This window comes from Pseudomonas sp. RA_35y_Pfl2_P32 (assembly GCF_963970735.1).
Lineage (GTDB): Bacteria > Pseudomonadota > Gammaproteobacteria > Pseudomonadales > Pseudomonadaceae > Aquipseudomonas.
The window spans coordinates 57,055-114,725 of the sequence record NZ_CAXAQF010000010.1 but is presented as its reverse complement, the minus strand read 5'-3'; the positions used below and the strand labels follow the sequence as shown (position 1 = coordinate 114,725).

Sequence of the window (57,671 nt, the reverse complement as noted above, 5' to 3'; positions counted from 1 at the left end):
GATGTCGTCCATCAACATCAGTGCCAGATGAGACACCACCACGTCGACACTGGCAGTGCCGATCGACAGCGCCTGGGCCCGCTCCTTGAGCAGGCATGCACTGCCTGGCAACCGCGTGCGGGCCTCGTCCAATTCAGCCTGGCTGATGTCGACGCCGACCAACTGCAGTCGTTGTGGATAAAGTTGCTCGAGCAGTGCAAGCAGATACCCGTTGCCGCACGCCAGGTCCAGGACGCTCAGGCTGGCGGACGAGTCCGGCAGGGTGGCTGCCAGCGCGGCGTAGGACGACTCATGCTGCTCGCTGCGCAAGTGGGCAAACGCTGTACTGGTGGTGCCAGGCCGGCGCTGGTGGAAATCTTCAAGGAAACGTTCAGCGGGGGAAGGAACGTGCATGACAGCCTCATCCGTGGTGGCGCAAAAATCCAGGGCACCAGTGGAGCATCCATCGCCTCAATGCACAATCGAGTTGGGGGGCAGATGCCCCAGCCGTTCGGTCAGGCGCAGGCGCTGGATCGGGTCGTCGCTGAGCAGCAGGGCGTGTTCCAGGTCGAAACGCTCGGCGTTGGGGCAGTCCAGGCGTTGGTAGAGGCTGGCACGGGCCAGGTAGTCGCTGGCGTTGGCGTTGCCCAGCTCCAGCACCCGCTCGGCATCGATCAGCGCGCCGATGCAGTCGTCGTTGGCCAGGTGCAGTTGGCGCAGGTTGCGTGACAGGCGCTGGAGCATCTGCAGCGGCTCGCTGGTCAGCAGGTGCTCGGCGTTGAGGGGCATGTTCGGGCCGTACTGGCGCTGCAGCAGCTCCCGGCAATCGTTGGGGTACAAGCGTCGACCGCCGCAGGGGTCGAGCAGATGATCGGCACCGGGCACCCGCAGCAGGAAGTGTCCGGGAAAGTTGACCCCGACCATGGGGATCTCCAGGCGGCGTGCCAGTTCCAGGGTAATCAGGCCCAGCGCCAGTGGCTGTCCGCGGCGCCGTTCCAGGACCTTGTTGAGCAAGGCCGCCTGGGGCCGCAACGGGGTGGCTTCGTCCTGCTGGTAGCCCAGGTCGTTGAGCAGGCGCAGCAGCGGCTGCCCCAGTTCGCTGACCGGTAACATCGGCAGGCCACTGCTGACCCGCTGTACCAGGTCCTTGAACTGCTCCAGCAATACCTGCGGTTGAACCTCGGCATCATGCTCGGCCGCGATCCACAGCGCCGCTTCAAAGAGCGCCGGTGGCGAGCGTTGCAGGCAGGCGAAAAAAGCGTGGCGCGGGTTCATTAAAATCTCCGGCGAATGCCCCGTTTTAGCCCCGTCGCAAGCATTCGTCCAGTGCCGCGCGCGAGGGCGTGCAAGTTATGCCGCAAAGCCTTGGCGCGGGGCTTTGCTTATTCCGGTGCGCTCCAGCAATTTTTGCCCGCGCGCCTATACTGGCGACTACTGAAATGATTCGGGAGCCCTACGATGTTCGCTCTCATGCAAAGCACTCGCCTTGAATCGCTGCACCTGAGCGTCGACCCGGCCACCGGGTTGAAGGCCGTGATTGCCATTCATTGCAGCCGCCTGGGACCCGCCCTGGGTGGGTGCCGTTACCTTGCCTACCCCAACGACGAAAGCGCCGTGACCGATGCTGTGCGCCTGGCCCAGGGCATGAGCTATAAAGCGGCCCTGGCGGGCTTGCCCCGGGGGGGTGGAGTGGCGGTGATCATCCGTCCACCCCATGTGGAAAACCGGGCGGCGCTGTTCGAGGCCTTCGGGCGCTGTATCGAGCAACTCGATGGCCGCTACATTACCGCCATCGACAGCGGCACCTCGGTGGCCGACATGGACTGCATCGCCCAGCAAACCCAGCATGTCACCAGCACCACTGCCTCGGGCGACCCCTCGCCGCATGCGGCCATGGGGGTGTTCACCGGTATTCGAGCCACCGCCATGGCTCGCCTGGGCAGCGATAACCTGGAGGGCCTGCGGGTCGCGATCCAGGGCCTGGGCAATGTCGGTTTCGCCCTGGCCGAGCAACTGCATGCCGCAGGGGCTGAGCTGCTGGTCAGCGACATCGACCCGGGCAAGGTGCAACTGGCGATGGAGCAGTTGGGTGCCCATCCGATTGCCAACGAAGCACTGCTCAGCACCCCCTGCGACATCCTTGCGCCCTGTGGCCTGGGCGGGGTGCTCAACAGCCACAGCGTGGCGCAGTTGCGGTGTGCGGCGGTGGCTGGCTCGGCCAACAATCAGTTGACCACCCTCAGCGTCGCCGACCAACTGGAGGGCCGCGGCATCCTCTATGCGCCCGACTATGTGATCAATTCCGGTGGGCTGATCTACGTGGTGCTCAAGCATCGCGGCGATGAGTTGTCGAGCATTACCGGGCACCTGGCGAAAATCGGTTCGCGCCTGACCGAAGTCTTCGCCCACGCCCAGGCGGAAAAACGCTCGCCGGCGCGGGTGGCGGACGAATTGGCAGAGCGCCTGCTGTATCGCTGAGTCACCCTCTCCCCGGCCTGCGGGCCCAGGTCCTGGCGGGCGCGGAGTCACTGATGGCGATGCCAGAACCCAGCTTCGCTTTCTAACCCTACAGGCATGAAAAAGGCCCTGGATCAGTGATTCAGGGCCTGTTCAATGCTGCCGGTCGTTACTTCGCGGCTTTAACCGCCTTGGCCGGTTTGGCTGCCTTGGCCGGTTCGCCAGGCTCGACGTCTGCGGCGGGTTCAGCAGGTTCGACCGCGGGTACAGACGGGGCAGGGGCGCTGAGCAATTCGGACAGGGCGTCCGGCTGGCTCTTGAACGCCTTGGCGAACACATCGCGATTTTTCGCCATGTAGATCCCCGCTTCTTCCACTTGCTGTTCGCTCAGGGACGGAACGGCTTTTTGCAGCACTTCAGCCAGCAACTCGGCGAGTTCGAGCATTTTGTCATGACGGTCAGCTTCGGCTTTATCCATGAACAAGCGCTCCAGATCTCGGCTGCTGCGGTATACCACTTCGACGGCCATTTACCACCTCACATGCCTTCACATTAGTTGTCTATTGCGACTACTGTATTTATATACAGCGAAAGGATAAGCCAATCCCGGTCCTTTGGGTAGTCGCTTTTTAATCTAGACCGGTTTCACGCGTTGTCAGGTGGTGCCATGCAGGAGCAAGGCTTGCCCGCAACAAGGCCAGTGGCGATACCCACAAAGTGTCCCATCTCGCGTCGCCGTCATCTCATCTGACAGCCACTGGCCTTTTTTCTGCATGCAGAACAACCGTCATGTCGAACCCCCATCATCCGGTCGAACCGACCTAAGGAAGCATCACCGTGAAAATCCATTGGGCGGAGCGACTTCGCCAGAACGTGCATGAGCTGGCTGAAACCCTGGGCAATCTGTTTGTTGAAACCTTCCATTACCTGGCCCTGTTCGCCATTGGCGCGGTCACCGCCTGGGCGGCGGTCATGGAATTTCTCGGCATGATCGAAGAGGGACACATCAAGATTGATGACATCTTGCTGTTGTTCATCTACCTGGAACTGGGGGCGATGGTCGGGATTTACTTCAAGACCAACCACATGCCCGTGCGGTTTCTGATCTACGTGGCGATCACCGCCTTGACCCGCCTGCTGATCTCCAACGTGTCGCACCACAACCCGCCGGACCTGGGCATCATCTACCTGTGCGGCGGGATTCTGCTGCTGGCGTTTGCGATCCTGGTGGTGCGTTATGCCTCTTCGCAGTTCCCCTCGGTGAAGATCGAGCACCCGCAACGCAAGGTGGGGGCCGGCTCCAGTGAGCACCCGGACGTCGAGAAGGGCGAGCTTTAAGGCCGGGCTGACAGGGGCAGGGCGACCTTGGCCCGCGGCGGCGGCAACTTGAGGTTGTCGCTGTCGGTCATGGCTTCGAGGATGGCCATGGCGCTGTGCCCTTGCTCGATGGCAATGCCGAATTGAATGCTTTGCACCAGCCGTTTCAAACGCTGCGGATCGTTGCGCTGGGCCACGCTGATCATCCGCTTGGCGACAATGCGCCCAGCGTTGGACAGGGTCAGCATGATGCCGCCGTCCTGCCCCTGAATGCTCAGGTTGATCTGATAATCGGCGGCAAAGGTGTCGGTAATCAGTTGGAAGGGGTTGTCCATAGTGCGTCACCGCTTGATTGGATCGTGCAGTCATTGACCGGCAGTGCCCGCAATTGTTCGCAGTTCCGGACCGTCGGCAGATAGCAGGGACGTAGCAAGGGGCATGCCGTGGGGGGTGATCACCTGCAGATCAGCGAGCCTCACCCCATCCCGTGGGAGCGGGCTTGCCCGCGATAGGGCCGGCACAACCCGCATCGGCGGCGCCTGATACTCCACTATCGCTGGCAAGCCAGCCCACATGGATCAGATGAGCGGGGTCAACCGCTCAGCCTTCGGCGGTCCGTTTCAGGGCAGTACCGAGTAGATGATCGCAGACAGTGCAATCAGGCCGATCAGGACCACGAACACGTTCGACACCTGGCCCGAATACTGGCGCAGAGAGGGCACGCGCCGGATCGCATACATCGGCATCAGGAACAGCAGGCACGCGATGACCGGCCCGCCGAGGGTTTCGATCATGCCCAGGATGCTCGGGTTGAAGGTCGCCACGGCCCAGCAGCTGAGGATCATGAACAGTGCGGTGGCACGGTTCAACCAGTTGCTCGACATCACCCGGCCACGGCCGCGCAGGCTTTTCACGATCAGGCCCTGGAAACCTTCACTGGCGCCGATGTAGTGGCCCAGGAAGGATTTGGTGATCGCCACCAGCGCAATCAACGGCGCGGCGTAGGCGATGACCGGGGTCTGGAAGTGGTTGGCCAGGTACGACAGGATCGAGATGTTCTGTGCCTTGGCCGCCGCCAGGTCTGCGGGGGACAGGGCCAGCACGCAGCTGAAGCAGAAGAACATCACCGTCAGCACCATCATGCTGTGGGCGACAGCGAGGATGCCGCTGCTTTTCGCCTCGGCCTGGGCACCGTAGCGGCGCTTCTGGTCGACGGCGAAGGCCGAGATGATCGGCGAGTGGTTGAACGAGAACACCATCACCGGGATTGCCAGCCACAGGGTCTTGAAGAACACCGGCAGTGGCATGCCCTCACCGGCCGAGGCGAAGAACGCGCCGTTCCAGTTCGGGATCAGGCTCAGGGCCAGCAACAGCAACGCCGCGACAAACGGGTACACCAGCACGCTCATGGCCTTGACGATCACGCCCTGGCCGCAACGCACGATCGCCATCAGGCCGAGAATCAGCGCCAGCGACAGCACCGCCCGTGGCGGCGGGGTGATGTGCAACTGGTGCTCCATGAAGTTGCCCAGGGTGTTGGTCAGCGCCACGCTGTAGACCAGCAGGATCGGGAAGATGGCAAAGAAATAGAGCAAGGTGATCAGCTTGCCGGCACCGACGCCGAAGTGTTCTTCCACCACCTCGGTGATGTCGCCGGAACGCCCGGACAGGACAAAACGGGTCAGGCCGCGGTGGGCGAAGAAGGTCATCGGAAAGGCCAGCACCGCCAGTACCAGCAACGGCCAGAAGCCGCCGACGCCGGCATTGATCGGCAGGAACAAGGTGCCTGCACCGATGGCCGTGCCGTACAGGCCGAGCATCCAGGTGCTGTCGTGTGTGCTCCAGCCCGTGTGGGCCGTTGGCGGGGTGTGGGTCAGATCTACAGCGGGGTTTTCGGCAGCAGGTGTACGTACATCGGTCATCGTTTTGGCCTCGTTATTATTTTTGCTCGGGCTCACGTGTTACGGGCGGCAGGGAATGCTCCTCAGCATTCCACCCAGCTGACAGCCAGGCCGCCCCGTGAAGTCTCTTTGTATTTGTCATGCATGTCGGCGCCGGTATCGCGCATGGTGCGGATCACCCGGTCGAGGGAGATGAAGTGCTTGCCGTCACCGCGCAGGGCCATCTGGGTGGCGTTGATCGCTTTCACCGCAGCAATGGCGTTGCGCTCGATGCACGGCACCTGGACCAGCCCGCCGACCGGGTCGCAGGTCAGGCCCAGGTTGTGTTCCAGGCCGATCTCGGCGGCGTTTTCCAATTGCTCGGGCGTGGCCCCCAGCACATCTGCCAGACCGGCAGCGGCCATGGCGCAGGCAGAGCCGACTTCGCCCTGGCAGCCGACTTCGGCCCCGGAGATCGAGGCGTTCTTCTTGCACAGGATGCCCACGGACGCGGCGGCGAGGAAAAACGCCACCACATCGTCATCCGACGCCTCGGGGTTGAACTTCATGTAGTAATGCAGCACCGCCGGAATGATCCCGGCTGCGCCGTTGGTCGGTGCCGTGACCATGCGCCCGCCGGCGGCGTTCTCTTCGTTGACCGCGAGGGCGAACAGGTTCACCCACTCCATCGCCGACAGGGTCGAACTGATGACATTCGGCTTGCCGATTTCCAGCAGGCTGCGGTGCAGTTTCGCCGCGCGTCGTGGCACATCCAGGCCGCCAGGCAAGATGCCTTCGTGGCGCAAACCCTGTTCGACGCATTCGCGCATCACCGACCAGATGTGCAGCAGGCCCTGGCGGATTTCCGTGTCGCTGCGCCAGGCCCGTTCATTGGCCATCATCAGCTCGGAAACCCGCAGGCCGTGCTGGTTGCACAGCGACAACAGTTCGCCAGCGCTGGAAAAATCGTACGGCAGTTGCACGTCATCGCCTGCCGGTGCGCCGGACTCGACCTCGGCCGCCTCGACGATAAAACCACCGCCCACCGAGTAGTAAGTCTGTTCCAACAGCAGGCCATTCTCGCCAAAGGCGCTCAGCGCCATGGCGTTGGGGTGGTAGGGCAGGCTTTCATCGAGCAGTAGCAGGTCGCGCTGCCAGTCGAAGGCAATGCTCACGCGGCCGCCCAGCAGCAATTCGCCACTGTCGCGCAGCCGTTGGATACGTGGGCCGATGCTGTTGGGGTCGATGCTGTCCGGCCATTCGCCCATCAGGCCCATGACGCAGGCGCGGTCGGTGGCGTGGCCGACCCCGGTGGCGGACAGCGAGCCGTATAGGCGGACTTCGACGCGTCGAACCTGGCCCAGCAGGCCTTGGTCGAACAGCGCCTGGGCGAAGGTGGCGGCGGCGCGCATCGGGCCGACGGTATGGGAGCTGGACGGGCCGATGCCGACCTTGAATAGATCAAAAACACTGATAGCCATGCTAAAGCCTTACAAGCAATGGAGTAGGAATCGCTGCCATTTTTTGTAGGACGAGCGCAAGGTCGGCGATACTGCCTACCTCGGTCCGCGGTGACCAACGAAACTTCCTAAGAAAGGCTTTAGCAGGACTAAACGATGAGTCGTCAATTTCACGCCCAGACCTATGTCTGGCTGCATGTGTTTTCCTGTGCGGCGCGGCACCTGTCGTTCACCCGCTGTGCCGAAGAGCTGCACATCACCCCCGGGGCGGTCAGCCAGCAGATCCGCCAGTTGGAGGAGCGCCTGGGGTTTCGCCTGTTCCATCGGCGCGCCCGTGGCGTCGAGTTGAGTGCCGAAGGCCAGCGCCTGGCGATCACCGTCGGCGAAGCCTATGGCAGCATCGACGCGGAATTGCGTCGACTGGACGCCGGCATGATCAGCGGCATCCTGCGCCTGCGTTCGATCCCGTCCTTCCTCGGCAAATGGCTGACCCCGCGCCTGCCGCGTTTGCAACAGCGCTACCCGGACATCCAGTTGCGCCTGGTGGCCGAGGACAGCAGCGTGGCCCTGCACGAAGGCGATTTCGACCTGGCGATCGACCTGAACGACGGCAGCTACCCGGGGCTGTTATCCACAGCCCTGCTCGATGAACAGATTTTTCCAGTCTGCGCCCCCAGCCTGTTGCGCGGGCGCCCCCCGCTGCACGGGCCGGCGGACCTGGTGCATTTTCCGTTGTTGCACGACATCACCGCCTGGCGTGGCAGCTATGAATACGCGGAATGGGAGTTCTACCTCAACGCCATCGGCTTCGACGGTGCCGATGTACGGCGCGGGCATACCTTCAATCGCAACCACCTGACCATCGAGGCGGCGATTGCCGGCATGGGCGTGGCCATTGCCCGGCGCACCCTGCTCAACGACGAGCTTGAGCGCGGTACGTTGATCGTGCCCTTTGGTGTCGCCGTGCCCAACTACAAACGTTACGTGCTGCTCTATGCACCGGGGGCGCTGAGCCATCCGGGCGTTCGCGCGGTGCATGACTGGCTGGTGGAAGAGGCGCAGATATTTCGCGGCATGCACCCCTTGGGCGAGGAGCAGTTGTGAGTAATTGTTGCTATTGCCAGGCGACCCAACTCCCGACCTTAACAGCGCTTTTGTCCGTTGTCCGGCTTTTTCAGCAATGAAAAATTTATCTTTTTTTAGGGGTTGAATTGTTTCTCCGTCTGCCCAACTCTGTAAGTAAGAGGTCACGGTCACTGAAGAATCAACGCTACACCGGACCTCTCGCGAGCTAGCTGAAATAAGGGATGAACTATGCAAATCCAAGTCAACAGCGATAACCATATTCAAAGCAGCATCCGACTGGAGGAGTGGGTACGTACTACCATTGAGAGCACGCTCGAACGTTATGACGAAGACCTGACACGCATCGAGGTCCACCTGCGCGACGAGAACGGCGATAAACCCGGTCCACACGATATGCGCTGCCAACTTGAAGCGCGGCCAAAAGGCCATCAACCGGTATCCGTGACTCATAAAGCCGACACACTGGAACAGGCCATCGAAGGGGCGGCCACCAAGCTTGAACATGCGCTGGAACACCTGTTTGGCAAACTGCGCGGTAAACGCGCAACGGTGACCCCAATCCACTCGGGAGTCCACGCCGACGCGCTGCTGGAAGAAGAATTTCTCGAGAACGAACAGGCCGCGCTCAATAGCTGATGCCTGAAACACCTTGACCCCCCCAATGAGAACGGGCCTGCAGATGCAGGCCCGTTTTTTTTGGGCTCCCTGTAGCTGCCTTCGGCAGCGGCTACAGGGTGCAGAACGCCACGCAGGTCTGCCGATGGGACCCTCAAGCCATCAACGCTGACCGACGGCGGCAAGGCTTTTTCATCGGAGTCTTTTGCGCATGAGAATATTTATCATTACTATTGGCCCTCGTTGACCCTGCGTTGGCATGGACCGCGCGCAGATCTCCCTTCGTTTCAAGGTCGAAACATGAAAAGCCTTCCCGTTTCCTATCGTCTGGCCGTCACCTCGCGGGTGCTGGCCGCGCTGTTTGGCGGATACCTCCTGGCGGCACTGGCCAGTATCTGCATGAGCCTGTGGCTGCCCATGGCCCGCGCCGAAGCCGTGATCAGCGGCATGATGACGTCCTTCCTGGTGTACCTGGTGGCCGTGCTCTGGTGTTTTGCCAGCCGTAGCGCCTGGCAGGCGTGGCTCGGTCTGTTGCTGCCCGGCATAGTGCTGGCGGCGTTCGGTGGCCTGGGTTACGGGTTGGGGCAATCATGAAAGAGGGCTTCCGTCAGGCCATGGCCTGGTTGCACACCTGGACCGGATTGATCTTTGGCTGGATCCTGTTCGCGATTTTCCTCACCGGGACCCTGTCGTACTTCAACGACGAGATCAGCCACTGGATGCAGCCGGAGGTGCCGGTGCGTCAGGTCGACAGCGAAGCCAGCCTGACGCTGGCGCAGCACTACCTGCAGCAGCACGCCGCCGGTGCCGGGCGCTGGGTGATCAGCCTGCCGAATGCGCGCGACCCTGGCCTGTCGGTGTCCTGGCAGATGCCGGGCAATGAGGGCCGACGGGGCCCCCGTGAGCAACGCCAGCTCGACCCGCTCAGTGGTGAGGTGCTGCAGGTGCGCGATACCCGCGGCGGCGACTTCTTCTATCGCTTCCACTTCCAGTTGCAGATGCCCCATCCGTGGGGCCGCTGGTTATCCACCAGTGCGGCGATGCTGATGCTGGTGGCGTTGATCACTGGGATCATCACCCACAAGAAAATCTTCAAGGACTTCTTCACCTTCCGCCCGCGCAAGGGCCAGCGTTCCTGGCTCGACGGGCACAACGCGGTGGGGGTGCTGGTGTTGCCGTTTCACCTGATGATCACCTACAGCAGCCTGGTGATCTTCATGTACATGGTGATGCCGGCGAGCATCCTGGTGGCTTACCAGGGCGATACCGACGGCTTCTTCAGTGAGTTGTTCCCGGCGTCGGAGTCGCCCAAGGCCCAGGGTCAGCCCGGGCAGTTGCTGGCGCTGGCGCCCTTTGTCGAGCGGGCGCGTGAGCAGTGGGGTGGCGGCCAGGTGAGCCTGGTGACGGTGAGCCATCCGGGTGACATCAAGGCCACAGTGAATGTCATGCGCAGCAGCGCCGACCGGGTGATGCATGAGTTTGGCAGTGCCGTGGCGTTCGACGGGGTCAGCGGCGCATTTCTTACGGCCGATCCGGCGCGCCCGCTGCCCCAGGCCATTGCTGGCAGTTTCTACGGCCTGCACCTGGGGCATTTTGCCGGACCGACCCTGCGCTGGCTGTACTTTATCTGCGGCTTGGCCGGCACCGCGATGATCGGCACCGGGCTGGTGATCTGGCTGGGCAAACGGCAGTTGAAACATGCCAAGAGCGGGGTGATGCCGTTCGAGTTGCGGCTGGTGGAGGTGCTCAACATCGCCAGCATGTCGGGGCTGCTGATCGCGGTGGCGGTGTTCTTCTGGGCCAACCGCCTGTTGCCGGTGAGCCTGACCGAGCGTGGCGAGTGGGAGGTGAACAGCTTTTTCATCGCCTGGGGCTTGAGCCTGGTCCATGCCCTGGTGCGCCGTGGTCGCACCGCCTGGGTTGAGCAACTGGCGCTGGCCGCCGGGTTGTTCTGTGCGGTGCCACTGCTGGACGTCATGAGCGCCGAGCAGTCGTTGCGCGCGCTGCTGGCGCAAGGCGACTGGACTCGCCTGGGCTTTGACCTGACGTGCCTGGGCAGTGGCCTGTTCCTCGCCTGGGCCGCGTGGAAGATGAAGCGGGCCGGGCAGCTCGGCGGCAAAGCCCCGGCGCGTGCGGTGCGTGCACCGAGTGTGGCATCCGAAATCGAGGTGAATTGAATGTTATTGCCTGTGTTACTGAGCTACGGCGGATTTACCGCGTTGTGCCTGTCGATGGATCGCCATCATCGCGACCTGCTCGCCCGCACGCCGACGGCGCGTGTGCGGCGGTTGTTGAAACTGTGCGGCTGGTCGCTGCTGGGGCTGTCATTGGCGGCGGCCGTCCTGGCCACCGGCTGGAGCCTGGGCCTGGTTGAGTGGTGCGCGGCCCTGATGGCCAGCGCCCTGCTGCTGGTGTGGTTGCTGCCCTATCGGCCACGCCTGGTCATGCTCATGGCGGCATTCGGGTTGCTGTTCAGCCCGCTTGTTGCGCTGGCGCGGGGATAGGCGAACCGAGCCGGATGATCAACATGCCCCCTGAACCGCAGAAGGCCGACGGCAGCGACAGCCCGAACGGCCGCGCCCATTTTCTCCAGGTGTTCTTGTCCCAGCGCTCGCAGATGGAGGCCTTGGTCAGTCGGCGGGTGGGGTGTCGGGCGACGGCGGCCGACCTGGTGCAGGACCTGTTCCTGCGCTTCTGGCGGCGGCCCTTGGTGCAGGTCGAGGAACTCAGTACGTATTTGTTGCGTTGCGCCGGCAACATCGCCATCGATCACCTGCGCAGCGAAGGAGCCCGTGGGCGGTTGAGCGAAGGCTGGTTGCCGGAACAACAGGATAATCTCGGTGTGGAGCCGCAAGCGGCCCTCGAAGCCGGTAATGACTTAAGGCATGTGGAAGCCGCGCTGCGCAGTTTGCCCGAGCGCACCCGGCAGATCTTTTTGCTCAACCGCATCCACGGCCGCAAGTACGCGGAGATTGCCAAGGTCATGGGGCTGTCCCAGAGTGCCGTGGAAAAACATATGATGCGCGCGCTCGAAGCCTGCAAGGCCAGTCTGCGGGACCCCAAATCACGTACGCCAGGGAAAGCCCCGTGAACCACGACACTCGCGTCTTGCCGACGCCCGCGCAGGAACAGGCCGCACTGGCCTGGCTGAGCCTGTTGCACGACCAGCCGAGCAGTGGCGATCAAGCGACCTTCAGCCACTGGCTGCAGGCCGATCCTGCCCACGCCGAGGCCTATGCCCAGGCCCAGGTGATCTGGGAACTCAGCGAAGTGCCCGCCCGCGCCCTGGCCGACGAGGACGCCTTGGCCCTGCAGGGTTACCTGAATGCGATGAACCGCTCGCGGCGTTCCAGCGTGCGGCGCTGGTCGGGCGGCTTGGCGCTGGCTGCCAGCCTGCTGCTGATGGTGTCGATGGGGGCGGGCTGGCAGCCGTCACGCTGGTTCGATGACCTGGGTGCCGACTATGTCTCGGCGCCGGGGCAGGTGCGCAGCGTGACCTTGGCCGATCAATCGGTGATCACCCTGGATGCCGACAGCGCCATTGCCGTGGATTTCAGCGGCGGTGAACGGCACGTCGAGGTGCGTCGGGGGGCGGCGTTTTTCAGCGTGAGCCGCACCGGCGAACCCTTTGTGGTCGATGCCAACCAGGGCGAGGCGCGGGTCCTCGGTACCCAGTTCGAAGTGCGTCTGCAATCCATGGGCGCGCAGGTCAGCGTGCTCTCGGGACGGGTCGGCGTGACCCCGGCCAAAGGCGCCGAGCAGCAGGTGCTGGGCGCCGATCAGCAAGTGGCCTACAGCGCCGGCCATGCCCGCGCCCTGCAGGCCATCGACGCGCAGGCGCAATTGGCCTGGCGCCAGGGCTGGCTCAATTACTACAAGGTGCCCCTGGGCGAAGTGGTGCAGGACCTGCAGCGCTATTACCCGGGACGAATCGTCCTGCTCAACGATGAGCTGGGCGCGCGGCGAATCAGCGGCAGCTTCCCCAGCCAGGACCCGCAAGCAGTCCTGGCGTCGTTGCAAGGGCTGCTGGGCTTCGAGCAGAACCGCCTGGGCAGCCTGATCATCCTGCGTTAACCGCGCTTTTGTAGCCGCCGTAGCCGTAGCCGCTGCCGGGTCGGCGTGGGCCCTTGGCGTCTGCTGCGCAGCCGAACGCGGCCTCGCGTTGCTCGACAGCTGCTACGGGCAACTGGAGGGATTCAATTATTTTTGCCGATCAGGTGAGGTAAACCTGGGCGCCATCCGTGTAGTGATGAAAGTGCGAATTATTCGTATTGGTTGCGTTACTACACATGGGTCCAAGCAATGAAGTCCAGGGCAATTTCGGTGGCAGGCGGTTCGGTCAAACAGTGGTTCGGGGGCTCGGTCCTGGCGGTGTCGGCGGCGACGTTATCAGTGCTGAACGTGGCCCAGGCCGCACCGCCCAGTGAGCAACACAGCGCACCATTTCGCTTCGATATCGATGCCAAACCCTTGCCCCAGGCCCTGAGCGATTTCAGCCGGGTGACCGGCATCAGCGTGGTCTACACCGATGAAGCGCCCTACGGCGTGACGGCACCGGCCATCAGTGGGCAGATGAGTGCCGAGCAAGCCATGCAGCGGCTGTTGAGCCGTTCGACAATGACGTTCCGCCAGACCGATGCCCATACCCTGGTCCTGGAGCCTGTGCCCACTGCCGGCGTCTTGAACCTGGGGGCAACCACCATCACCTCGGTGCAGGACCCCTCGCTGAGCTACCAGCCGCCGGCAACCACCTCGATTGCGCGCTCCTCGGCCACGCTGCAGGAAATCCCCCAGACCATCAACGTGGTCGCGGCCCAGGTCCTGCGTGACCAGGCGCCGCGCAACCTCGACGATGCCCTGGCCAATGTCAGCGGCATCACTCAGGGCAATACGCTGGGCAGCACCCAGGACTCGGTGATGACTCGTGGTTTTGGTGACAACCGCAACGGCTCGATCATGCGCGACGGCATGCCGATCGTGCAGGGGCGCGGCTTGAATGCCTCGGTGGATCGGGTCGAGGTGCTGAAGGGACCGGCTTCCTTGCTCTACGGGATCCAGGACCCGGGCGGGGTGGTGAACATGGTCAGCAAGCAACCCCAGGTGCAGGCCTACAACGCCCTGACCGCGCGCGGCTCAAGCTATGGCGACGGCAAGAACGGCAGCGGTGCCAGCCTGGACAGCACCGGGGCACTGGGGGAGTCCGGGCTGGCCTATCGGTTGGTGCTGGACCACGAAGACGAAGATTACTGGCGCAATTTCGGCACCCACCGCGAGAGCCTGATCGCGCCGTCCCTGGCCTGGTACGGCGACAGCACCACGCTGAAATTTGCCTACGAGCACCGCGAATTCCTCTCGCCATTCGACCGTGGCACCGCCATCGATCCGCTGACCAATCACCCATTGGACATTCCGGCTGACCGACGTCTGGACGAGCCGTTCAACAACATGCAGGGGCGCTCGGACCTCTACCACTTCGAAGCCGATCACCTACTCAACGACAACTGGAGCGCCCACTTCGGCTACAGTTGGAACCGCGAAACCTACGATGCCAGCCAGGTCCGCATCACCGCGATCGACCCGGCGAAGGGCACGCTGACCCGCAACATGGACGGCACCCAGGGCGCCCTGAGCACCGACCGCTTCACCACCGCCAGCCTGCAGGGCCAGGTCGAGTTGACCGGCATGCAACACGACCTGGTGCTGGGGGTGGATGATGAGTACCGCAAGATCTACCGCGCCGACCTGATCCGGCAGAAGAGCCAGGCGCCGTCGTTCAGCTACCTCGACCCGGTCTATGGCCGTGAAGTGGCAGGCACCACCGTCAGCGCCGCGGACAGCGCGCAGACCGACCTGCTGCGCAGCGATTCGGTGTTCCTGCAGGATTCGATTCATCTCAATGAGCAATGGATCCTCATCGCCGGGGCGCGCTTCCAGGAATACGACCAGTACGCCGGCAAGGGCCGTCCGTTCAAGGTCAACACCGACACCAACGGCCAGAAGTGGGTGCCCCGCGCCGGCCTGGTGTATCGCTACACCGATGCGCTGTCGTTCTACGGCAGCTACACCGAATCCTTCAAGCCCAACTCCACCATTGCCCCGCTCAGTGGCAGTAGCACAGTGCTTGATGGCAGCGTGGCGCCGGAAGAGGCCAAGTCCTGGGAGCTGGGGGCCAAGCTCGATCTGCCGGGGCGCATCACCGGCAATATCGCGCTGTTCGACATCAAGAAGCGCAACGTGCTGGTGGCCAACGCCGAGGGGCCGGTGACGATTTACAGTGCGGCGGGCGAGGTTCGCTCCCGGGGTCTGGAACTGGACCTGAGCGGGCAGTTGAGCGAACGCTGGAGCCTGATCGGCAGTTATGCCTACACCGATGCCGAGGTCACCGAAGACCCGACCTACCAGGGCAAGAAACTGCAAAACGTCGCCCGCAACAGCGGATCACTGTCGGCGGTCTACGACTTCGGCAGCCTGATCGGTGGCGATCAACTGCGGGTCGGTGCTGGCGCCCGTTATGTCGGCGAACGGGCCGGTAACGCGGTCAACGACTTTGACCTGCCGGGCTACACCGTGGCGGATGCCTTCGCCACCTACGACACCCGGCTCGACGGGCAGAAGGTCAAGTTCCAGCTCAACGTGAAGAACCTCTTCGACCGCACCTACTACACCTCGGCCGCCAGCCGCTTTTTTGTCTCGATGGGGGATTCGCGGCAGGTGTCGTTGTCCAGCACCCTCGAATTCTGAACGATGGCCTAAGCCTGGAACGCCTGGCGGTAGTCGCCAGGCGTACCGTGCATGGCCTGGCGGAAGCGGTTGGTGAAATGGCTGGCGCTGGCAAAACCGCAGGCCAGGGCAATCTCCCCCAAGGGGTGCCGGGTGCTGCGCAGCAGATGCCGGGCCTGGACCAGGCGGCGGGCCAGCAGGTATTGATGGGGCGGCAGGCCGAAGCTCTCCCGGAACATCCGCGCGAAGTGGTACTCCGACAGCGCGCACAGGGCCGCCAGTTGGCCAAGGCTGATGGACTGCTCCAGATGACTGTCGATGTACTCCACCAGGCGCCGTCGTTGATGGGCGGCCAGGCCACCCTTGAGCCGCAGCCCCTGGCGCAGGCCGACCTGGTTGAGCAGGGTGTGGCTGAGCATTTCGTGGGCCAGGCTGCTGGTCAGCAGGCGCTCGCCGGGTTCATTCCAGTTCAAAGCGATCAGTTGGTGAAAGCGTCGGGCCTGCAACGGGTCGTCGAGAAAGGTGCCTTCGCGCAGGTGCAGCGCACGGGGTTCACGATCAAGCAGGGTGACGCAGCCGAGGGCGAACTGCTCCGGGCTGAAATACAGGTGGGCCAGGCGGATGTCCCCGTTGATCACCCAGGCGGACTGATGTTCGGCGGGCAGCACGCAGAGCTTGTCGGGACCGCCGGTGGTGCCAGGCTGTTCGCGGCGGAAAGTCCCGGTGCCGCCGGCCAGGTAACAGGACAGGGTGTGATGCCCGGGGGCTTGATAGTCCTGGGCGTCGTGATAGTTGCTCCACCGGGCTGCAGCCATGCCGTCACCGAGCTCGGCGCTGTGCTCGAGACGAGCATGGGGCGAGCGGTTGAGGGCTTGAAAGACTTGCAGGGTTTCCAGTGCGGGCATGATCGTTTCTCCAACGCCTTGCATCCTACTCCGTCGACCTGCCCGTGCCATCCCGGCAACGGACAAAAGCGCAAGTTTATGCAAGTGCGCCTCACGACTGCGGCACAGACTGGAGGCCATCTTCAGGAGTTGCCGCCATGAACCTCTCGCTATACCTGCTGACTGTGCTGATCTGGGGCACCACCTGGATCGCCTTGAAACTGCAACTGGGGGTCGTGGCCATACCGGTGTCGATTGTCTATCGCTTTGGCCTGGCCGCCCTGGTGTTGTTCGTGATCCTGCTGCTCAGTCGCAAGCTGCAGGTGATGAACCGGCGTGGGCACCTGATCTGCGTGGCCCAGGGCCTGTGCCTGTTCTGCATCAACTTCATGTGTTTCCTCTACGCCAGCCAGTGGATCCCCAGCGGCCTGGTGGCCGTGGTGTTCTCCACGGCGACGCTGTGGAATGCCTTGAATGCGCGGGTGTTCTTCGGGCAGAAAATCGCCCGCAACGTACTGATGGCCGGGGCACTGGGCCTGGGCGGGTTGGGGCTGTTGTTCTGGCCGGAACTGGCGGGTCACATGGCCAGCCCGCAGACACTGCTGGGGCTGGGCCTGGCGTTGCTCGGTACGCTGTGTTTTTCGGCGGGCAACCTGCTTTCCAGCCTGCAACAGAAAGCCGGCCTCAAGCCCCTGACCACCAACGCCTGGGGCATGGCCTATGGGGCGGCGATGCTGTCGCTGTACTGCCTGGTCCAGGGCATTCCCTTCGAGATGGAATGGACCCGCCGCTACATCGGTTCGCTGCTGTACCTGGTGATTCCGGGGTCGGTGATCGGCTTCACCGCATACCTGACGCTGGTCGGGCGCATGGGCCCGGAGCGTGCGGCCTATTGCACCGTGCTGTTTCCGGTGGTGGCATTGAATGTCTCGGCGTTCGTCGAGGGTTATCAATGGACCGCGCCCGCCCTGGTCGGCCTGGTGCTGGTGATGCTGGGTAACCTGCTGGTGTTTCGCACACCCGCAGTGCGGATCAACCGGGTCAAAGCCGGCCTGGCGTGAGAAGGGGGGTGTGTTAACTGTCGTTTTCCAGGGTCAGGTAGATCAACGCGGGAAACATATATTCGAGATTGCTGCGCGCCCAATCGAAAGCGTTGCGGTTAGTGGAGTATTCCATGTCAAACCATTCGTTGAGAATGATGACGTACATGACGTAGTAAACAGTAATGGCAATGGTCAATCCGACTATTGCCATTTTTTTTGCACCGCGAAAGCCCTTATGGGTGGAATCGATGTTTCGGTAAAGTTGATAAGTTCCGACCAGGCAACATAACGTAAAGATGGTTTCCAGGGTGATGATGGTCCAGTAGAAGCGATGATGGAACAACTTGGACGTGACCGCCCTGTAGCGTCGCGAGTCATTACCCTCGGTGGTCGCCATGCTGAGGATGTCGCCGATGTATTCGTAGTAGGCCGTGTAGTCGGTGTAATTGTTGATCAGGGTAAATATTCCGAACAGTCCCGCCATTAATACGATGAGTACTTTGCTGCGCCGAATCGCGCAGGCGGTCGTGAATTTAATCATGCGCGTTATCTCCGAGTATTAGCAGCGTTTAATGCGCTGTTTGTGCTAGTCGGAGTTTATAGCGCGCGGACGAAAGTTTGTCGCGAGCCGAAGTTGCAACTTTTGTCGCTTGATGTTGTGCCGCAGTCAGTCAGTTCGCCTGGCGGGTCTACGTCACCTGGGTGATGCCGGCGCAAGTGGGCGGCACGTGGGCCAGAACGTGCCGCTGGCTTATCAGCCTCGCCATACCTGCGGATTGACCAGGTCTTGCGGCCGCTCGCCCAGCAGGGCGCTGCGCAAGTTGGCCAGGGCGCGGTTGGCCATGGCCTCGCGGGTTTCATGGGTGGCGGAACCGATATGCGGCAAGGTCACGGCGTTTTTCAGCGCAAACAGTGGCGACTGCGCCAATGGCTCCTTTTCATAGACATCCAGGCCCGCGCCGCGGATCCGGTTGTCCTGCAGGGCCTGGATCAACGCCGCCTCATCGACGACCGGGCCGCGGGAGATGTTCACCAGGATCGCGCTGGGCTTCATCAGGCCCAGTTCGCGATGGCTGATCAGATGGCGGGTCTGGTCGCTGAGCGGCACCACCAGGCAGATGAAATCGGCTTCGGCCAGCAATTGGTCGAGGCTGCGAAACTGCGCGCCCAGCTCCTGTTCCACTGCGTGCTTGCGGCTATTGCCGCTGTACAGGATCGGCATGTTGAAGCCCAGGTGCCCACGCCGGGCGATGGCCGCGCCGATATTGCCCATGCCGACAATGCCCAGGGTCTTGCCGTTTACATCACAACCGAACAGCGGCGCGCCGACACTGGCCTGCCATTGCCCGGCCTTGGTCCAGGCGTCCAGTTCGGTCACCCGCCGAGCGCTGCTCATCAGCAGGGCGAAGGCCAGGTCGGCAGTGCTTTCGGTCAGCACATCCGGGGTGTTGGTGAGCATGATCCCGCGTTCGTTGAAGTAGTCCAGGTCATAGTTGTCGTAGCCCACCGAGACACTGGACACCACTTGCAGTTGCCCGGCGTTTTCCAGTTGCGCCCGCCCCAGCTTGCGCCCGACGCCAATCAGGCCGTGGGCGTGGGGCAGGGCTTCGTTGAACTGGGCGTTGATGTCGCCGTTTTTCGGGTTCGGTACGATCACGTCGAAGTCTTGTCGCAGATGTTCGATCATCGGTGGAGTGATACGGCTGAAGGCGAGGACGGTTTTTTTCATTGGAGGCGGCTCGTCGGGCTTGGAGAATGCCAAGCACGCTAACATTCTTCCCGGACATTATGCGAGCGCTCGGATTGCCGGGTTGACGCCATCCAGAACGGCACATGAGTGTTCAACAGGCTGTCGATCACTCGAACAGCTTGTCCAGGTGTCGCTGTCCGGCTTTTTCAGGCACAAGGCCTTCAACATTGATTTCGCCAATCACTTGATGGCTGGTTGTACCGTGCATGATCGTAAAGTTGAAGGTGGCCTTGAGGGTTCCATCCTTGAAGTTGAAATCGAAGGTGATATGCCCGACATCCTTCTTCGGGAAGTAAGGTCGGTGCCATGTTCCACCGCTGGGGTCGTCCCAGTTTTCGATGAAGGTAGGTGGCCGTACAATACCGTCCGGTTGAAACTCATATCGTTTATTTTCAATGGTTGCCGGGAGTATTAGGGAGATGGAGTTCCATTCGAGCCCACTGATTTTATGCTCGGTCAATAACACCACCTGCTCGCCAATAGTGATAAAGCGAGTGGCTGTTCCCTCATAGTCGGTGTACTTGAAGTTGTTATGGATTCTGGCGGTCAGTTTGCCGGTCGCGGAGCGGGATTCATTACTTGAACCCGTGTAGTAAGCATTCATGTTGGTATCCCTTCGAATGAAAGATGAGAGTGCCCCATGGGGTTTTCATTCGAGGAGATAGTTTGTCTACTGTCATATCTGACAGGTTATTTATATTGATTGGCTATCGACGCGGTGAGTTTGGCATTCCTTTGCCATAGGCCAATGACTAATTCGCCAGCCGAACCCCACCCAAACTCCCACTCAGTTCATACGCCGTCAGTTCCGCCTGATGGGCGGCGAGGATTTCCGGTAGCGAACCGCGCAGGTATTCCACCCAGGTCTTGATCTTGGCGTCCAGGTACTGGCGTGACGGGTAGATGGCGTACAGGTTCAGCTCCTGGGAACGGTAGTTGGGCATCACCCGCACCAGGGTGCCGTTGCGCAAGCCTTCAATCGCTGCGTACACCGGCAGCACGCCCACCCCCATGCCGCTGGTGATCGCGGTTTTCATCGCATCGGCAGAGTTCACCAAAAACGGCGAGCTGTTGATGGTGACCATTTCCTGGCCCTCGGGGCCGTCGAACAGCCATTTTTCCAGGGGAATCACCGGGCTTACCAGGCGCAGGCAGGCGTGGTTCAGCAGGTCGCTGGGCTTGTGTGCGCAGCCGTTGGCTTTGACGTAGGCCGGCGAGGCACAGACGATGCTGTAGGTGATGCCCAGGCGCTGGGAGACAAAACCGGAGTCCGGCAGTTCGCTGGCGAGCACGATGGACACGTCGTAGCCCTCGTCCAGCAGGTCCGGCACGCGGTTGGCCAGGGTCAGGTCGAAAGTCACGTCGGGGTGGGTCTTGCGGTAACGCGCAATGGCGTCGATCACGAAGTGCTGGCCGATCCCGGTCATGGTGTGCACTTTCAACTGCCCGGCCGGGCGCGCATGGGCGTCGCTGGCTTCGGCCTCGGCTTCTTCGACATAAGCCAGGATCTGCTCGCAACGCAGCAAATAGCGTTTGCCCGCTTCGGTCAGGGCAATGCGCCGGGTGGTGCGGTTGAGCAGGCGGGTTTGCAGGTGGGCCTCAAGGTTGGAGACCGCGCGCGAGACGTTGGCGGTAGTGGTATCAAGCTGCACAGCGGCGGCGGTGAAACTGCCGGCTTCGGCGACGCAGCTGAAGGCGCGCATGTTTTGCAAAGTGTCCATGGGGTGCTCTCAAGGGAGATGGCAAATTGTGACACGAAGTTACAAGGTTCAGGCATTCAACCAAGGGATTATCTCGTTAACGGTAACAAAGATTCACAGGATTCCCAGCTTATCGCCGCACAGGCCCACCCCTAGAATTGTGCCGATTGGAAATCTCCCCCTCCTCAGGAATTTGCAGCAGTGCCGCGTCGCATCAACAGAGAGTTGAAGACTCTCAGTGTCTGGGCTTTATCGTTAGCAATCAGCGGCTGCATCGGAACCGGAGGTATTGCCCCACAAGGCAAGGCACTCGATGCCAATACATTGGCCACAGACGGCGCCATCCAGAGCGCCATCCAGGATGCTCACTGGCCCAGCGCCAAGTGGTGGCAGGCCTATGGCGATCCGCAACTCAATGCCTGGGTCGACCTCGCCCTGCAGGGTAGCCCAAGCATGGCCATGGCGGCGGCACGAGTGCGCCAGGCCCGGGCCCTGGCCGGGGCGGTGGAGTCCGCCGAGTCGTTGCAGGTCAACGCCGACAGTACCCTCAAGCGCCACAACTGGCCCACCGATCAGTTCTACGGTCCGGGCGAGTTGGCCAACGCCACCACCTGGGATAACAACGCTGCACTGGGCTTCAGCTATGCGCTGGACCTCTGGGGCCGCGAAAGCAATGCCAGCGAGCGAGCCGTCGACCTGGCCCACATGAGCGCCGCCGAAGCGCGCATGGCCCAGCTCGAACTGCAGCACAACGTGGTGCGGGCCTACATCCAGCTGTCCCTGCATTACGCCCAGCGCGACATTATTGCGGCGACCCTGGCCCAGCAACAACAGATTGTCGATCTGGCGCAAAAGCGCCTGGACGGCGGCATCGGCACCCATTTCGAAGTCAGCCAGGCGCAGACCCCGTTGCCGGAGACCCATCGCCAACTGGACGTCCTGGACGAAAGCATCGCCCTGAGCCGCAACCAACTCGCGGCCTTGGCCGGCAAGGGGCCGGGGGAGGGTGCGCGTCTGCAGCGTCCGACCCTGGCGCTGGGGGCGGCGTTGAAACTGCCGTCGGCGCTGCCGGCGCAATTGCTCGGGCAGCGCCCGGACGTGGTTGCCAGCCGCTGGCAAGTCGCGGCCCAGGCGCGTGGCATCGAGGTGGCGCACGCCGGCTTCTACCCCAACGTCGACCTGGTCGGCAGCCTTGGCTACATGGCCACCGGCGGTGGCGCGCTGGAGTTCCTCACCGGCAAGAAACTCAACTACAGCGTGGGCCCGGCGATCTCCCTGCCGATTTTCGACGGTGGCCGCCTGCGTGCGGAGCTGGGCGAGGCCGCGGCCGGTTATGACCTGGCCGTGGCCCGATACAACCAAACCCTGGTCAATGCCCTCAAGGGCATCTCCGATCAGTTGATCCGCCGTGAGTCGATGGACAAACAGCAAGCCTTCGCCACCGAGTCGGTGGCCGCCGCGCAGAAAACCTATGACATCGCGATGATCGCCTACCAGCGCGGCCTGACCGACTACCTCAACGTGCTCAACGCGCAAACCCTGCTGTTGCGCCAGCAACAGGTGCAGCAGCAGGTCCAGGCCGCGCGCCTGAGTGCCCACGCCGAACTGGTCACCGCCCTGGGTGGCGGCCTCGGCGCCGGCGCCGACGTGCCCGCCGAGCACCAGCTGCAGGCGCCGCCCACCCCGGCCATTCTTTCTGCCCTCGACCACTGACAGGACGCCATGACTCCCTTGCCTGCACCGCTGCGCTGGCTGTATGCCCTTGACTGGCGCCGTGGCTTTTTCGACTGGGCACGCAGTGATGGCGTGACCTGGGTGTATATCTTCAAAGTGCTGATTGCCGCCTTCCTGACCTTGTGGCTGGCCATGCGCCTGGAGCTGCCGCAACCGCGCACGGCGATGATCACCGTGTTCATTGTCATGCAACCGCAGAGCGGCCAGGTGTTCGCCAAGAGCTTCTACCGCTTCCTCGGGACCCTCGCGGGTTCGGCGGTGATGGTCGCGTTGATCGCCTTGTTCGCGCAGAACACCGAACTGTTCCTCGGCGCCCTGGCGATCTGGGTCGGGATCTGTTCGGCGGGCGCGGCGCGTTATCGCAACTTCCGCGCCTACGGTTTTGTGCTCGCCGGCTACACCGCGGCGATGGTCGGCCTGCCGGCCCTGGCGCACCCGGAAGGGGCGTTCATGGCGGCGGTGTGGCGGGTGCTGGAAATCTCCCTGGGGATTCTCTGCGCGACCCTGGTCAGTGCCGCGATCCTGCCGCAAACCGCCAGCGCGGCGATGCGCAATGCCTTGTACCAGCGCTTCGGGGTGTTCGCCCTGTTCGTCACCGATGGCCTGCGCGGGCGCAGTCAGGCCGACAGTTTTGAACGGCGCAACGTCGGTTTCATTGCTGAAGCCGTGGGCCTGGAAGGACTGCGCAGCGTCACGGTGTTCGAAGACCCGCACATGCGCCGGCGCAACGGCCGGCTCAGTCGCCTGAACAGCGAGTTCATGGGCATCACCACCCGCTTCAATGCCCTGCACCAGTTGCTCGAACGCCTGCGCGGCAGCGGCGCCGACCAGGTGATCGTGGCGATCAAACCGGGCCTGCAGGACCTGGCCGAATTGCTCGACGGCTTCTCTGGCCGGGCCCTGACCCATGCCGATGCAGCGCGCCTGGCGATGCAACTGGCCGCCTACAAGGACGGCCTGCCGGCGCGGGTGCGCAGCCTGCGCGCGAGCTTCCAGGAGCGCGCGCCGAGCGACGCCGACCAACTGGATTTTCATACCGCCTATGAGCTGCTCTATCGGTTTGTCGACGAGCTGCACAGCTATGCCCAGACCCACGCCTCGCTGGCCGAGCACCGCCACGAACGGGAGCAATGGGATGAGCCCTACACCCCGAAAACCAACTGGCTGGCCTCGGCGGCCTCGGGGATTCGGGCCGCGTTCATTCTGTTGGTGCTGGGCAGCTACTGGGTCGCCACCGCCTGGCCCAGCGGCGCCACCATGACCTTGATTGCGGCGGCCACGGTGGGGCTTTCCGCCGCCACGCCGAACCCCAAGCGCATGGCCTTCCAGATGGCCTGCGGGACGTTGCTGGGCGCCTTGATCGGCTTCGTCGAGATGTTTTTCATCTTCCCCAGGATCGATGGTTTCCCATTGCTGTGCGTGATGCTCGCGCCGGTGATCGTGCTCGGTTCGTTCCTCTCCTCGCGGCCGCAATACGCCGGGGTGGGCCTGGGCTTACTGATCTTTTTCAGCACCGGCTCGGTGCCGGACAACCTGACGATCTACAACCCCTACACCTTCATCAATGACTACATCGCCATGGTCATGGGCATGCTGGTGTGCGCGGCTGCCGGGGCGATCATTCTGCCGCCCAACAGCCGCTGGCTGTGGCGCCGCCTGGAGCAAGACCTGCGCGGCCAGGTGGTGTATGCCATCAGCGGCAAGCTCAAGGGCCTGGCGTCGAGTTTCGAAAGCAGCACTCGCGACCTGCTGCACCAGGCCTACGGCCTGGCGGTCGGGCAACCCCAGGTGCAACGGGACCTGCTGCGCTGGATGTTCGTGGTGCTGGAAGTCGGCCACGCGATCATCGAATTGCGCAAGGAGCAGGCGATCCTGCCGGTGCATCCGGCGTATGCCGAGTCGCAACCCTGGCGCCAGGCGATCCGGGTCATGGGCCGCGCCCTGGTGCGGTTGTTCCTGCAACCGGGGCAAAGCAACCTGGAGCGCGCGCTGGTGGCCGTCGACCACGCCATCAGCCGGGTCCAGGCCAGCGACGAACCCTTCGCCCCCCACTTCGACACCTCGCCCCTGCGCCGGGTCAAGAGCTACCTGCATTTCATCCGCACTTCGCTGCTCGACCCGCAATCGCCGCTGGCCGCCCTGCAAGGACCTGCCCATGCCTCGTGAAATCGCTTTCCATGGCGTCTACATGCCGACCATGACCCTGATGTTTTTCATCGCCGCAGCGCTGGCCTGGGCGCTGGACCGATTCCTGTCCGGGTTCGACCTGTACCGTTTTTTCTGGCACCCGGCGCTGTTGCGCCTGAGCCTGTTCATTTGCTTGTTCGGCGCCCTGGCGCTGACTGTTTATCAGTGAGACCACCTCGATGAAAAAGCTCTTCAGCCTGCTCGCTACCCTGTTGGTGCTGGCCTTGGCGATGTGGATCGGTCGTACCCTCTGGGTGCATTACATGAACACCCCCTGGACCCGCGATGGCCGGGTGCGTGCCGACATCATCAACGTCGCCGCCGACGTCAGCGGTGAAGTGGTGGACGTGCCGGTGCGCGATAACCAGTGGGTGAAAAGGGGCGACCTGCTGATGCAGATCGACCCCGAGCACTACTTGATCGCGGTCAAGCAGGCGCAGTCGCTGGTGGCCTCGCGCAAGGCCACCTGGGAAATGCGCAAGGTCAACGCCCACCGGCGCGCCGACCTCGACAACCTGGTGATCTCCCGCGAGAACCGTGACGACGCCAGCAACATCGCCGACTCGGCGCTGGCGGACTACCAGCACGCCCAGGCGCAGCTGGAAGCGGCGCAACTGAACCTCAAGCGCACCAAGGTGCTGGCGGCGGTGGACGGCTATGTCACCAACCTCAACGTCCATCGCGGCGACTACGCCCGCATCGGCGAGCCGAAAATGGCGGTGGTCGACATGAACTCGTTCTGGGTCTACGGCTTCTTCGAAGAAACCAAGTTGCCCCGGGTGCGCGTTGGCGATCAGGCCGACATGCAGTTGATGAGCGGAGAAGTCCTCAAGGGCCACGTGGAAAGCATTTCCCGTGGCATCTACGACCGCGACAACCCGGAGAGCCGCGAACTGATCGCCGACGTCAACCCGACCTTCAACTGGGTGCGCCTGGCACAACGGGTGCCGGTACGGATCCACATCGACGAGGTCCCGGAGGGGGTGCTGCTGGCGGCGGGGATTACCTGCACGGTGGTGGTCAAGCAGACGCCTTGAGGCTGCGTTCGAGGACGCAGTCCTCGCCTTTCGGATCCTGCGGCCGCTGCGCGACCGAACGCAGCTTCGCAGGCTCGACAGCTGCTACGGGGCCCCCTTCATTGGCAGAAGGTTTCGTGCAAATGCCGCCACCGCAACTGGCCTGACGGTAACTTCTCGATCACCACCGTGGCCCGGCGATCGTTGAGGACCCCGCTGGCATCCGACTGCAGTTCGCGGTAGCTGAGGGTCGCGCCATGGGCATGCTGGTCGAGCCCGTGCAGTTCGCTCAAGTCGATGCGCAACCCTGGGCGAGCACCGCCGAGGCTTTCGAACAGTTGCTGCAAGGCCGCAAAGTCCAGGCTGTTGCCATTGGGGGCAATCATCGAGAACGGCGGGGAGAAACGCGCCAGCAAGCGGCTCAGTACCCCCCGGTCGGGCGTGCCGGCGAACCATTGCTCGATGTCGACGAGGGTCTGGGTGATTTCAGAAAAGTAATCGCGATAGTCGTTCATCAGGTTTTTTCCAGGTGTGGGTGGGCGGTGACGAGCGCTTTCACGCCCGATGAATCAAAGCGCAGTACGGCCCACAGCGGTACCAGCGAGAGCAGTGCGGCAGCCAGAAAACAGCGCTCGAAGGCATGCGCCGAGTGCGGGCCGAGGACGCTGAGCAAGCCACTCAGCACGGCGCCGCCGAGGCAGAAACTCAGTTGCCGATTGATGTTCCATAGGGCGCTGGCGTGGTTCATGCGCGCAGGAAGAATGTCGATAAAGGCCAGGGTCTGCGCGCAACTGCTGCACAGGCTGCCACCCAGGCCCATCAAGGCATAGGCCAGCACCGGCAACCCGCCTTGCGGTTGCTCGATCAGCACCAGCAGGCCAATGCCCAGGCTTTGCAGCAGGGCACCGACCACCAGCAACGGCTTGGGGCCCCAGCGTTCGAAACCACGTTTGCCGACGGCAATCGCCAGGGCCGAGCCCAGCGCCCAAGGCAGCATCAGGGCGCCGATCTGCGCGTTACCCCAACCCTGTTGGTGCAGGTACAACACGGCGATCAGGCTGGTGCCGATGAACACGCCGGGAATCAACAGGTAGACCCACATGGCCAGGCGCAGGGACGGGCTGTGCAACAACTGCAGATCGAGCCAGGCCGAGCGTTTGCCCGCACCATCCTGGGTACGCGGCGCATCGGCCTCCAGCCAACAAGCCGCGAGCACCAGGGCCAGCAGGGCCAGCGGCAGGTTGAGGTAGAACACCCAGCGCCACGACAACGCTTGCACGATCAGCCCACCCGCGGCCGGCGACAGCGCCGGCACCAGCAACGCCACCGACATCACCCAGGTGGTCAACTGGGCCCGTTGCTGCGCCGGGAATTGGCGAAACGCCAGGGCCTGGCCGAGGGGGATCAACAGGCCGCCGCTGAGCCCTTGCAGCAGCCGCCAGCCGATCAGCGCTTCAATCGACTGGGCGCCAGCCACCAGCAGCGAAGCGCCGCCGAACAGCAGCAGTGAAGTGAGGATCAACCGGCGCTCGCCGCACCGCGCCGCCAGCCACACACTCAAAGGAATGATCAGGGTCAGGCCGAGCATGTAGGCGTTGCTGATCCACGCCAGTTGGGTCACCGAGGCCTGCAACTGCTGCGCGATGTCGGGGTAGGCGATGCTCGCGACGAACATGTTCATCAGGTCGAGGGCGAACCCCAGCAGATACACCAATGCGACTTTCCAGCGATAGGCCATGACGACTTCCCGGTCAAAGAGACGGGCAGGGTAGGGCGCTGGAAGCGCTAGAGAAACACTGATTTGCCTGCTAGTTTGTCAAAATTATTTTGACAAGGAATGCCATCAGCATGGTCAGCCTGGACCGTTTTGATACCTTCAAGGCCGTGGTCGAGGCCGGCTCGTTGACCGCCGCGGCCGATCTGTTGGGGCAGACCCGGGCGGTGGTCAGCTTCAATCTCAAGCGTCTGGAAGCCGAATTGGGGGTGACCCTGTTGACCCGCAGCACCCGGCAACTGGCGCTGACCGACGCCGGTGAGCGCTTTTACCTGCGCTGCCTGCGCACCCTGGATGAAGCGCGCCTGGCGATCGAGGAGGCGCGTTCCGAGCACACCCAGCTCAAGGGCACGCTGCGGATCACCACCACCCTGGAGTTTGCCCTGGCCCAGGTGGTGGCGGCGCTGGAGGTGTTCCGCCAGCAACATCCGCAGTTGAACATTCACTTGTCGACGTCCTCGACCCATGCCGACCTGATTTCCGAACGGTTTGACGTGGCGATTCGCCTGGGGCGTATGCACGACTCCAACCTGCGCGCGGTGCAGTTGTCGACCTTCGAGATCTATCCGGTGGCGACCCTGGCGCTGCTCGAACGCCATGGGCCGGTGACCCGTCTGGCCGAGCTGGAGGCACTGCCGACCCTGGGGCACGGCCGGGTGCCCGAGTTGACGGTTACCGACCCTGCGGGCACCGAGCATGTCTATCAACCGCTGCCGGGGAGAACCGCGATCATCGCCGACAACTCCGCGACCCTGCGGGCGTTTGCGTTGACCGGGCAGGGGGTGGCGATTCTGCCTGAGTGGCTGATTGCCGAAGATCTGCAGCACGGACGTCTGCAACGCTTGTTGCCCGATCACCGATTTGCCCTGCAGGGGGTGTATGCCTTGTACCCGGACACCCGGCACCTGCCGCTGAAGGTGCGGGCGTTCATTGATTTCATGAAGCAATGGAGCTGAGGTAGGCGGGTGTCTGTTTGGACGTCATCGCAAGCTGGCTCGTACACAGTGGTATTGGGTGCCCACAGATCTCGCGCCGAAGCTGCGATCTTTTGATCTTGGTTTTGTGGGCATATCCGTTGCTGCGGTAACGGCGGCTTAGGGTTCCGCCCTTACGGCGGGTCACTTTTTCCAGACGCCGAAAAAGTAACCAAAAAGGCTTGCCCCGAGCGTTCGGCCCCTCGCCAAGGCTCGGGGTTCCTTCGCTACGGTATCCATCCGGGGGCATCGCCTCCGGTTTGCTTCGCTGCACCTCCTCTCGATGTATGCGGCTTCGCCGCATGGCGCTACGCGCCTCCCCCTGATGGACACCTTCGCTCAGCCTGCCGATGGGGCGGGTGGATCAAGATCAAGAGCCAGAGCACGGCGACCTGCCGGTTGGCCTGAGTGGTAAGGGCGGGCGAGGCGGCCTACCGGCCGGCCTGCCTTTTCTGGTGTACGAGTCTCCCCTGTGGGAGCGAGCTTGCTCGCGATGGCAGTGTGTCAGGCGCCATCAACATTGAATGTTGCGGCGCCATCGCGAGCAGGCTCGCTCCCACCTTCACAGCCGCCCGCGCAAACCAAACCGTTTCATCAGTACCGACTCCAGCAAGCCCTTGGGCACCAACCCCGCCAGCAGCGGCAGGGCGCGGCTGCCGTTGCCCAGGCGCAGCAGGCGCGGTGGGCGGTCTTGTTGCACGGCCTTGAGCAGGTCGGCGGCGAATTCGCTGGCGGCGGTCGGTTTGTCCTGGGACGCTTTGGCCCTGGCGCGAATGCCTTCGCGCAGCGGGAACCACGGCGATTGTTCGCTGATCAGCTGCTCGGCTTCGTGGCTGGCATTCTTGGCGAAGCTGGAGGCGATGGCCCCCGGCTGGACTTCCATCACCCGCACACCGAACGGCGCCAGCTCCATGCGCAGGGCATCGCTCAACGCATGCACGGCGGCTTTGGACGCGCAGTAGGCACCGGCGAACGGCGTGACCAAGACGCCGGACACACTGCCGATGTTCACCACCAGCCCTTTGGTCCGGCGTAGCACGGGAAACATCGCGCGCGTGACGCCTACGATGGCGAACACATTGGTTTCGAACTGGCGCTGCATGGCCGGCACCCCGCCATCGAGCAACGGCCCCATGGCGCCGTAACCGGCATTGTTGATCAACACATCCAGGCCGCCATGCTGCTGGTTGATCCGTTCGCTCAATTGCTCGAGTGCCGGGCCATCGTTGACGTCCAACTGCACAGCGGTGAAACCGGCGGCGGCCAGGGTCGTCACATCCTCAGCCTTGCGCGCAGTGGCCCATACTTGGTAACCGGCCTGTTTGAACACATCGGCCAGGGCACGGCCGATGCCACTGGAACAACCGGTGATTAACGCGATGGGCATGGCGCGATCCTTGTGCAGTCAGCAGAGAGGGGATTCAGTCGGAGAAGCTACCTTGCAAACGCTCGGCGCGAAACTCCAGCGTTTGCGGGCGATAGCCAGGGCGCAGGGGGGGCATCGGCAGGCAGTCTTGCCAGTTGGCACCCGCCTGCAATTCACCGGGACCGCGGTAGCGCGGCGCTGCGTATTGATTGTCGGCCAGGTTGATCGTGTCCCCCGGCGCATAAGCGGCGATCCGCCAACGCAATTCGGTCAGCGGCACAGCGTTGCCGTTGTTCATTTTCAGCAGCAACGGACGGTCCGCCGGGCACTGATCGGGGGCATAGGTGATGCGCAACTCCAGGCGCGCCAGCTGCTTGACTTCGCGGCTGTCCAGCCATACCACCCAGATCGCCACCAACCCCAATCCAAGCGCCGCCGCCAAGGACACAGGCAACGCCTTGGCCGGATAACGCAACAACAGGGTCAACCAGGTAATGACCAGCAAAACGCCGATGAACATGGCGCGCAACCTCGGGTAGGGGGGGAGCCATCCTACCTAAGCGTAGAGGAGATTGGCCATGGCGGGTTGAGCGACAGGGTGTGTGCCAGGGCGGCAGGCGAGGGGATATTGGCAGCAAGCGCCCTTTCTCCAGCGAGAAAGGGCGCTATTTTCTGCTCCGGGCTGTGGGCTTACACCGCTTTCACGACAAATAGTTGCGTGGTCGCGACCCCCTGGTTTTCGTGAGTGATAGCGGCCTCGACCCAGTGCTCGTCGGGTGATTCCGGCGAGTAGACAAAACGGGTCCTGCCCTCCTGGTCGGTCAGGGTCGTCTCCCGGGCGATCGGTTCATCATCGACATACCATTCGACACTTACCCCTTGAACCCCTTGCCTGTTATTCGTGGACACCACCTGGACCTGCAACACCACACTCGCGTCGCAGCTCACCGCAGGTTGAGCCAGCACCGTATCGGCAGCGACAAACTCGTACAGGGTATCAACCACCTCAAACCTGCGAGGTGTTGACCATTCAGAGTCATCACCTCGATCCTCTTGCTGCACCTCAACTCGATGAAAACCCAGGGCCCAGTTTTCCGTGGCCGCCCAACGCCAGGATCTCCGGCCCGCCGTCGTGCCGAGCAGATTGTCCGGGGCATCCACGTCGCGCAAATGAATCTCCCCGCCTGTGGTGCCAGAACCTGAGATTTGCGGCTTGCGCGAGACTGCGCTGCTTTCAGTCGGCCTGTTGACCGCTGGGGTGCTCGGCCTGGGGAGTGCCATGAAATCATGCGGTTCGCTCCACGGCGACTCTGCCCCATCCGACTTCTGCTTCACCTGGAGACTAATGTGCCCTGGACCGAGAGGGGCGGCAGGCGAGAACATCAGCCGCCCTTCAGCATCCGCCAGTTGCTCGTGCCAAACCTCGCCTTCGAAAAATCGCACACTCATCAAGGCCCCGGGCAGACCCACGACCTTAATCTGTGGGCGCGACGGTGTTTGTGAGTTGGGCAACGGCAGATCAAAACGCGGAGCATCGGGCCCGACCGGCTCCTGCACGGTGAACACGCAGAGGTCACTGGCGTCGGAGCGTACGCCGCCTACGGTCTGTTCGGCCTTTACCTTGTTGATGCCCGGTGGCCAATCGTTGGTCGGCGTGAAGATGCGACTGTCTCCCGTACCGGTGAAGTTACCAGCGACTTCGGCGCCCGCCTCAGTGAAGAGCTCCACGGTGACGGTGCCCGCTCTGGAATAGACCTCGGTAATGGTCAGCGGCTGTTTTGGGGTGGCCGGGGTGGGCGGCTGCTGGATCACCAGTTTCGCCGGTTTTACGGTAATCGAACGCAGATCACTGGGGTCGGAGCGTACGCCGCCTACGGTCTGTTCGGCCTTTACTTTGTTGATGCCCGGTGGCCAATCGTTGGTCGGCCTGAAGATGCGACCGTCTCCCGTACTGGTGAAGTTACCAGCGACTTCGGCGCCCGCCTCAGTGAAGAGCTCCACGGTGACGGTGCCCGCTCTGGAATAGACCTCGGTAATGGTCAGCGGCTGTTTTGGGTAGGACGGGGTGGGCGGCGGCTGGATCACCAGTTTCGGCGGTTTTACGGTAATCGAACACAGATCACTGGGGTCGGAGCGCATGCCGTTTACGAACTGTTCGGCCTTGATCTGAGTGGTGCCCATCGGCCAGTCGTTGATCGGCACGAAGGTGTGGCTAGCTCCCGTGTCGCGGATGTCGCCATAAAATCTGGTGCCCGTCTCATCGGAGATCTCCACGGTGCCGGAGACGATCCCGGTAATGGTCAGCGTCTGTCTTGGGATGGCCGGGTTAGGTGGCTGGGCAATTACCAGCTTCGCGGGTTTGATGGCAATCAAACCCAGATTACTGAATTCGGAGCGTACGCCGCCTACGGTTTGTTCGGCCTTGACCCGGGTGTCGCCTGGTGGCCAGTCTTTGCTCGGCGTGAAGGTGCGACTGGCTCCCGTGCCGGTGACGTTACCGGTGACTTCGTTGCCGGTTTCCGTGAAGATTTTCACGGTCACGGTGCCGGAATAGACCCCGGTGATGCTGAGTGTCTGTCTTACGGCAGATGGGTTAGGAGGCTGCGCGAGTGTGGGCGTGTTGGGTCTGACGGTAATCGGAATCAGATCACTGGGGTCGGAGGATACGCCGCCTACGGTCTGCACGGCCTTGACCAGGGTGGTGCCGGTTGGCCAGTCCGCCGTTGGGGTGAAGGTGCGGGGATTTCCCGTACCGGTGAAGTTGCCAGCGACGTTGACGCCCGCCTCAGTGAAGATCTCCACGCTGGAGGCGTTGTGCAAAACTTCAAAAATACTCAACTGCTGCCTTGGGGGGGATGGGGGACGTGGCGGGGTGATCACCAGCGTTGGCGGTGTCACCAATTCCACGATAATTGAACACAGATCACTGGGGTCGGAGGGTACGCCGCCTACCGTCTGCACGGCCTTGACCTGGGTGGTGCCCTTCGGCCAGCTCGCTGTTGGGGTGAAGGTGCGGGTAGTTCCCGTACCGGTGAAGTTGCCAGCGACGTTGACGCCCGCCTCAGTGAAGAGCTCCACGGTGACGGTGCCCGCTCTGGAATAGACCTCGGTAATGGTCAGCGGCTGTTTTGGGGGCGACGGGGTGGGCGGCGGCTGGATCACCAGTTTCGCCGGTTTTACGGCAATCGAACACAGATCACTGGGGTCGGAGGGTACGCCGCCTACCGTCTGCACGGCCTTGACCTGGGTGGTGCCCGTCGGCCAGTCCGCTGTTGGGGTGAAGGTGCGGGTAGTTCCCGTACCGCTGATTGCGCCGGCGACTTTGGCGCCCGACTCAGTGAAAACCTCCACGGTGACATTGCCGGAAAAGACTCCGGTAATGGTCAGTGTTTGTTTTGGTGCGGACGGGGTCGGCGGCTGAGTGATCACCGGCTTCGCGGGTTTGATGTTAATGCGCCGCAGACCACTGGGGGCCGACACCACGCCGTCCACGGTTTGCACGGCCTTGACCACGGTTGTGCCTGTCGGCCAGTTTGTTGTCGGCGTGAAAGTACGGTTCGTACCCGTGCCGCTGAAGGTACCAGCGATTTTGGTGCCTGCTTCAGTGAGTATTTCCAGGGTGGTCGTGCCGGTACCGGAATAAACACCGGTGATGGTTAGCACTTGTGTCGGAGTGGCCGGGTTGGGAGGCGACGTGATTGCAGGCGCCTCCAACGTCACGGTAAAGGAGCGCGGATCGCTTGGGTCGGAGTCCAGGCCGTTCACGGTTTGCACAGCCTGGACCTGGTTGACACCAAGTGGCCATTCTGCCGTCGGTGTGAACGTGCTGGAAGTTCCTGTGGTGTTGAAGGTGCCGGGGACGATGGCGCCTGCCGCATTGATAATTTTCAGGGTGACAGCGCCGGAAAAAACGCGGGTAATGATCAGCGATTGTCTGGGTGCGGGCGGGCGTGGAGGTGGATCGATCCACAGTATTGTTGGCTTCACGGTGATCGAACACGGATCGCTGGGGTCGGAGTCCAGGCCGTTCACGGTTTGCACGACCTGGACCTCAGTGGTGCCCGGTGTCCACTCTGTCGCCGGAATGAAACGTCGGCTATCACTCGAACCGAGGAATTCACCCTCAACCGTGTCGCCCGCCACGGTGATCATCTTCAGGGTGGCGGTGCTGGAATGAACATCAGTAATGTTCAGTATCTCTTTCGCGCTGGCTGGGTTCGGAGGCGGGGTGATTACAGGCTTCGCTGGTATGCGGGTAATCAGACGCAGATCGCTGGAGTCGGAGGGGACGCTGTCCACGGCCTGCACGACCTTGACCCGAGTGTTGCCCGCCGGCCAGTCCGCCGTCGGTGTGAAGGTGCTACCAGTCGCAGTGGTGTTGAACGCCCCCGCAATTTTTATACCCTCCTCAGTGAACAGCTCCAGAGTGACGGTGGCGGAGTAAACACCGGTAATGGTCAGCACTTGTTTTGGTGAAACCGGGTTAGAGACCGCACTGATCGCGGGTTTTGGTGGTTTTACCTTGAGTTCGAACGGTGGGTTTAACCATTTGGACTCCGTGGCATCGATGATCTGCTGGGCAGAAAGCCAAAAGCGTCCTGCTGGAAGACTAACGCTGCCTGAACTTAACGGCGCCTCCCAGGTGCCATTGACTACCATCGCAGTCGCCAGAACAGGCGTTGCGTGATTCTGTTGCACGACATTGACTGTGGCTCTCTCAGACCCTGTACCCGTAATTGTCGGTTGGGGGGTTGTCGCCGCTGTGGGGCCCGTGATGTACGGTACAGGTGGCCTGATGGTGAAATTTCGCACTACGTACTCAGAATGATAATTCTCGACATCAACGCGAACATAGAGTGTTTTACGTCCATAACCGATGTCCAGAGGCAGTGGTGTTGAGGACCAACTACCATCATTAGCGTTCGGGAAGGCGTGAGCCCACTCATGACCGCCTTCCTGTTGCAGTGTTACCCTCGAGCCAGGTCCGGAATAACCATGGTTGCCATAGAAAATCCCGCCGTGATCTATGACGTCCTCCTCTTCAGGACCAACGATTACAGGATCGGACGGCTTCACCTGAATGACGAATGGGGGATTGACCCAGCGAGAGGCCATGTCCTTGAAGATTTGCTGAGCGGAGACCTCATAGGGACCCGCCGGAAGATCAGGTATATCGGAGCGCAGAGTTGCCTGCCAAGCGCCATTGATGACTAGTGCTGATGCCAGAATAGGGCTTGCTTGGTTCTGTTGGGTAACATATACCGTCGCGCCCTCATAACCTGTGCCGTTGAAGGTCGGTCGTCTGTTCGTCAGTGCTGTTGGCCCGGTGAATACCGGAGGAGGGGGATAAGAGACCATCGTCATATCTTGCGTATATGCCCACTCGCTCTCCGGTATCCAGGAAACTTCGTACTGTACGCGAACAAAAAAAACCTCTCCGGGCGCCAGAATATTCTCAGGCACCTCGTATTTCATTGATGAATAAGTCGGATACGAAGTAAAAGGCGGCTCGGCCCGATGCCGTAGTTCGTTGCCAACCCTTATCTGTATCCACCATTTGGTAATGGGCGCACCAGGTAGGAATGCATGCGCCTCTATTACAAAACCTGGCGTTGCGTAGTTACCTTTGGGCGCATCGATTGTAGGCGCGGGAATAAATTGTGGTTGTTGAAGATCGTCTTTTTCGTCTGCCATGCGGGTAGCGCTCCTGAGTCTGGTTCTTTCACCAGGTGCAATGACGCTACTTCTACTCGAGACGGCGGGTTGGCGACACCTGTCAGATATGACAGTTCAGACAGGCGGTCGGACGCTCTATCCCTACAACCGTTATTAAAGACATCTCCCTTGGATCGCAATTTCAAAGACTGAGAACCTAGGGTCTGAAAGATTCGTTATAGAGTGGCTTTTACACGGCTCGTTGATTGTTTTTTATAGGCTTGCGATAACAACTCGTCCATTAATTTCGATTTGCTCTAACTATCCCCCAATACCTGTCAGGTCTGACAGGTTACGCAACCGCTGTTTATCGTTAGTTTGATCTAGCCAGGCACTCCCATCATGTCTATTCCTGGCCGGAGAATGTCCCATGACTGCCGAGCACAACTCGTTGATGAATTCACTTATCGCCGCCAATAAGTCAACGAAAGCAGGGCAGAGCCCATTTGCGGCGGCCATGCGGAAAATGGCGATGAGTTCGGTCTTCGACATCGTCCGCCTGTCCAGGCCTGAGTTCATTCGACAATTGGCGGTGTACAGCGATGTCGACGCCGGCCTGGCCTATGACAACGCCATGGGATACGCGGTGTTGATTACGCGCCTGTATCGCGAATACAAGACCTCTTCAGGCAAGTTCCAGCAACTGGCCCAGCGCAGCGGTGTTCGTGCATTGGTGCCGCAGGGACCGACTTTCCCCAATCTGTTCAAGGAGAACTGGGACGAGTTCTGCAAGGTGGGCGCGCTGGCCGCCATGGATTCTCCGGTGGCCTACCTTAGTGAGTTGCGGCGCTTTGTCCGGCAACTGGAGGCCACCAGCACCGACGCCCAGCGCCTCTTGCTGGATGAACGTCGCCCTGACCTCAAGGACCTGCTGATCACTCACGAAAGTACCTTTACCCCACGGCCGATGCTGGAAATCGTTAACGGCGTGTTGAGTGCGAACCTTCAGACCTACCTCAGTGGCCTGCCGGCAGACAAGGGCAAGTCGATTTATCAGGTCCTCAGCGAGCGTCGTTATCCCTTTGTGTTGCCCTACAACTTCTATCATCAGCAATGCCATTTGGGCTTGTCGGGCAAGCAGCCGGTATTGGGTGAACTGAACTATCGGGCCAGTGAATGGCTGCCGCTGGAGCAGGCCGCCACTAACCGTTATGGCCAGGGCGCCCAGCCAGTGGTGCAGGCGCAGCGGCTGTTGAGCGGGTTGAGCCCGCAACAACAGACATTGTTGATTGAGCGTTCGCCGTTCAGTCACGTTTACTTGAACCGCAGTAGCTTGAGCGATTTGACCCATGGTCAGCAGGGTGTTGGCAGCGGCCTTCTCAATCCTCATGTACGGACCTCGATCTGTTACTTGTTGCCAGCAGAGCAAGACGACGAAGACGACATTGGCCCGGCTGATCCTCTGGCCATTGCACCGGTTGACCCGGTTAACAACTCAACGACGCTTGTTCCAGTGAGCTTTCGCAAGGAGGGGGGGGCAGAGCCCATTACCGTGACCCTGGCGCTGAGTTCGGGCTCGGCAGCCAACACCGGCAAGTATCGGCTCAATTCGATGCATGTAAATTCAACTGCAAACATTTGCGCGCGCATCGCCACCCCAACCGCATTGCCCGTTCCCGAGGCGGCGGGCTACTCGGTCAGCTTTGATCTGAATATGGCCACCGGAACCACGGACGCTTGGGTAAAAGTGCTTCGCAGGCGTTACACGATCACGCTGGACGAGCAGTACCAACTGACGGCCGCAGAAAAGGACGGCGTCACAAACGCGTACGGCGTCGATATCACAGACCCCGATGTGACATTCCTCGCCGACTTGAACACCTTTATGCAGCGCACCGGGCTGCAGGCCGAACAGGTTGAGAGGCTGTTGTCGCGACGTGCTTACGCGGTGCGTCTGTCAGACAGTTGTCCGAGTAAAAACCTGCAAGACACCAGTACTGCCCCGTTCCCCTACTCCAACCATTACGGTGCCTGTTACGTCAATGGCACCGGGAGCGACCAGTTCGACAGTGTTGTCCCGCCTACAGCCGAATCCATCCTGCGGGACAAACTCGACAATGCCATGGACCTCCAGCAAGTCGACACCGGCGACAGCAAAACCTGGCGCCTGACCAAAACCTCGCTCAACCGTTTTGATCGCCTGCAACGCATGATCCGCCTGCAGCGCTGGACGAACATCCCCTTTGCCAAACTCGACACCCTGATCGTCAGTGCCATCCGGGCCGAGGGCGAAGAGAACCTGGGGCTGGAGCTCAACGAAAACACCCTGCGGGTACTGGGGGTGTATCGCTACCTGAGCCAGCGCCATGGCATCGATCCCCAGGAGTTCGCCGCGCTGATGCATGACCTGACGCCCTATGCCAGCGGCAAGGATGAAGTACCGCTGTTCGATCAGGTGTTCAATCGGGTGCGCCTGTTTGACACGCCGTTGATCCTTGATCAAACCCCATTCGACCCCACCAGTGCCACCGCCGCCAACCAGAAGACGGTGCTGCAATTGTGTGCCGGCCTGGGCTTAAAACCGACCGCCGACTCCTTGTTGTTGATCGCCCGGCAAACCTCGGCGCTCGGGCCGCTCATGCGTGATTTACCGACCGTATCCTCACTGTTTCGCCAGGCCCGCATTGCCCAGTTGTTTGGCTGTACGGTGGCCGAGCTGCTGACCCTGGCGACCCTGCTCGGTGGTCAGGACTACCAGAGTGTATTGGCCAGTGGTCGATTGAGTCCGCGGAAAAAAGCGGATGTCCCGGACATCCTCGATGTGCTGATGCAACTGGACTGGGCCACCCAGTGGCTCAAAGACAGCCAGCAGAGTGTTGCCCAGTTGCAGCAACGCCTGGGGCCGAATATTCCCCTGTTGATCGCCTTGGCGGACGATGGCGGCGAGCAGCCATTGACGGACGACCTGCAAAAGCGTCTGGCCAAGTTGCAGGGTGATGTTGTGTTAAGCACGGTAACCGCGGCGCAAGTGGCGGCCCTCGACCTGCCTGCGCGCGAGGATGAGGCATCGGCGTTTGCCGTTATCGAGTGGTATGAGTTGTTGATCAGCCACGATTTGCTCGATCAACAGGGCTTGTTGCCAGGACTGGACCGTCCCCTGAGCCTGACTGATGAACCACGGACCTGGCTCATGGCGGGCATAGACGAGCTGATCGAACCTCTCACGCTGAGCGCGGCAGTCAAGCAGCTCTGTGGGCAAAAGCTGCTGGAGCTGTTGCTGGATGCACACGACCGGCAAACCCAGTTGCTCGAAAGGCTGTTCCAGGAAACCGCCCACCTCGCACCGGAGCGTTGTGTCGCGGTGATGGAGTGGGCCCACTCTTCGGTCTATGCCGTGCTGCACGATGCGCTTGAAGAGACAGTCGGGCCGGCGCTGACCGAGCACTTCCAGCGCATCTCGCGGCATGCCGAAATCGTTCTGCAACTGCGCTTGAGCAATAGCGCCCTGCGCCTGTTCCTGATCAACCCGCACTGGCTGGGGGGTGAACAATACCCGCTGACCAACAGCGAGCCCTCGCTCGCCGAACTCTATCTGTTGGAGCGCTTCAGCCACTGGCTGCACGGTCAGAGCCAGACGGAGGATACCTTGCTCAGCTACTTCAACCTGGCGAACCCGGCCCCGGCGAAACTGAAAAATAAAGCGCTGCGCCAGATCGCCAGTGACACCGCCAATAGCGCCCTGGCCCGGTTGCTGGAATGGCCGCAGACAGAGATTGCGCTCCTGACCGCCAGGCTGGAGTCAAAGCGGGCCTGCACGATGGCTCAGGTCGACTGGATACGCCGTTGCCAGGCCAGTTGCCAGGCCAGTGGCTTGTCCGCCAAGGCATTGCTGCAGGCCACCGCACTCAACGCCGCCAGTACCTTGGATGAGTGGAAGGTAGTGGGTGAGGCGGTCATGGCCGCCCATCCCGGCGCTCACTCAACGCCTACCAGTGTGTAAGGAGCAGTCATGACGATTTCTATCGACGCCTCACTCAATGAGGCATGGCGTGATGCAATGCTGGGGTTGTATTTGCATGAGTACGTGCCCAACAACCCGTACCTGATCGAGAAGGGGCTGGTCACGCAGATCACAACCGCCAACGACCTGTACGAGTTCCTGTTACTGGACGTGCTGATCGCCCAGCAAGTGCCCACCAGCCCAGTCGCCTGTGCCATTGCCAGCTTGCAGCAATTGGTCAACGGCATGATGTTGAACATGGAGCCAGGCTATGGCGACAACAGTCTTACGCCCCATCAGGTCAAAGCCTGGGGCGACGGCTTGAATCGCTACCCGATCTGGGCAGCCATTCAGCAGTTGCAGCACTTTCCGGATATCTATCTGGACCCGACCTTGCGCCTGACCAAGACCGCGAGTTTCGAGCAACTGGAAAACGATATCAACCAGGCGCAGATCCAGCCCGAGACGGTGCAGGCGGCGGTGTTGGCCTACCTGGCGCGCTTCGAGGAAATCTCCAACCTGACGGTGTGTAACGGCTATATCGACGGTGAACATTTTGCCAACAGCCCCTATTACTTCATCGCCAAGTCCCCGGCGGAAAGCGCTTATTACTGGCGTTCACTGGACATGTGCCAGCGCCCGGTGATCGAGTCGGCGGCGCAGACTGGCGATATTCCCACCAAGTACGACAAACCGCTGCCCGCGGCCTGGACGGACTGGCAACGGGCCAACGTGCCAATTCCCGAGAGCGCCCTGGAACATACGATCCGGCCATGCTGGTTCAATAATCGGCTGTTCGTGATCTGGGCCGAGGTGGAATACCAGGACCCGGACGCGATGGCGTCCGAAGTGTCCGGCGTCACAGTACAGAATTCCATCAAGACGCGGCCACGGTTCCGGTTGTACGCCAGCTACAAGAAATACGATGACAGCTGGAGCACGCCACGGGTCTATATCGAAAGTTATTGCCAGACGCCCGCGCTGATCGAAAAAACGCCGGAAGAAATAGCGAGCCAAACCCAGACCATCGCCGTGTATGACCACTCGACGTCACCCGAGTCGATGGTGTTGATGTTGTATTCCAACTATCAACCTGGCCCAGAAGTGCCCGCTGGAACACCAGAAACAGGAAAAGATGACAAGTATGATTTTCTGAGAACGGTGCGAATCGACAAAAACTTCCATGTGAGCTCGTTGTTTCCTGCCTCTGGATCTGTCACAGCATTCACGCCACTGCATGTGGATCCGAGCCAGGGGCATGTGCGACTGATCGGGCGTATTTTTGCGCATAAAAACCGCAACCGATTTCAGTACTGGCTGCCCTCCGGGCTGCCTGATTTTGGTGCGGTCACGAACACTGATCCGAAGGAAGAAAAGAACACCTGGGATTTTAACGAGTGGCAGTCGCGAATAAAGGCGAGCGTAAACAATAACGGAATTATTTACGATAAAGCCCGTTCCAACATTGAACTGACTGTCAGCTTGGAGGAGAGTTTTAGTGATGTTCAAACCGTCACATTGTCTATCTTTGATAGAACTGATACAGAATTGGAACTCTTCGAACTGACCTTGGTGTTCAATGAGTCCAGCTTTCATGACTCACGTTATATTCTGCTGGAGGGCTCTGTTATCAAACCTACGGGCACCGACTGGTTGGATCAGTCAAATGCCACGTTTCAATTCACGACCAACGGGGGGTGGAAGAATCTCATTATAGAACGTGGTACCGGTGACGATTCATTCTCGATACCCAGAACACCAAAAGGAGGTTCAGCCTCGCTCAGGGGTAAACGCCTCTACAAACACATGTTGGACGATATCCTTCACTCTGAAAATAACTACCTCACAGAGTGTCGGCGTTATGCGGGCGGATGGAAAAAGTTGTATCTCAGCCCGAAGGTGACGAGCACTCAATCGGGACCTTACCAGTATCAGTTATTTGTCGCGCACCCCATTGACGTGAGGGATGAGAAGCCCACGACATTCGCGCACATGCGCGAACTGGTGACCCTCCCCCTTGTCTCCACTCTAGCCAAGGATTCAACGCTCACCTACACCTTCTCGATCGATCAGACCACGCACCAGCCCGACGGCTGGCCAGGTGAGTGGCCCGCGGAAAACCTGACGATACCGCTCATTTACGGGGTGCTGATTCATGAGAATGGGCAACTCATCGGTGGTGCTCTCAAGGCCCTCACCGTCGGTTGGGCAGAAGCGCTCAATCAAACGCTGCAAGTGGCACCAAGCATCAACGCCCCGTCCGTGGACGACAGCCCGTCCCTGGGCAAGGCCCAATTCATTGACTTTACCGGTTCAAGCATTGCCGTCACTGACGAGGCTGGGGACTTAGGGGAGGCGCGGGCGCCAATCCGTATGAACACGGTCTTTGCCAGGCACTTGATCGAGCGTGCCGAGATCGGCATGGACGCCCTGTTGAGTTGGGAAACCCAGAACCTGAAGGAGCCTCCCATCGCCAAAAGCCAGGGCGCTGAGCCCATGGATTTTTCGGGCGCCTACGGCCTGTATTTTCTGGAGCTGTTTCTCTATGTGCCGTGGCTGCTGGCACACCGCTTTAACCAGGAGCAGCAATACGAGGTGGCCAAGCAGTGGCTGGCATATGCCTTCGACCCCGCGCGCCAGAGCAGTAGCCCTGGGCACCCCGGCTATTGGCAGGCCGTACCGCTGGAGGAACCCGTATCGCCTCAGCCTATGGACCCCAGTCAGTCGCTTGCCAATCCGTACGACCCACACCTGATTGCCCTCAGTTTTCCGGTACATTTTCGCAAGGCACTGTACGGGCTTTACATCGACATCGAGAGCAACCAGGCCGATGCCGCCTACCGCGAGCTGACGCCGGACGGGCTGGCCGAAGCCAAGCTACGCTATGTGCGCATCCTCGACTTGCTCGGCGCGCGCCCGGATGTCTGGCAGGTGGATGACTGGACGTCCGTCAGCCTGCATACGCTGAGTACGGCAAGCAATACCGAGTTGCGTGAATTCGAGCAACAGTTGGTCAGCGCACACCAGCACCTGCAAGACCATCCACCGCAGCGGATCGGCCCCGCCCCGGACTCCCAGGCTGCGCCGTTGCTGTGCCTGCGACCTTACGCCGAAGACCGCGGCGTGCTGAGCGTCGACAACCCCTATTTGCGCCGCTCATTCAACCCGGAACTGATCCAGCGCTGGGATCGGGCCGAAAGTCGCCTGTACAACTTGCGGCATAACCTCGACATGGCGGGCAGCGCCTTGAACCTGCCGCTGTTTGCCGCGCGACTGGACCCTCGCGCGTTGCTCGCCGCCTCGGCCCAGGGGTTGTCGGGGGCTGCGCTCAATCGACTGTTGAGCCCGCAGATTCCCCATTACCGGTTCGGTTTCATGTTTGCCCTGGCGCAGAATGCGGTGGAGAGTGTGATGCAGTTCGGCTCGACCCTGCTGTCGCTGATCGAGCGCAAGGAGCAGGCGCAATACCTGGAGTTGCAACAACAGCAGGCCTGGAACCTGGCGAAGGTGGCGCTGGATATTCAGGTCCAGGCTGGGAAAATCGACGAAGCGAACAAAAAGGCGCTGCTGGCCAGTCAGGCAACCATCGCGCAACGGGTCAGCTATTACGAGAAGTTGGTGAACGAAGGCGTGAGCCGTGGAGAAATTTTGGCCGGTAGCTTGCAGCTGGGTGCTCGAGTTTCCGAGAGCGTTGCGAATACGGCCGTGGCGGTTGGTGAACTCGCTAAAATTCCTCCCAACATGTTTGGTGCTGGGGTAGGTGTTGGGTTTGCCTTTTCAATGGTTGGCGGTTGGCGCCTTGAGGGATTGACTAGAACATTGGCAGCGACTGCACAAGGTGTCGCAGGAGAGTTGCACAGCGCAAGTGAAACCATTGGGCTCTATGAACACTACCGCCGCCGTGCGCAAGAATGGACCCAAGCCCGCGACCAGGCAAAACTCGAGGCCGCGCAAATCAAGGTGCAGCTCGAGGTCTTTGAGGCGCAGCACATCGCCACCCAATTGCAACTGCGCCAGTCGCAAACGGCGCTGAACCAGGCCAAGGCCACCCATGATTTCCTGCTGGGCAGCAACCGTTTCAGCAAGTCTCAGACCTATGACTGGCTCAACAGCAAGTTCGCCGGTTTCTACTACAGCGCCTACACCACCGCCCAATCGTTGTGCCAGGCGGCCGAGGCCTGCTGGCAGTACGAGATGGGTGACTTCACCCAGACCTTCATTCGGCCCGGCGCCTGGAACAACAGTTACCGGGGCCTGGGAGCCGGCGAAGAGCTGAAGGTGAGCCTGCAGCAAATGTACCGTGAGTATGTGCAGCACAATCAGCGCGACCTGGAGATCCGCAAAACCGTATCACTCAAGGAACTCAAGGCCAAGGACGACGAAGCCATCAACCAAACGTGGGAAGAAATCAAAGATTCGCTGGTCAGCAGCGGCACCTGTGAGTTTGAACTGACGCAAAAAATGTTCGACGACGACTACGCCGGCGAGGCCCATTACCTGCGTCGCATCAAGACCATCAGCGTCAGCCTGCCGGTTACCGTTGGCCCGTACCAGGACATCTGCGCGGTGCTGAGCCAGAGCTACAGCAAGGTTGAAATGGCTGCCACGGTCGGCACTATCAAGGAAAATCTCAGGCCCAGCCAGCAGATAGCGCTTTCCCACGGCGTCGATGACTACGGCCAGTTCCAGCTCAACTTCCAGGATGAGCGCTACTTGCCCTTCGAATACACCGGGGCCATTTCCCGCTGGATCCTGACCTTCCCCAACCCGACGACCCAGGAGGCCATGCTCAGATCACTGACCGACATCATCGTGCATGTTTCCTATACCGCCAGGCGCGGCGCGGGTTCGCTATGAACGAACAAGCCCCGATTGAAATCAATGCCCCTTCCTTGCCCAAGGGCGGCGGCGCTATCCAGAGCATTGGCAAGGGCAGCAGCGCGGGGGGCATCAATGGCGCCGGGTCCACCGAGTTGGTCTTGCCGATTTCCCGGGGGCGTGGCTTTGCCCCGGCGCTGGGGCTGGGCTATAGCAGCGATGTCGGCAATAGCCCCTTCGGTATCGGTTGGCGTTTGACGGTCAACGCCATCACCTTGCGTACCACCAAGGGCGTGTCGAATTTTGACGGCAACGACCAGGTGGTGGGGCCGGACGGTGAGGTGTGGATGCCCGAGCGCAATCAGGACGATGGTCAGCCGATCAGCCGGATCGTCAGCACGTATCGCGGTCTGGCGCTGGGCTCGCCCCATACCGTGGTGCGACATTGGCCGCGCGTCGAGGGCGGGTTTGCTCTGATCGAGCATTGGAGTAGTGCAACCGACCCGGCAGGGTTCTGGTTGGTCCACAGTGCCGATGGCAGCCTGCACCTGTATGGCAAGACCGCCGACTCGCGGCGCAGTGATCCGAACAATCCACGGCATGTGGGTGTTTGGATGATCGACGAAAGCCTCAATACCCGGGGCGAGCATATCGTCTACGAGTACAAGGCCGAAGTGGACGCACCCGCCCCCCCGCAGCTGCGCGACTATCGCGCCCAGCGTTATCTCAAGCGCGTGTGCTACGGCAATCAAAAGGCGGATGGGCAGTTGTATGCGTGGGTCGCCGATAGCTGGAAGGACCAGCAATGGCATTTTCACTTGGTGTTCGATTATGGCGAGCGCTGCACCAATCTCGAAGTCGTGCCGGGCTTCGCTGAGCAGCAGCCCTGGCTGGAGCGCAGCGATCCCTTCTGGAGCTATGCCTACGGGTTTGAACTGGGAACGCGGCGCTTGTGCCGGCAAGTGTTGATGTTCCATCACTTCCCCATGGAGCTCGGGGATGCCCCGGTATTGGTCCAGCGCCTGTTGCTGGACCACCGGCCAAGCGGGCTTGGCTACAACCACCTGACGGCTGCGCACATTCAGGCCTATGACAGCCTGGGGCAGGTTGAGAGTCGGCCACCGATGGAGTTTGTGTACCAGCCATTCGACCTCGACCCGCCACCGCAGGGCTACTCGCAGTTCCCGGACATGCCCGGACTCAACGACGGACAGCTGTTCCAGTGTGTGGATCTCTACGGTGAAGGCATGCCGGGGATACTCTGTCGTTATGATCAGGCCTGGTATTACCGCGAACCGATACGGGGCGAGGCGGGGGGGGACGCGGTGGGCTACAGCGCCTGGAAACGCCTGGAGCACATTCCGCTGGCCGATAGCAGCCAACCGCTGCACCAGTCCCTGACCGACCTGACGGGCGATGGCAAGCTGGACTGGGTGATCGCGCAACCGGGGCTCAGCGGATTTTTCACCCTTGATCCTGAGCGTAACTGGTCGCGCTTCGTCAGCTTCGACGCCTTCCCCAGCGAGTTCTTCCACCCTCAGTCACGGCTGGCCGACCTGGTCGGAGACGGCCTGAGCGACGTGGCATTGATTGGCACCCGTAGCGTGCGCCTGTACGCCAACCTGCGGGAGGTCGGGTTCGCCCACGGCATTGACGTGCCCCATCCCGATGACAGCGTGCAAGCGGACGACGACCTGCCACTGCTGAGCAACACCCCCAGCGAACTGGTGGCCTTCGCCGATGTACTGGGCAGCGGCCAGCAGCATCTGGTGCGCCTGCGCCACAATGAAGTCAAATGCTGGCCGAACCTGGGCCGAGGACGTTTCGGCAGGGGCTTCGTGCTCTGTGCCTTGCCGTTCACCTACACCCAGTTCAATGCGTCGCAGGTGTTGCTGGCCGACCTCGACGGCTCGGGCGCCGTTGACTTGATTTACCTGGAACCCGATCGCGTACGGGTGTTCATGAATCATGCCGGTACTGGCTATGCGGCCACCAGCGTCGACCTGCCCTGGCCCGAAGGCGTGCGTTACGACCGTTTTTGCCAGGTCAGCACCGCCGACCTGCAAGGGTTGGGCTGCTCCAGCCTGATTGTCAGCGTGCCGCACATGACACCCCGCCACTGGCGCTACGACTTTGTCCAGAACAAGCCTTACCTGATGCACGGCACCTGCAACAACATGGGTGCCAGCAGCCGGGTGACTTACCGCAGTTCGGCCCAGGAGTGGCTGGATGAAAAGCGTGAGCAGCACGACGCCGGTGTGGCCAACCCGGTCTCCCATCTACCCTTTGCCATGCACCTGGTCAGTCAGCAAACCCAGTTTGATGAGATCACCGGAAATCGCCTGACCCAGGGGTACGCTTACCGAGGCGGCTTCTACGATCGTTTCGAACGCGAGTTTCGTGGCTTTCGCCAGGTGGAGCAGGTCGATACCGAGGCCGGCGCGGCGGAGCGGGCGAGTCCCGGTTTCACGGCGCCGATCCTGACCCGGACCTGGTTTCATGTGGGCGAGGCTATTGATGCGTGCAGAGACGGCTATTACCCCAGGGATCCGTTGGCGGTTGCACTCAAGCCGACGCGCCTGCAGGACTACCCTTTCACTGATCGCGCCGTGCAAGGCCTGGTCACACCCGACGAGGACAGTGCCCGTGAAATTGCCCGCGGCCTGAGCGGCAGGATAATGCACTCGGAGGTCTACCGGGCGGATGACGATCCGGCTACTGCCGTGCCTTACGTTGTCCAGGAGAATCGTTATGCCGTGCAGGTGCTGCGCCCCAAAGGCGCGCATCATCCCTATGCCGTGCTCCAGGTCTTGGAGCTGGAGTCGATCAGTTACCACTACGAACCAGAACTCGCGGATGACCCGTTATGCCAGCACCAGCTCAACCTTGAGTGGGATCAATATGGCCTGGTCATCCACGCCGTCAATGTGCACTACGCGCGGCGCCAGTCCCTCGACAATACGCCGCCCTTCAATGACGAGCACCAGAACACCTGGTGGAAGGACGCCCATGACGAGGCGCAACAGTTCTGGTACCTGACGCAGACCCGGGCATCGCACATTCACTTGGCGGACGCCGAGGCCTGGCGCCTGGGCTTGCCCTATCAGCAACGTGGTAATGCTCTGGTGCTGGACAAACAGGCACTGAACCCCAGCCTGATCAATCATGAATACCTGCTTGAGATGAGCCAGGACGGTGGCGAATGGTCACAGCAAGCGGTGCTGACCGGCATGTCGCTGCAGCACTACCTCGACCCCCTTGACGGTCAAAGCCTGGCCCCGGGCACCGCAACCTTTGAAGGCTTGCCTGGCCATATCGAGACGGCGGAACTGGATGCCAAGGCCCTGGAGGCCTACGACAAACTCAAGGACGAGCAAGGTAATATGCCCTTCAACCTGAAGGAGAAGCTGGAGTCCAGGGAGGTCGGCTACCACATCATGCAGGGGTTCCTGCCCGAGGTGAAACAGCCACCGCCGGCGGACCCGCAAGAGGCAAAAAACTACCTGTGGGCCGTGCACCGCAGTTTCCCCACGTACCATGGGCTGAAGGGTTTTTATAACGTCAAGGCGTTCCAGGCGACGCAAAGCCATGGCATTACCCAGGTGAGCTACGACGACTATGGTTGCCTCGTCACGGCCGTTACCTTGCCGGACGGCTGCACCACCCGCAGCCTCGACATCGATTACTGCACGTTCCTGCCGGCAACCATCGAGGATGCCAATCAGAATATCCAGGAGGCTCGTTACACGGCCTTTGGCGAACCCAAAGTCAGCAGTTTCCACGGCACAGAGTTGGGCTTGCCCGTGGGTTTCTATCTACTGGAGACCTACGTGCCGCCGCCCGACAGTGACCCTCGGCTGGCGATTGCCGATCCGAAAAAAGCCATCACAAATTTCGCCAGCGCCAGTTTTTCCGACCCTTTCAGCTGGATGGGGCGGGTTGCCGAACAATCGCCACCGCCCCCGGCGTGGCTGGCGTGGGCGCGTAGCCAGGGGTTTATCCTGCCCAGCGGGCACCTGTGCGACAGGGCCCGGCAGCACCTTGCCGACCTTGAGAACCCCGGGCCGGACGAGCTGATTCTCCAGCAACAGATTGACGGTGCGCAGCGTGAGCCGGTGTACCGGGTGAGTCTGTTGGCTGACCGCTATCCGGGCGATCCAGAGATGCAAGTGCGGGTGAGTATTCAGTGCTGGGATGGTTTTGGCCGAACCTTGCAAACCAAGCAGGAGGTCGAACCGGGCAAGTCCTGGTTGGTCGATGCAAACGGCGAGTTGCAACTCAAGCCCGATGGCACACCGCAGGAAGCCGAAGTGCCACGGCGCTGGCGGGTCAGTGAGCCGGTCGAGTACAACAACAAAGGGCAAAAGGTTCGGATCTACCGGCCGTACTTTGCCGATCAACCGCGCTACATCAACGATCACTCAATGCGCCAGCATGCCTATCACGACCAGCAGTTCTACGACGCGGCCGGTCGCCCGAGCGAAACTGTGCTGGCGCGCAAAATGCTGCAAGGCAACCCGCCTCAGGCCATACCCTTGCGTCGGGAACAGCACTACCGCACCTGGTACACCATCGCCTTCGATGAGAACGATCTGTTCGACCCGCCACCTGAGCAACGGCGAACACCATGGGGGACTTAACGGGCATGCGAGTTGATACGCACACGCCCGGCCTGACAGTCATCGACAGTCGTGGTTTGTCGGTGCGCCAGGTCGCCTATTGGCGGGGCGACAGCCGCCAGATCAGCCCGCAGGCGCGGATCACCAGCGCGCAACATGATGCCGCCGGCCGCGCGGTGGCGCAGCGCGATCCGCGGTTTCAGGCACCGAGCCAACGGGCGAACCTGACGACGGTCTACAGCCTCTCAGTGACCGCCTTGCTCACCGACAGTGTCGATGCCGGGTGGCGCCTGGGCTTGTCCGGCGAGGCCGGGCAGCCGCTGGAGCACTGGGATGGTCGGGGGAGCCATTGGCGCAGCGAGTTCGATCCGCAACTGCGACCGCTGGCGGTGCATGATCGGGCTCTGGAGGGGGAGGTCAAGGTTGTAGAGCGGATGAGCTATGCCGGCTCGGCACCCGAGTTTGCTCGGCGTAATCAATGCGGGCGCTTGATTCGCCATGATGATCCGGCGGGCAGCCAGCTGTTTGCCGTGTTCGGATTGAGCGGTGGAGTGCTCGAGCAGACGCGGTTCTTCCTGCGCGAGCTGGTTACGCCGACGTGGCCTGAACCGGTGGATGAACGTGAGCTAATGCTCGAGCCCGGCCCTGGGGCAACCACCCGCTCGCACTACAATGCGCAGGGCGAGGTGATCGAGCAGACCGATGCCAAAGGTCACCGCCAGTTTTTCGCTCAGACCGTTGCCGGTCAGTTAGACGAGGTGCGGCTGCAACTGGCGCACGACCAGCGGCCAACCACCCTGGTCAACACCCTCCAGTACAACGCCGACGGCCAGGCCGAACGAGAAGTGGCCGGCAATGGCGTAATGACCACGCTGGAGTACAACGCGCAGGACGGCCGCCTGACTCGGCTGCAAGCCAAGCGTGGCATTGAGGCTCTGCAAGACCTGCGCTATGTCTACGATCCGAAGGGCAACGTATCGAGTATCGAAGACGCCGCGCTGCCGATTCGTTTTTTCGCCAACCAGCGTATCGAGCCGATCAGTTGGTATTGGTACGACAGCCTTGGCCAGTTGATCGAGGCCACCGGTTGGGAGGCGGGCGGACCAAACAAAGGTCCGCCATTTTCAGCCTCTGACGACCCCGTCCCCTGCGCCAACTACCATCAGCGGTATCGCTACGATAAGGGTGGCAATCTGTTGGAACTGGTCCATCAAGGCTCGCAAAAGCACGGGCATCAGCTGGTCGCGGCGGCGCACAGCAACCGCTGCTTGCCCGTGCGCGAGGGAGTGGAACCGGGGGAGGACGATTTTCGCAAGGGGTTCGACGGCAACGGCAACCTGCTCAACTTGCAGCCGGGGCAGTTGTTGACCTGGGACCCGCGCAATCAGTTATGCGAGGTGTGCCCGGTCGAGCGTGAAACAGGCGTCAATGACCGAGAGGGTTACGTCTATGGTGCCGACGGCATGCGCGTACGCAAAATACGCTCGGCGCAGACCAATGCGCGCACGCTGATCTCTGAAACCCGTTACCTGCCGAACCTGGAACTGCGCAGCCACACCGGTACGGGTGAAGTGCTGCAGGTGATCAACGTTCAGGCCGGACGCAGCAGTGTGCGGGTATTGCATTGGGCATCCGCACCGCCCACTGACACGGCCAATGACCGGTACCGTTACAGCCTGAATGATCATCTGGGCTCCAGCACGCTGGAGCTCGATGATGCCGGCGAGGTGATCAGCCAGGAGCGGTATCACCCGTTTGGCACCACGGCGTGGTTTGCCGGAAGAGGCGAGGTGGAGGCGAGTTATAAAACCGTGCGCTATTCGGGCAAGGAGCGGGATGCGACGGGGCTTTATTATTATGGGTTCAGGTATTACCTGGCGGGGTGGCAGCGTTGGTTGAATCCGGACCCGGCGGGTGAAGTAGATGGATTGAATTTTTACTGCATAGTCCAGAACAACCCAGTCAGTTATAAGGATGATGATGGAAGGCAAAGTGACTTTAGTAAGTTTTATAAACCTGAACAGGGGGATCTGATTTTTGGCTTGGCGAAGGTCCTGGATCAGGGATACTTGAGTTGGCGGGCTGCGCTGACTGGTCGTGGTGATTATCTGGCGAAGTATATAAGCGGAGATGATATCGCCCGCTTGGAGAAAGACCTGGATCCGTTGCGCCATAGCTATCGCTCAATCCGAGATTCGGCCAGGAGGTTGGCTTTGTACTCTGGGGTGGCAAAAACAGGCATCAATGATCGGTTCTGGCAAGGGCAATATTCATCGTTCGACGCATTGATCTTCAAGAAAGAGGAGAAGTATTACGAAAATATAAAAGCGCGTTACGAGGGGCGGACATCGACCGCCGCTAACAAGCAGTTTTCAGAAAGTTACGCAGATAATCTTTCCAAAGGTCATTACTCTGTTCGAAAAACCTTTGAGAAGTATGTCGATGTCGATGATAAGTTTGGCCATAAACTTATTAGTCGGGCGAGTAAGGCGGGGCTGTCAACGATACTGAATTCTGGGCGCACTGATGTGATTCATTTCACCCTTGACGAATTGGATATGGAGCAAGTCGTGATGAAAACACGTGCGTCCGCTACGTCGTCGGAATTGCGTTATCTTTTTAGAAATCGTGAAAAGCTTGCAGATAAAGTTTTGTTTTACAGAAAGCAGATGCTGGTAGATGCACCTTGGCGTACGGATCAGGCGGGGTGGAGTCGATATACCCCAAAAAGTGCGTCCAGCAATACGTTGCTGCCCAAGAAATAGATGATCAGATAGCAACCTGCAGAGGTCCCTCACTCAATTCACTGCGGATAGGAAACGCAGTGAACTGAGTGAAGGCGTCGTTTTTATCGGCCGATTACTGCGCGATAGTCTTCACTGACACCCCACGCTCAAGCGGGGTGGAGCGGCCGTAGATATCCTCGAACCGCTCGATGTCGTCCTCGCCCAGGTAGCTGCCCGATTGCACCTCGATAATCTCCAACGGGATCTTGCCCGGGTTGCGCAGGCGATGCACCGAGGCAATCGGAATGTAGGTCGACTGGTTTTCGGTCAGCAGGAACACGTTCTCGTCGCAGGTCACCTCGGCGGTGCCGCTGACCACGATCCAGTGTTCGGCGCGGTGGTGGTGCATTTGCAGCGACAGGCAGGCCCCCGGCTTGACCGAGATGTGCTTGACCTGGAAGCGCCCGCCCATGTCCACCGAGTCATAGGAGCCCCACGGCCGGTAGACCTCGCAGTGGTTCTGGGTTTCGCTGCGGCCCTGTTCGTTGAGGGTGTTGACCATCTGCTTGACGCCTTGGACCTTGTCCTTGTGGGCGATCATCATGGCGTCCTTGGTCTCGACCACGACGATGTTGTCCAGGCCGATCACCGACACCAGTTTGCCGTTGCCGTGGATCATGCAGTTGCGGCTGTCCTGGATCACCACGTCGCCCTTGCTGACGTTGCCGTTGCTGTCTTTCTCGTGCACATCCCACAACGACGACCAGCAACCGACATCGCTCCAGCCGGCGGTCAGCGGTACCACGCAGGCGCGCTGGGTTTTTTCCATCACCGCGTAGTCGATGGAGTTGTCCGGGCAGCAGGCGAAGGTGGCCTCGTCGAGGGTCAGGGTGTCGGCATCCTGTTCGCTGCGTTCGAGGGTCAGCAGGCAGGTGTCGTAGATGTCCGGGTCGTGCTTTTTCAGTTCTTCGAGGAAGCGGCTGGCGCGGAACAGGAACATCCCGCTGTTCCAGAAATAGCCCCCGGCCTGGACGAACTCGGTGGCGCGCTTGACGTCAGGTTTTTCGACGAAGTGCGAGACCCGGCTGACACCTTCGGGCAGCAACGCATCGTTGCAGGACTTGATGTAGCCGTAGCCGGTTTCCGGTTTGGTGGCCGGTACGCCGAACAGCACCATCTCACCACGCTCGGCGGCCACGGTGGCCAGGGCCAGGGCGCGCTGCAGGGCCTTCTGGTCTTCGAGCACGTGGTCGGCCGGCAGCACCAGCATTAGCTCATCGCGACCTTCGTTGACCAGCATCATTGCCGTCAGCGCCACGGCCGGTGCGGTGTTGCGCCCGAAGGGCTCCATCAGGATGCGTTGGGTTTCCAGCTTACGGTTGCTCAGTTGCTCGTTGACGATGAAGCGGTGGTCCTTGTTGCAGACCACGATGGGCGTGTCCATGCCCTCGAACACCAGGCGCTCGAGGGTCTGCTGGAACAGCGTGTGCTCACCGGTCAGGGCGAGGAATTGCTTGGGGAACTGTTTACGCGAAAGCGGCCAGAGACGTGAACCGCTACCACCTGACAAGATCACTGGAATCATGGTGTTACTCCTGCACAATCGTTTTGGGTTAGAGCGACGAACGCTGTGTCGTTTCACTCTTGTTCTTGTTCCGTGTCCCAGCTGACACCTCGGTCCCTGTGGGAGCTGGCTTGCCAGCGATGGCATCAACCCGGTGCATCTATCTCACCGAGTCGTCTGCATCGCGGGCAACCCCGCTCTCACAGGGAAATGGGTCAGCGGGACGAATTCATCAGCGCGTCGACACCGGGCGTTTCACCCACACTGGCGACAGGCTGCTGCCGTTGCCGGTGACGTACAGCACCGCGGCTTCACCGCGTTCCAGGGCGATTGGCTTGAGGTCGCCGACTTTTTTCGTGCCGTCGTACAGCGCCAGGCTGACTTTCACCGGGTTGATCTCCCGCTCGCCACGGCCCTTGGCGGCGACGGTCTTGACCACTTCGGTCTTGCCGTCGGCGGTCTTCAGGGTCAAGGCCTTGTCGGTGAGGTTCTGCACCCGCACCAGGGACTTCTGCTTGTTCTTGAACGGCGGTTCTTCGATCAACTGCGGCTGGCCACTGGCGTTGTTGACCAGGGTGTAATAGTGGTCCGCGGCCAGCTTCACTGGCAGGGTCTGGCTGCCGACCTTGGCGCTGTAGTCGCCGCCGGGCATGAAGCTGAAATCACTGCTGGCCAGTGGTGCGACTTCGCTCAAGTTGGTGCTGCCGACCGTGGCGCTGACTTCGGCGTTGCTGGCGTTGTAGATGCGCACGAAGCTCGAGCCCTTTGGGGCGACGGGGCCGTAGAGGGCGGCATCACCGGCGAACGCCGACAACGACAGCATGCTCATGCCGGCTACGAGGGCGAAGGTTTTGGCGAGACGACGAGGAGTGGAAGTGCAAGTCATGGGAGTTACCTCTTTCTAGTTTTGCGCCCGGTCGGGCGTCTCGGATTGAGTGTTTGTGGCTACGTTCTGTTGGCGCGCACCGGCTTGTTTGAGTTCTGCGACCCACTGCGGGTCGGCGTCGCCGATTTCGTTGTTCACGGGCAGATAACGTTCGGGGAACTCCCAGATCAGCACCTGGGGCGGGCTGTTCTTGAAGTCGTCACTTTTCAGGTAACTGAGCATCGGCAGGATCGGCCCGTGGCCGTCCTCGGCGTAATTGACCACGTCGCTGCGCAGGGCCTGCTGCAATGCACCGACGAAGTTCCAGTTGGGGTTGGCGCTGTAGCTGGTGCCGATCAGCGCTACGGGCACTTCGGTGTTGGCGAACAGAGCGTCGTCACCGGCGGGCTGGTCGGAAGCGGCAACGGTGGTGCGCTTGTGCAGCGGTTCTTGCGCCGGCATCAGGTTTTCGAACAGCGGGTCCAGCGGCAGGAACAGGCGCAGGTCGCCCTTGTGCGTGACGTTCTGCGCGGGTTGGGTGACGAAGTCTTGCGGGGCACCGCTCAGCGGGAACTTGTCGGCAATGGTCTTGGCCAGGCGGTTGGCGGCGACCTCGGCACCCTCCGGGGTCCAGTGGGTGTCGGTGCGCAGGAACACTTGCTTGCCGGCGTGCTTGGCCGCTTGCAAGGGGCCGAGCAAATCAGGTGCAGGGATCCGGTCAGCCGCCAGGCGCTGGTGGAAGTCCTGGTAGAGGTCGGCGTGGATGCTCGCCGGTTTGACCTCGCCCAGGTGTTCCGGGTACAGGCGCACCTTGGCCGGCACCACCGCCATCACCAGTTGCACGCCGCGCGCCTTGAGGGTCTGGCGCACGCCTTCGACCAGCGCGTAGTTGCCTTGCAGGTTCAGCTCTTCGTTGACGATCGGGTTGAACTCTTCATCGCTGTACAACCACTGGTCGCGGCCGAGCACCACGCCCGGACGGCCTTCGTTGAACAGCTTGAAGTCCAGCGCGGCCCACAGGTTGGTGCCCAGGCGCTTGATCGGAAACTGCTCGTCGTAATGGGTTTCCACGGCTTTGCTCCAGCGACCGTTGAGCACGGTCGCCTCGGCGTTGGTGCTGAAGCCGAAGAAGCTGCGTACCGACCACAGGCCCAGGACCATCAGGGTCACCAGGAACAGGGTGATGTAGAACACGCGTAATGAGCGGGTCATGGTCAGATCCCTCAGAACTGGAAGTAAAGGAACGGCGAGAAGCTTTGCGCCGAGAGTTTCAGGATGGAGGCGAGGAACAGCAGCAGCACCAGGGCGCGCATGGCATAGCGTGGCCACACCGCGACCGCGCCACCGGCCAACACCAGGGTGTCAGCGCCGAGCGCCGGGTTGGCCGCTGTGCCTTGGGGGGCGGCAGGGCGGTTGCGGTAGAAATCCCGCAGGCCAAAGAACGCCAGGGTTGCGTAGGCCACCACCAGGGTTGTCACTTGCAGGCCGGTGAGGCTGGCACGGTTGAGCTCCGACAGCGACCAGTCACTGAAGCTGAACATGGCGCCGTACATGCGCCCGGCGACGTGCAGGTTTTCGGCGCGGAAGATCACCCAGCCCATCACCACCAGCAGGAACGTCAGGGCCCAGCGGATCGGGTTGAAGCGGTGCGGCGAGGTGTTCAGGCCGATGGCTTTTTCGATCGCCAGCCACATGCCGTGCCACGCGCCCCAGACGATGTAGGTGATGTTGGCGCCATGCCACAGCCCGCCAAGCAACATGGTCAGGAACAGGTTGCGGTAGGTGGTCAGGGTGCCTTTGCGATTGCCGCCCAGGGTGATGTACAGGTAGTCGCGCAGCCAGGTCGACAGGCTGATGTGCCAGCGCCGCCAGAACTCGGTGATCGACTGGCTGATGTACGGCTGCTTGAAGTTTTCCATGAAGCGGAAACCCATCATCAAGCCCAGGCCGATGGCCATGTCGCTGTAGCCGGAGAAGTCGAAGTACAGCTGCGCGGTGTACGCCAGGGCGCCGAGCCAGGCGTCGCCGGTGGTCGGGTTCTGCAGGGCGAAACAATGGTCGGCGACCACCGCCAGGGTGTCGGCGATGAACACTTTCTTGATGAAGCCCTGCATGAACCGCGTGCAGCCCTCGGAGAATTTATCGAGGGTGTGGGTGCGGTGGTTGAACTGGTCGGCCAGGTCGCGAAAACGCAGCACGGGACCGGCGATCAGGTGCGGGAAGATCGCCACGAACGCCGCGAAGTCGATCAGGTTGCGGGTGGCCGGGGTGTCGCCGCGGTAGACGTCGATGATGTAGCTGATGGACTCGAAGATGTAGAACGAGATCCCGATCGGCAACAGCACGTGGGTCAGGATGAACGGCTCCAGCCCCACCGAGGTCATCATGGCGTTGATGCTGTCGACGCCGAAGTTGGCGTACTTGAAGTAGCCGAGGATGCACAGGTCCACCCCCACGCCCAGCAGCAGCCAGCGCTGGGCTGGCTTGGTGCGCACGCCGGCGGCACCGACCTTGAGGCCGATCCAGTAGTTCCACAGCGTGACGGCGGCGAACAGCGCGAGGAAGTCCACGCGCCACCAGGCATAGAACACGTAGCTGGCGATCAACAGCAGCAGGTTGCGATAGCGTTGCCCGCTCAGGTAGTACAAGCCGAGGAAGATCGGCAAGAACAAAAACAGGAACACGTTGGATGAAAACACCATCCCGATCTCTCCTAGTTGAACTCACATTCAAGGGCCAACGGCCCCCCCAAACCCCCCGTCGAAATGTGGAGGGCATACATCTTCACTGTGGGAGCGGGCTTGCCCGCGATATCGCCCTGACACATCACCAATGATGTCGACTGATACACCGCTATCGCGGGCAAGCCCGCTCCCACAAGGTTGCGTGTTTGTCTTAAGAGCCTTTGCCCTTCTCATGGCTCGGGTCGTAGACCTTGGTCAGGTCACCCCCCAGGCGGAAGGTCTTGAACGGTTGCATCTCGTGCTTGTGCTCCAGCACTTCGGTCGGGCAGGTGTAGAGGCTGCAGAAGGGTTCGAGCCAGGCGAATTTCGAGTCGACCTCAAGGTCGGTCATGTCCTGCTCCTTGCCGTTCTTGTCCTCGAATTCATCCGGGTCTTTCACCCCGGCGAGTACCCGTTCACCGAGGCGCTTGAGCGCGCCCAGGTTTTCCTGGCGCAGGTCGACGCCGTTGGCCTGGGCGAAGCTGGCGATCATGGCCAGCGGCGGCAAGGCGTAGTTGTGGTAGGCCAGTGCCCGTTGCTGGCGCTTGAGTTCGTTGGGCAGGAAACCCTCGGCGTCGACCTGGTTGGCGCCGACCTTGAATTCCTTTACGGACCAGTCGAACAGGTCGCGGCGATTGATCGCGACGGCGGTGGCCATCACCGACCAGGCGGCCCAGTACGAGTGATTGTTGGTCTTGTCCAGCGGCAGGTTGTCCCAGTCGCTGACGACCTGGTCGGCCATCCGGCCGAACCAGGCCT

The 57,671-nt window shown here is 61.4% G+C and carries 40 protein-coding genes and 1 pseudogene (2 of these 41 only partly in view); 20 read left to right on the top strand and 21 right to left on the bottom strand.

Annotated elements, in window-relative coordinates:
• On the bottom strand, positions 1-393 hold the 5' end (the start) of the coding sequence (locus tag AACY45_RS12095) for a class I SAM-dependent methyltransferase (RefSeq protein WP_339545685.1). It extends 438 nt beyond the left edge of the window; 393 of the gene's 831 nt are visible here — the first part of the coding sequence; the start codon lies at positions 391-393; its stop codon lies beyond the left edge, outside the window.
• A 57-nt stretch (positions 394-450) separates the two neighbouring features.
• Positions 451-1,254 (bottom strand): SirB1 family protein, encoded by an 804-nt coding sequence (locus tag AACY45_RS12090; RefSeq protein WP_339545684.1) that lies wholly within the window; start codon positions 1,252-1,254, stop codon positions 451-453.
• Positions 1,255-1,437: 183 nt separating this feature from the next.
• Between AACY45_RS12090 and AACY45_RS12085 the strand changes: the two genes are divergently transcribed.
• Positions 1,438-2,457: a Leu/Phe/Val dehydrogenase gene (locus AACY45_RS12085; RefSeq protein ID WP_339545683.1), complete on the top strand. Its 1,020-nt coding sequence runs from the start codon at positions 1,438-1,440 to the stop codon at positions 2,455-2,457.
• A 253-nt stretch (positions 2,458-2,710) separates the two neighbouring features.
• On the opposite strand, the pseudogene AACY45_RS12080 reads toward AACY45_RS12085, so the two are convergent.
• Positions 2,711-2,965 (bottom strand): annotated as a pseudogene (locus AACY45_RS12080) (YebG family protein); the annotation flags it as partial.
• 308 nt (positions 2,966-3,273) lie between these two features.
• On the opposite strand from AACY45_RS12080, the gene AACY45_RS12075 reads away from it, so the two are divergent.
• Positions 3,274-3,774, top strand: a complete 501-nt coding sequence (locus AACY45_RS12075; protein ID WP_339545682.1) for a phosphate-starvation-inducible protein PsiE — start codon at positions 3,274-3,276, stop codon at positions 3,772-3,774.
• On the opposite strand, the gene AACY45_RS12070 is transcribed toward AACY45_RS12075, so the two are convergent.
• The 3 genes from AACY45_RS12070 to AACY45_RS12060 form a co-directional block, all read right to left on the bottom strand.
• A complete protein-coding gene (locus tag AACY45_RS12070; RefSeq protein ID WP_339545681.1) occupies positions 3,771-4,088 on the bottom strand; it encodes a DUF3509 domain-containing protein in 318 nt (105 codons plus the stop codon). The two genes, AACY45_RS12075 and AACY45_RS12070, sit on opposite strands and share 4 nt — an antisense overlap.
• A 285-nt stretch (positions 4,089-4,373) precedes the next feature.
• Positions 4,374-5,675 (bottom strand): serine/threonine transporter, encoded by a 1,302-nt coding sequence (locus AACY45_RS12065; RefSeq protein ID WP_339545680.1) that lies wholly within the window; start codon positions 5,673-5,675, stop codon positions 4,374-4,376.
• Positions 5,676-5,737: 62 nt separating this feature from the next.
• A complete protein-coding gene (locus tag AACY45_RS12060; RefSeq protein ID WP_339545679.1) occupies positions 5,738-7,114 on the bottom strand; it encodes an L-serine ammonia-lyase in 1,377 nt (458 codons plus the stop codon).
• Positions 7,115-7,249: 135 nt separating this feature from the next.
• Between AACY45_RS12060 and AACY45_RS12055 the strand changes: the two genes are divergently transcribed.
• The 8 genes from AACY45_RS12055 to AACY45_RS12020 all read left to right on the top strand — a co-directional run bounded on the left by AACY45_RS12055 (position 7,250) and on the right by AACY45_RS12020 (position 15,535).
• On the top strand, positions 7,250-8,197 hold the full coding sequence (locus tag AACY45_RS12055) for a LysR substrate-binding domain-containing protein (protein ID WP_339545678.1): 948 nt from the start codon (positions 7,250-7,252) through the stop codon (positions 8,195-8,197).
• 210 nt (positions 8,198-8,407) lie between these two features.
• The gene (locus AACY45_RS12050; protein WP_339545677.1) at positions 8,408-8,815 is read left to right on the top strand and encodes an HPF/RaiA family ribosome-associated protein; all 408 of its coding nucleotides are present in this window, start codon (positions 8,408-8,410) and stop codon (positions 8,813-8,815) included.
• A 279-nt stretch (positions 8,816-9,094) separates the two neighbouring features.
• On the top strand, positions 9,095-9,388 hold the full coding sequence (locus AACY45_RS12045) for a DUF3649 domain-containing protein (RefSeq protein ID WP_339545676.1): 294 nt from the start codon (positions 9,095-9,097) through the stop codon (positions 9,386-9,388).
• Positions 9,385-10,971 (top strand): PepSY-associated TM helix domain-containing protein, encoded by a 1,587-nt coding sequence (locus tag AACY45_RS12040; protein WP_339545675.1) that lies wholly within the window; start codon positions 9,385-9,387, stop codon positions 10,969-10,971. Before AACY45_RS12045 ends, AACY45_RS12040 begins: the two co-directional genes overlap by 4 nt.
• Complete coding sequence (locus AACY45_RS12035) at positions 10,972-11,298, top strand: DUF3325 domain-containing protein (protein WP_339545674.1); 327 nt, start codon at positions 10,972-10,974, stop codon at positions 11,296-11,298. It abuts the gene before it with no gap.
• A gap of 14 nt (positions 11,299-11,312) precedes the next feature.
• A complete protein-coding gene (locus tag AACY45_RS12030; protein WP_339545673.1) occupies positions 11,313-11,885 on the top strand; it encodes an RNA polymerase sigma factor in 573 nt (190 codons plus the stop codon).
• A complete protein-coding gene (locus AACY45_RS12025; protein ID WP_339545672.1) occupies positions 11,882-12,868 on the top strand; it encodes a FecR family protein in 987 nt (328 codons plus the stop codon). Before AACY45_RS12030 ends, AACY45_RS12025 begins: the two co-directional genes overlap by 4 nt.
• 228 nt (positions 12,869-13,096) lie before the next feature.
• Positions 13,097-15,535, top strand: coding sequence for a TonB-dependent siderophore receptor (locus tag AACY45_RS12020; RefSeq protein WP_339545671.1), 2,439 nt, complete (start codon positions 13,097-13,099; stop codon positions 15,533-15,535).
• Between the two features lie 8 nt (positions 15,536-15,543).
• Here the strand turns inward: AACY45_RS12020 and AACY45_RS12015 are convergent, their stop codons facing one another.
• A complete protein-coding gene (locus AACY45_RS12015) occupies positions 15,544-16,419 on the bottom strand; it encodes an AraC family transcriptional regulator (RefSeq protein ID WP_339545670.1) in 876 nt (291 codons plus the stop codon).
• 137 nt (positions 16,420-16,556) lie between these two features.
• Here AACY45_RS12015 and AACY45_RS12010 point away from each other — a divergent pair, with 137 nt between their 5' ends.
• A complete protein-coding gene (locus AACY45_RS12010; RefSeq protein ID WP_339545669.1) occupies positions 16,557-17,459 on the top strand; it encodes a DMT family transporter in 903 nt (300 codons plus the stop codon).
• A gap of 13 nt (positions 17,460-17,472) precedes the next feature.
• Here AACY45_RS12010 and AACY45_RS12005 read toward each other — a convergent pair whose 3' ends face one another.
• From AACY45_RS12005 to AACY45_RS11990, 4 genes are all read right to left on the bottom strand, one after another.
• Entirely contained in the window at positions 17,473-17,982 is a 510-nt protein-coding gene (locus AACY45_RS12005; protein WP_339545668.1) for a DUF2165 domain-containing protein, read from the bottom strand.
• A 213-nt stretch (positions 17,983-18,195) separates the two neighbouring features.
• Complete coding sequence (locus AACY45_RS12000) at positions 18,196-19,170, bottom strand: 2-hydroxyacid dehydrogenase (RefSeq protein ID WP_339545667.1); 975 nt, start codon at positions 19,168-19,170, stop codon at positions 18,196-18,198.
• A 127-nt stretch (positions 19,171-19,297) separates the two neighbouring features.
• Entirely contained in the window at positions 19,298-19,795 is a 498-nt protein-coding gene (locus AACY45_RS11995; protein ID WP_339545666.1) for a hypothetical protein, read from the bottom strand.
• A 148-nt stretch (positions 19,796-19,943) separates the two neighbouring features.
• Entirely contained in the window at positions 19,944-20,912 is a 969-nt protein-coding gene (locus AACY45_RS11990; protein ID WP_339545665.1) for a LysR family transcriptional regulator, read from the bottom strand.
• A gap of 180 nt (positions 20,913-21,092) precedes the next feature.
• On the opposite strand from AACY45_RS11990, the gene AACY45_RS11985 reads away from it, so the two are divergent.
• From AACY45_RS11985 to AACY45_RS11970, 4 genes are read left to right on the top strand one after another with little or no spacing between them, the layout of a single operon-like run.
• Positions 21,093-22,604, top strand: coding sequence for an efflux transporter outer membrane subunit (locus AACY45_RS11985; RefSeq protein ID WP_339545664.1), 1,512 nt, complete (start codon positions 21,093-21,095; stop codon positions 22,602-22,604).
• Positions 22,605-22,613: 9 nt separating this feature from the next.
• Positions 22,614-24,791 carry an FUSC family protein gene (locus AACY45_RS11980; protein WP_339545663.1) on the top strand — a complete coding sequence of 726 codons (2,178 nt, stop codon included), beginning with the start codon at positions 22,614-22,616 and terminating at the stop codon, positions 24,789-24,791.
• Positions 24,781-24,981, top strand: a complete 201-nt coding sequence (locus AACY45_RS11975; RefSeq protein WP_095077709.1) for a DUF1656 domain-containing protein — start codon at positions 24,781-24,783, stop codon at positions 24,979-24,981. The genes AACY45_RS11980 and AACY45_RS11975 overlap by 11 nt, the downstream gene beginning before the upstream one ends.
• A gap of 10 nt (positions 24,982-24,991) precedes the next feature.
• On the top strand, positions 24,992-25,849 hold the full coding sequence (locus AACY45_RS11970) for an HlyD family secretion protein (protein WP_339545661.1): 858 nt from the start codon (positions 24,992-24,994) through the stop codon (positions 25,847-25,849).
• Positions 25,850-25,947: 98 nt separating this feature from the next.
• Here AACY45_RS11970 and AACY45_RS11965 read toward each other — a convergent pair whose 3' ends face one another.
• Positions 25,948-26,343, bottom strand: a complete 396-nt coding sequence (locus tag AACY45_RS11965; protein WP_339545659.1) for a DUF4440 domain-containing protein — start codon at positions 26,341-26,343, stop codon at positions 25,948-25,950.
• Positions 26,343-27,566 (bottom strand): MFS transporter, encoded by a 1,224-nt coding sequence (locus AACY45_RS11960; RefSeq protein WP_339545658.1) that lies wholly within the window; start codon positions 27,564-27,566, stop codon positions 26,343-26,345. The genes AACY45_RS11965 and AACY45_RS11960 overlap by 1 nt, the downstream gene beginning before the upstream one ends.
• Positions 27,567-27,676: 110 nt before the next feature.
• Here AACY45_RS11960 and AACY45_RS11955 point away from each other — a divergent pair, with 110 nt between their 5' ends.
• Entirely contained in the window at positions 27,677-28,558 is an 882-nt protein-coding gene (locus AACY45_RS11955; RefSeq protein WP_339545657.1) for a LysR family transcriptional regulator, read from the top strand.
• A 580-nt stretch (positions 28,559-29,138) separates the two neighbouring features.
• Here AACY45_RS11955 and AACY45_RS11950 read toward each other — a convergent pair.
• The 3 genes from AACY45_RS11950 to AACY45_RS11940 all read right to left on the bottom strand — a co-directional run bounded on the left by AACY45_RS11950 (position 29,139) and on the right by AACY45_RS11940 (position 35,636).
• Positions 29,139-29,963 (bottom strand): SDR family oxidoreductase, encoded by an 825-nt coding sequence (locus AACY45_RS11950; protein WP_339545656.1) that lies wholly within the window; start codon positions 29,961-29,963, stop codon positions 29,139-29,141.
• 34 nt (positions 29,964-29,997) lie between these two features.
• Positions 29,998-30,462 (bottom strand): multidrug transporter, encoded by a 465-nt coding sequence (locus AACY45_RS11945; RefSeq protein ID WP_339545655.1) that lies wholly within the window; start codon positions 30,460-30,462, stop codon positions 29,998-30,000.
• A gap of 170 nt (positions 30,463-30,632) precedes the next feature.
• The gene (locus tag AACY45_RS11940; RefSeq protein WP_339545654.1) at positions 30,633-35,636 is read right to left on the bottom strand and encodes a hypothetical protein; all 5,004 of its coding nucleotides are present in this window, start codon (positions 35,634-35,636) and stop codon (positions 30,633-30,635) included.
• A 391-nt stretch (positions 35,637-36,027) separates the two neighbouring features.
• Between AACY45_RS11940 and AACY45_RS11935 the strand changes: the two genes are divergently transcribed.
• The 4 genes from AACY45_RS11935 to AACY45_RS11920 are packed head-to-tail and all read left to right on the top strand — an operon-like array spanning position 36,028 to position 51,799.
• On the top strand, positions 36,028-39,597 hold the full coding sequence (locus tag AACY45_RS11935; protein WP_339545653.1) for a Tc toxin subunit A: 3,570 nt from the start codon (positions 36,028-36,030) through the stop codon (positions 39,595-39,597).
• A 9-nt stretch (positions 39,598-39,606) separates the two neighbouring features.
• Positions 39,607-44,454 carry a Tc toxin subunit A-related protein gene (locus AACY45_RS11930; RefSeq protein WP_339545652.1) on the top strand — a complete coding sequence of 1,616 codons (4,848 nt, stop codon included), beginning with the start codon at positions 39,607-39,609 and terminating at the stop codon, positions 44,452-44,454.
• Complete coding sequence (locus tag AACY45_RS11925; RefSeq protein ID WP_339545651.1) at positions 44,451-49,055, top strand: SpvB/TcaC N-terminal domain-containing protein; 4,605 nt, start codon at positions 44,451-44,453, stop codon at positions 49,053-49,055. The genes AACY45_RS11930 and AACY45_RS11925 overlap by 4 nt, the downstream gene beginning before the upstream one ends.
• A gap of 5 nt (positions 49,056-49,060) precedes the next feature.
• Positions 49,061-51,799 (top strand): RHS repeat-associated core domain-containing protein, encoded by a 2,739-nt coding sequence (locus tag AACY45_RS11920; protein ID WP_339545650.1) that lies wholly within the window; start codon positions 49,061-49,063, stop codon positions 51,797-51,799.
• 94 nt (positions 51,800-51,893) lie between these two features.
• Here AACY45_RS11920 and AACY45_RS11915 read toward each other — a convergent pair whose 3' ends face one another.
• The 5 genes from AACY45_RS11915 to AACY45_RS11895 all read right to left on the bottom strand — a co-directional run.
• Positions 51,894-53,345 (bottom strand): mannose-1-phosphate guanylyltransferase/mannose-6-phosphate isomerase, encoded by a 1,452-nt coding sequence (locus tag AACY45_RS11915; protein ID WP_339545649.1) that lies wholly within the window; start codon positions 53,343-53,345, stop codon positions 51,894-51,896.
• 211 nt (positions 53,346-53,556) lie between these two features.
• A complete protein-coding gene (locus tag AACY45_RS11910) occupies positions 53,557-54,210 on the bottom strand; it encodes an alginate O-acetyltransferase AlgF (RefSeq protein WP_339545648.1) in 654 nt (217 codons plus the stop codon).
• A 15-nt stretch (positions 54,211-54,225) separates the two neighbouring features.
• Entirely contained in the window at positions 54,226-55,401 is a 1,176-nt protein-coding gene (locus AACY45_RS11905) for an alginate O-acetyltransferase (RefSeq protein WP_339545647.1), read from the bottom strand.
• Positions 55,402-55,412: 11 nt separating this feature from the next.
• Positions 55,413-56,891: an MBOAT family O-acyltransferase gene (locus AACY45_RS11900; RefSeq protein ID WP_339545646.1), complete on the bottom strand. Its 1,479-nt coding sequence runs from the start codon at positions 56,889-56,891 to the stop codon at positions 55,413-55,415.
• Positions 56,892-57,084: 193 nt separating this feature from the next.
• On the bottom strand, positions 57,085-57,671 hold the 3' portion of the coding sequence (locus AACY45_RS11895; RefSeq protein ID WP_339545645.1) for a mannuronate-specific alginate lyase. The gene runs 535 nt beyond the window's last position; the window shows 587 of its 1,122 coding nt (coding positions 536-1,122); its start codon lies off the right edge, out of view — the gene reads right to left on this strand; it ends in the stop codon at positions 57,085-57,087.

Excerpts from the sequence above, each read along its gene's own strand:
- AACY45_RS12090 (WP_339545684.1), bottom strand. The coding sequence starts at position 1,254 with ATGAACCCGCGCCACGCTTTTTTCGCCTGCCTGCAACGCTCGCCACCG.
- AACY45_RS12085 (WP_339545683.1), top strand. The coding sequence starts at position 1,438 with ATGTTCGCTCTCATGCAAAGCACTCGCCTTGAATCGCTGCACCTGAGC.
- AACY45_RS12070 (WP_339545681.1), bottom strand. The coding sequence starts at position 4,088 with ATGGACAACCCCTTCCAACTGATTACCGACACCTTTGCCGCCGATTAT.
- AACY45_RS12065 (WP_339545680.1), bottom strand. The coding sequence starts at position 5,675 with ATGACCGATGTACGTACACCTGCTGCCGAAAACCCCGCTGTAGATCTG.
- AACY45_RS12060 (WP_339545679.1), bottom strand. The coding sequence starts at position 7,114 with ATGGCTATCAGTGTTTTTGATCTATTCAAGGTCGGCATCGGCCCGTCC.
- AACY45_RS12055 (WP_339545678.1), top strand. The coding sequence starts at position 7,250 with ATGAGTCGTCAATTTCACGCCCAGACCTATGTCTGGCTGCATGTGTTT.
- AACY45_RS12050 (WP_339545677.1), top strand. The coding sequence starts at position 8,408 with ATGCAAATCCAAGTCAACAGCGATAACCATATTCAAAGCAGCATCCGA.
- AACY45_RS12045 (WP_339545676.1), top strand. The coding sequence starts at position 9,095 with ATGAAAAGCCTTCCCGTTTCCTATCGTCTGGCCGTCACCTCGCGGGTG.
- AACY45_RS12040 (WP_339545675.1), top strand. The coding sequence starts at position 9,385 with ATGAAAGAGGGCTTCCGTCAGGCCATGGCCTGGTTGCACACCTGGACC.
- AACY45_RS12035 (WP_339545674.1), top strand. The coding sequence starts at position 10,972 with ATGTTATTGCCTGTGTTACTGAGCTACGGCGGATTTACCGCGTTGTGC.
- AACY45_RS12030 (WP_339545673.1), top strand. The coding sequence starts at position 11,313 with ATGATCAACATGCCCCCTGAACCGCAGAAGGCCGACGGCAGCGACAGC.
- AACY45_RS12020 (WP_339545671.1), top strand. The coding sequence starts at position 13,097 with ATGAAGTCCAGGGCAATTTCGGTGGCAGGCGGTTCGGTCAAACAGTGG.
- AACY45_RS12015 (WP_339545670.1), bottom strand. The coding sequence starts at position 16,419 with ATGCCCGCACTGGAAACCCTGCAAGTCTTTCAAGCCCTCAACCGCTCG.
- AACY45_RS12010 (WP_339545669.1), top strand. The coding sequence starts at position 16,557 with ATGAACCTCTCGCTATACCTGCTGACTGTGCTGATCTGGGGCACCACC.
- AACY45_RS12005 (WP_339545668.1), bottom strand. The coding sequence starts at position 17,982 with ATGATTAAATTCACGACCGCCTGCGCGATTCGGCGCAGCAAAGTACTC.
- AACY45_RS12000 (WP_339545667.1), bottom strand. The coding sequence starts at position 19,170 with ATGAAAAAAACCGTCCTCGCCTTCAGCCGTATCACTCCACCGATGATC.
- AACY45_RS11995 (WP_339545666.1), bottom strand. The coding sequence starts at position 19,795 with ATGAATGCTTACTACACGGGTTCAAGTAATGAATCCCGCTCCGCGACC.
- AACY45_RS11990 (WP_339545665.1), bottom strand. The coding sequence starts at position 20,912 with ATGGACACTTTGCAAAACATGCGCGCCTTCAGCTGCGTCGCCGAAGCC.
- AACY45_RS11980 (WP_339545663.1), top strand. The coding sequence starts at position 22,614 with ATGACTCCCTTGCCTGCACCGCTGCGCTGGCTGTATGCCCTTGACTGG.
- AACY45_RS11975 (WP_095077709.1), top strand. The coding sequence starts at position 24,781 with ATGCCTCGTGAAATCGCTTTCCATGGCGTCTACATGCCGACCATGACC.
- AACY45_RS11970 (WP_339545661.1), top strand. The coding sequence starts at position 24,992 with ATGAAAAAGCTCTTCAGCCTGCTCGCTACCCTGTTGGTGCTGGCCTTG.
- AACY45_RS11965 (WP_339545659.1), bottom strand. The coding sequence starts at position 26,343 with ATGAACGACTATCGCGATTACTTTTCTGAAATCACCCAGACCCTCGTC.
- AACY45_RS11960 (WP_339545658.1), bottom strand. The coding sequence starts at position 27,566 with ATGGCCTATCGCTGGAAAGTCGCATTGGTGTATCTGCTGGGGTTCGCC.
- AACY45_RS11955 (WP_339545657.1), top strand. The coding sequence starts at position 27,677 with ATGGTCAGCCTGGACCGTTTTGATACCTTCAAGGCCGTGGTCGAGGCC.
- AACY45_RS11950 (WP_339545656.1), bottom strand. The coding sequence starts at position 29,963 with ATGCCCATCGCGTTAATCACCGGTTGTTCCAGTGGCATCGGCCGTGCC.
- AACY45_RS11945 (WP_339545655.1), bottom strand. The coding sequence starts at position 30,462 with ATGTTCATCGGCGTTTTGCTGGTCATTACCTGGTTGACCCTGTTGTTG.
- AACY45_RS11940 (WP_339545654.1), bottom strand. The coding sequence starts at position 35,636 with ATGGCAGACGAAAAAGACGATCTTCAACAACCACAATTTATTCCCGCG.
- AACY45_RS11935 (WP_339545653.1), top strand. The coding sequence starts at position 36,028 with ATGACTGCCGAGCACAACTCGTTGATGAATTCACTTATCGCCGCCAAT.
- AACY45_RS11930 (WP_339545652.1), top strand. The coding sequence starts at position 39,607 with ATGACGATTTCTATCGACGCCTCACTCAATGAGGCATGGCGTGATGCA.
- AACY45_RS11925 (WP_339545651.1), top strand. The coding sequence starts at position 44,451 with ATGAACGAACAAGCCCCGATTGAAATCAATGCCCCTTCCTTGCCCAAG.
- AACY45_RS11920 (WP_339545650.1), top strand. The coding sequence starts at position 49,061 with ATGCGAGTTGATACGCACACGCCCGGCCTGACAGTCATCGACAGTCGT.
- AACY45_RS11915 (WP_339545649.1), bottom strand. The coding sequence starts at position 53,345 with ATGATTCCAGTGATCTTGTCAGGTGGTAGCGGTTCACGTCTCTGGCCG.
- AACY45_RS11910 (WP_339545648.1), bottom strand. The coding sequence starts at position 54,210 with ATGACTTGCACTTCCACTCCTCGTCGTCTCGCCAAAACCTTCGCCCTC.
- AACY45_RS11905 (WP_339545647.1), bottom strand. The coding sequence starts at position 55,401 with ATGACCCGCTCATTACGCGTGTTCTACATCACCCTGTTCCTGGTGACC.
- AACY45_RS11900 (WP_339545646.1), bottom strand. The coding sequence starts at position 56,891 with ATGGTGTTTTCATCCAACGTGTTCCTGTTTTTGTTCTTGCCGATCTTC.